55 protein-coding genes, 1 tRNA gene and 1 pseudogene (1 of these 57 running past the window's edge) are annotated in these 57,082 nt (G+C 56.9%); 23 read left to right on the top strand and 34 right to left on the bottom strand.

Annotated elements, in window-relative coordinates; translation table 11 throughout:
* From ispG to trmJ, 15 genes are all read right to left on the bottom strand, one after another.
* Positions 1-708, bottom strand: partial view of a flavodoxin-dependent (E)-4-hydroxy-3-methylbut-2-enyl-diphosphate synthase gene (gene ispG / locus GKKCFE_RS03565; protein ID WP_003185136.1) — the 5' portion only. Its footprint begins 402 nt before the window's first position; the window shows 708 of its 1,110 coding nt (coding positions 1-708); the start codon lies at positions 706-708; its stop codon lies beyond the left edge, outside the window.
* Between the two features lie 3 nt (positions 709-711).
* Positions 712-1,755 (bottom strand): RodZ domain-containing protein, encoded by a 1,044-nt coding sequence (locus tag GKKCFE_RS03560; RefSeq protein ID WP_047227477.1) that lies wholly within the window; start codon positions 1,753-1,755, stop codon positions 712-714.
* On the bottom strand, positions 1,755-2,513 hold the full coding sequence (gene pilW, locus GKKCFE_RS03555; RefSeq protein ID WP_047227476.1) for a type IV pilus biogenesis/stability protein PilW: 759 nt from the start codon (positions 2,511-2,513) through the stop codon (positions 1,755-1,757). The genes GKKCFE_RS03560 and pilW overlap by 1 nt, the downstream gene beginning before the upstream one ends.
* A gap of 12 nt (positions 2,514-2,525) precedes the next feature.
* A complete protein-coding gene (gene rlmN, locus GKKCFE_RS03550) occupies positions 2,526-3,674 on the bottom strand; it encodes a 23S rRNA (adenine(2503)-C(2))-methyltransferase RlmN (protein WP_047227475.1) in 1,149 nt (382 codons plus the stop codon).
* Between the two features lie 28 nt (positions 3,675-3,702).
* Positions 3,703-4,128: a nucleoside-diphosphate kinase gene (gene ndk / locus GKKCFE_RS03545; protein ID WP_042727994.1), complete on the bottom strand. Its 426-nt coding sequence runs from the start codon at positions 4,126-4,128 to the stop codon at positions 3,703-3,705.
* 91 nt (positions 4,129-4,219) lie between these two features.
* The gene (gene iscX, locus GKKCFE_RS03540; protein ID WP_139051095.1) at positions 4,220-4,420 is read right to left on the bottom strand and encodes a Fe-S cluster assembly protein IscX; all 201 of its coding nucleotides are present in this window, start codon (positions 4,418-4,420) and stop codon (positions 4,220-4,222) included.
* A gap of 14 nt (positions 4,421-4,434) precedes the next feature.
* On the bottom strand, positions 4,435-4,776 hold the full coding sequence (gene fdx, locus GKKCFE_RS03535) for an ISC system 2Fe-2S type ferredoxin (RefSeq protein ID WP_076386240.1): 342 nt from the start codon (positions 4,774-4,776) through the stop codon (positions 4,435-4,437).
* A gap of 3 nt (positions 4,777-4,779) precedes the next feature.
* Positions 4,780-6,642, bottom strand: coding sequence for a Fe-S protein assembly chaperone HscA (gene hscA / locus GKKCFE_RS03530; protein WP_445577488.1), 1,863 nt, complete (start codon positions 6,640-6,642; stop codon positions 4,780-4,782).
* Positions 6,643-6,692: 50 nt separating this feature from the next.
* On the bottom strand, positions 6,693-7,214 hold the full coding sequence (gene hscB / locus GKKCFE_RS03525; protein WP_047227472.1) for a co-chaperone HscB: 522 nt from the start codon (positions 7,212-7,214) through the stop codon (positions 6,693-6,695).
* 8 nt (positions 7,215-7,222) lie between these two features.
* Complete coding sequence (gene iscA, locus GKKCFE_RS03520; RefSeq protein WP_047227471.1) at positions 7,223-7,546, bottom strand: iron-sulfur cluster assembly protein IscA; 324 nt, start codon at positions 7,544-7,546, stop codon at positions 7,223-7,225.
* A 24-nt stretch (positions 7,547-7,570) separates the two neighbouring features.
* Positions 7,571-7,957: a Fe-S cluster assembly scaffold IscU gene (iscU, locus tag GKKCFE_RS03515; protein ID WP_003185157.1), complete on the bottom strand. Its 387-nt coding sequence runs from the start codon at positions 7,955-7,957 to the stop codon at positions 7,571-7,573.
* A gap of 43 nt (positions 7,958-8,000) precedes the next feature.
* Positions 8,001-9,215 (bottom strand): IscS subfamily cysteine desulfurase, encoded by a 1,215-nt coding sequence (locus GKKCFE_RS03510; RefSeq protein ID WP_047227470.1) that lies wholly within the window; start codon positions 9,213-9,215, stop codon positions 8,001-8,003.
* A gap of 50 nt (positions 9,216-9,265) precedes the next feature.
* Positions 9,266-9,757, bottom strand: a complete 492-nt coding sequence (gene iscR / locus GKKCFE_RS03505; RefSeq protein WP_047227469.1) for a Fe-S cluster assembly transcriptional regulator IscR — start codon at positions 9,755-9,757, stop codon at positions 9,266-9,268.
* A gap of 267 nt (positions 9,758-10,024) precedes the next feature.
* Positions 10,025-10,801 (bottom strand): serine O-acetyltransferase, encoded by a 777-nt coding sequence (gene cysE / locus GKKCFE_RS03500; RefSeq protein WP_139051097.1) that lies wholly within the window; start codon positions 10,799-10,801, stop codon positions 10,025-10,027.
* Positions 10,802-10,803: 2 nt separating this feature from the next.
* Positions 10,804-11,574, bottom strand: coding sequence for a tRNA (cytosine(32)/uridine(32)-2'-O)-methyltransferase TrmJ (gene trmJ, locus GKKCFE_RS03495; protein ID WP_047227467.1), 771 nt, complete (start codon positions 11,572-11,574; stop codon positions 10,804-10,806).
* A gap of 144 nt (positions 11,575-11,718) precedes the next feature.
* On the opposite strand from trmJ, the gene suhB reads away from it, so the two are divergent.
* Complete coding sequence (suhB, locus tag GKKCFE_RS03490; protein WP_445577487.1) at positions 11,719-12,537, top strand: type III secretion system regulator SuhB; 819 nt, start codon at positions 11,719-11,721, stop codon at positions 12,535-12,537.
* Between the two features lie 300 nt (positions 12,538-12,837).
* On the opposite strand, the gene GKKCFE_RS03485 is transcribed toward suhB, so the two are convergent.
* The 6 genes from GKKCFE_RS03485 to queA form a co-directional block, all read right to left on the bottom strand.
* Positions 12,838-13,386 (bottom strand): glycine zipper 2TM domain-containing protein, encoded by a 549-nt coding sequence (locus GKKCFE_RS03485; RefSeq protein WP_047227466.1) that lies wholly within the window; start codon positions 13,384-13,386, stop codon positions 12,838-12,840.
* Positions 13,387-13,502: 116 nt separating this feature from the next.
* Positions 13,503-14,417, bottom strand: a complete 915-nt coding sequence (gene secF, locus GKKCFE_RS03480; RefSeq protein WP_339489907.1) for a protein translocase subunit SecF — start codon at positions 14,415-14,417, stop codon at positions 13,503-13,505.
* Between the two features lie 9 nt (positions 14,418-14,426).
* A complete protein-coding gene (gene secD / locus GKKCFE_RS03475; RefSeq protein WP_274090879.1) occupies positions 14,427-16,295 on the bottom strand; it encodes a protein translocase subunit SecD in 1,869 nt (622 codons plus the stop codon).
* A 63-nt stretch (positions 16,296-16,358) separates the two neighbouring features.
* Positions 16,359-16,694, bottom strand: coding sequence for a preprotein translocase subunit YajC (gene yajC / locus GKKCFE_RS03470; protein ID WP_007956696.1), 336 nt, complete (start codon positions 16,692-16,694; stop codon positions 16,359-16,361).
* A gap of 43 nt (positions 16,695-16,737) precedes the next feature.
* A complete protein-coding gene (gene tgt / locus GKKCFE_RS03465) occupies positions 16,738-17,853 on the bottom strand; it encodes a tRNA guanosine(34) transglycosylase Tgt (RefSeq protein ID WP_160891620.1) in 1,116 nt (371 codons plus the stop codon).
* A 14-nt stretch (positions 17,854-17,867) separates the two neighbouring features.
* Positions 17,868-18,917 (bottom strand): tRNA preQ1(34) S-adenosylmethionine ribosyltransferase-isomerase QueA, encoded by a 1,050-nt coding sequence (queA, locus tag GKKCFE_RS03460; RefSeq protein WP_445577486.1) that lies wholly within the window; start codon positions 18,915-18,917, stop codon positions 17,868-17,870.
* A 108-nt stretch (positions 18,918-19,025) separates the two neighbouring features.
* Here queA and GKKCFE_RS03455 point away from each other — a divergent pair.
* Together GKKCFE_RS03455 and GKKCFE_RS03450 are read left to right on the top strand one after the other, a co-directional pair.
* A tRNA-Leu gene (locus GKKCFE_RS03455) sits at positions 19,026-19,110 on the top strand.
* 392 nt (positions 19,111-19,502) lie between these two features.
* Positions 19,503-19,832: a hypothetical protein gene (locus GKKCFE_RS03450; RefSeq protein WP_445577485.1), complete on the top strand. Its 330-nt coding sequence runs from the start codon at positions 19,503-19,505 to the stop codon at positions 19,830-19,832.
* Between the two features lie 99 nt (positions 19,833-19,931).
* On the opposite strand, the gene GKKCFE_RS03445 is transcribed toward GKKCFE_RS03450, so the two are convergent.
* A complete protein-coding gene (locus GKKCFE_RS03445; protein ID WP_445577484.1) occupies positions 19,932-20,249 on the bottom strand; it encodes a hypothetical protein in 318 nt (105 codons plus the stop codon).
* A 1,217-nt stretch (positions 20,250-21,466) separates the two neighbouring features.
* Here GKKCFE_RS03445 and GKKCFE_RS03440 point away from each other — a divergent pair.
* Positions 21,467-28,966, top strand: coding sequence for a CHC2 zinc finger domain-containing protein (locus GKKCFE_RS03440; RefSeq protein WP_445577483.1), 7,500 nt, complete (start codon positions 21,467-21,469; stop codon positions 28,964-28,966).
* Positions 28,967-29,257: 291 nt separating this feature from the next.
* On the opposite strand, the gene GKKCFE_RS03435 is transcribed toward GKKCFE_RS03440, so the two are convergent.
* Positions 29,258-29,617: a DUF6124 family protein gene (locus GKKCFE_RS03435; RefSeq protein ID WP_214915775.1), complete on the bottom strand. Its 360-nt coding sequence runs from the start codon at positions 29,615-29,617 to the stop codon at positions 29,258-29,260.
* Between the two features lie 491 nt (positions 29,618-30,108).
* Between GKKCFE_RS03435 and GKKCFE_RS03430 the strand changes: the two genes are divergently transcribed.
* Positions 30,109-31,362 carry a colicin E3/pyocin S6 family cytotoxin gene (locus tag GKKCFE_RS03430; protein WP_445577482.1) on the top strand — a complete coding sequence of 418 codons (1,254 nt, stop codon included), beginning with the start codon at positions 30,109-30,111 and terminating at the stop codon, positions 31,360-31,362.
* On the top strand, positions 31,347-31,601 hold the full coding sequence (locus GKKCFE_RS03425) for a colicin E3-like toxin immunity protein (RefSeq protein WP_188252244.1): 255 nt from the start codon (positions 31,347-31,349) through the stop codon (positions 31,599-31,601). Before GKKCFE_RS03430 ends, GKKCFE_RS03425 begins: the two co-directional genes overlap by 16 nt.
* A gap of 37 nt (positions 31,602-31,638) precedes the next feature.
* Here GKKCFE_RS03425 and GKKCFE_RS03420 read toward each other — a convergent pair whose 3' ends face one another.
* The 7 genes and pseudogenes from GKKCFE_RS03420 to GKKCFE_RS03390 all read right to left on the bottom strand — a co-directional run bounded on the left by GKKCFE_RS03420 (position 31,639) and on the right by GKKCFE_RS03390 (position 36,168).
* Positions 31,639-31,872: a hypothetical protein gene (locus GKKCFE_RS03420; RefSeq protein ID WP_188252245.1), complete on the bottom strand. Its 234-nt coding sequence runs from the start codon at positions 31,870-31,872 to the stop codon at positions 31,639-31,641.
* Between the two features lie 4 nt (positions 31,873-31,876).
* The gene (locus GKKCFE_RS03415; protein WP_188252246.1) at positions 31,877-32,359 is read right to left on the bottom strand and encodes a hypothetical protein; all 483 of its coding nucleotides are present in this window, start codon (positions 32,357-32,359) and stop codon (positions 31,877-31,879) included.
* Positions 32,360-32,537: 178 nt separating this feature from the next.
* Entirely contained in the window at positions 32,538-33,233 is a 696-nt protein-coding gene (locus tag GKKCFE_RS03410; protein WP_445577481.1) for a hypothetical protein, read from the bottom strand.
* Between the two features lie 224 nt (positions 33,234-33,457).
* Entirely contained in the window at positions 33,458-34,144 is a 687-nt protein-coding gene (locus GKKCFE_RS03405; protein WP_188252247.1) for a tetratricopeptide repeat protein, read from the bottom strand.
* A 14-nt stretch (positions 34,145-34,158) separates the two neighbouring features.
* Positions 34,159-34,830, bottom strand: coding sequence for a hypothetical protein (locus GKKCFE_RS03400; protein ID WP_223194574.1), 672 nt, complete (start codon positions 34,828-34,830; stop codon positions 34,159-34,161).
* Between the two features lie 143 nt (positions 34,831-34,973).
* Positions 34,974-35,168 (bottom strand): annotated as a pseudogene (locus tag GKKCFE_RS03395) (hypothetical protein); the annotation flags it as partial.
* A 34-nt stretch (positions 35,169-35,202) separates the two neighbouring features.
* On the bottom strand, positions 35,203-36,168 hold the full coding sequence (locus GKKCFE_RS03390) for a LysR family transcriptional regulator (protein WP_445577480.1): 966 nt from the start codon (positions 36,166-36,168) through the stop codon (positions 35,203-35,205).
* A 296-nt stretch (positions 36,169-36,464) separates the two neighbouring features.
* Between GKKCFE_RS03390 and argH the strand changes: the two genes are divergently transcribed.
* From argH to GKKCFE_RS03350, 8 genes are all read left to right on the top strand, one after another.
* Positions 36,465-37,892 (top strand): argininosuccinate lyase, encoded by a 1,428-nt coding sequence (gene argH, locus GKKCFE_RS03385; RefSeq protein ID WP_107321513.1) that lies wholly within the window; start codon positions 36,465-36,467, stop codon positions 37,890-37,892.
* 90 nt (positions 37,893-37,982) lie between these two features.
* Positions 37,983-38,861, top strand: a complete 879-nt coding sequence (locus tag GKKCFE_RS03380; RefSeq protein ID WP_107321512.1) for an amino acid ABC transporter permease — start codon at positions 37,983-37,985, stop codon at positions 38,859-38,861.
* A 10-nt stretch (positions 38,862-38,871) separates the two neighbouring features.
* Entirely contained in the window at positions 38,872-39,636 is a 765-nt protein-coding gene (locus GKKCFE_RS03375; protein WP_107321511.1) for an amino acid ABC transporter ATP-binding protein, read from the top strand.
* A 39-nt stretch (positions 39,637-39,675) separates the two neighbouring features.
* The gene (locus tag GKKCFE_RS03370) at positions 39,676-40,500 is read left to right on the top strand and encodes an ABC transporter substrate-binding protein (RefSeq protein ID WP_107321510.1); all 825 of its coding nucleotides are present in this window, start codon (positions 39,676-39,678) and stop codon (positions 40,498-40,500) included.
* Positions 40,501-40,648: 148 nt separating this feature from the next.
* Positions 40,649-41,497, top strand: a complete 849-nt coding sequence (locus GKKCFE_RS03365) for a polysaccharide deacetylase family protein (protein ID WP_188252251.1) — start codon at positions 40,649-40,651, stop codon at positions 41,495-41,497.
* Positions 41,490-42,377: a polysaccharide deacetylase family protein gene (locus GKKCFE_RS03360; RefSeq protein ID WP_445577479.1), complete on the top strand. Its 888-nt coding sequence runs from the start codon at positions 41,490-41,492 to the stop codon at positions 42,375-42,377. Before GKKCFE_RS03365 ends, GKKCFE_RS03360 begins: the two co-directional genes overlap by 8 nt.
* Complete coding sequence (locus GKKCFE_RS03355) at positions 42,374-43,723, top strand: MmgE/PrpD family protein (protein ID WP_445577478.1); 1,350 nt, start codon at positions 42,374-42,376, stop codon at positions 43,721-43,723. The genes GKKCFE_RS03360 and GKKCFE_RS03355 overlap by 4 nt, the downstream gene beginning before the upstream one ends.
* Before the next feature lie 147 nt (positions 43,724-43,870).
* Complete coding sequence (locus tag GKKCFE_RS03350) at positions 43,871-45,067, top strand: MFS transporter (protein WP_445577477.1); 1,197 nt, start codon at positions 43,871-43,873, stop codon at positions 45,065-45,067.
* A 109-nt stretch (positions 45,068-45,176) separates the two neighbouring features.
* Here the strand turns inward: GKKCFE_RS03350 and GKKCFE_RS03345 are convergent, their stop codons facing one another.
* Positions 45,177-45,884 (bottom strand): class I SAM-dependent methyltransferase, encoded by a 708-nt coding sequence (locus GKKCFE_RS03345; RefSeq protein WP_445577476.1) that lies wholly within the window; start codon positions 45,882-45,884, stop codon positions 45,177-45,179.
* Positions 45,885-46,115: 231 nt separating this feature from the next.
* Here GKKCFE_RS03345 and GKKCFE_RS03340 point away from each other — a divergent pair, with 231 nt between their 5' ends.
* The 3 genes from GKKCFE_RS03340 (at position 46,116) to GKKCFE_RS03330 (ending at position 48,797) form a co-directional block, all read left to right on the top strand.
* Complete coding sequence (locus GKKCFE_RS03340; RefSeq protein WP_047227447.1) at positions 46,116-46,514, top strand: DUF488 domain-containing protein; 399 nt, start codon at positions 46,116-46,118, stop codon at positions 46,512-46,514.
* A gap of 135 nt (positions 46,515-46,649) precedes the next feature.
* The gene (locus GKKCFE_RS03335) at positions 46,650-48,158 is read left to right on the top strand and encodes a DUF6630 family protein (protein ID WP_445578025.1); all 1,509 of its coding nucleotides are present in this window, start codon (positions 46,650-46,652) and stop codon (positions 48,156-48,158) included.
* 18 nt (positions 48,159-48,176) lie between these two features.
* On the top strand, positions 48,177-48,797 hold the full coding sequence (locus GKKCFE_RS03330) for a GIY-YIG nuclease family protein (protein WP_047227445.1): 621 nt from the start codon (positions 48,177-48,179) through the stop codon (positions 48,795-48,797).
* Positions 48,798-48,897: 100 nt separating this feature from the next.
* On the opposite strand, the gene GKKCFE_RS03325 is transcribed toward GKKCFE_RS03330, so the two are convergent.
* Positions 48,898-49,434 (bottom strand): DUF4256 domain-containing protein, encoded by a 537-nt coding sequence (locus GKKCFE_RS03325; RefSeq protein ID WP_445577475.1) that lies wholly within the window; start codon positions 49,432-49,434, stop codon positions 48,898-48,900.
* Between the two features lie 80 nt (positions 49,435-49,514).
* Between GKKCFE_RS03325 and GKKCFE_RS03320 the strand changes: the two genes are divergently transcribed.
* The 3 genes from GKKCFE_RS03320 to GKKCFE_RS03310 all read left to right on the top strand — a co-directional run bounded on the left by GKKCFE_RS03320 (position 49,515) and on the right by GKKCFE_RS03310 (position 52,094).
* Positions 49,515-50,036: a GNAT family N-acetyltransferase gene (locus GKKCFE_RS03320; protein WP_172833805.1), complete on the top strand. Its 522-nt coding sequence runs from the start codon at positions 49,515-49,517 to the stop codon at positions 50,034-50,036.
* Between the two features lie 157 nt (positions 50,037-50,193).
* Positions 50,194-51,339, top strand: coding sequence for a hypothetical protein (locus tag GKKCFE_RS03315; protein WP_047227443.1), 1,146 nt, complete (start codon positions 50,194-50,196; stop codon positions 51,337-51,339).
* On the top strand, positions 51,333-52,094 hold the full coding sequence (locus tag GKKCFE_RS03310; protein ID WP_445577474.1) for a hypothetical protein: 762 nt from the start codon (positions 51,333-51,335) through the stop codon (positions 52,092-52,094). Before GKKCFE_RS03315 ends, GKKCFE_RS03310 begins: the two co-directional genes overlap by 7 nt.
* Before the next feature lie 224 nt (positions 52,095-52,318).
* Here GKKCFE_RS03310 and GKKCFE_RS03305 read toward each other — a convergent pair whose 3' ends face one another.
* Positions 52,319-53,023, bottom strand: coding sequence for a hypothetical protein (locus GKKCFE_RS03305; protein WP_047227441.1), 705 nt, complete (start codon positions 53,021-53,023; stop codon positions 52,319-52,321).
* Between the two features lie 159 nt (positions 53,024-53,182).
* Here GKKCFE_RS03305 and GKKCFE_RS03300 point away from each other — a divergent pair, with 159 nt between their 5' ends.
* On the top strand, positions 53,183-54,160 hold the full coding sequence (locus GKKCFE_RS03300; protein ID WP_445577473.1) for a hypothetical protein: 978 nt from the start codon (positions 53,183-53,185) through the stop codon (positions 54,158-54,160).
* 77 nt (positions 54,161-54,237) lie between these two features.
* Complete coding sequence (locus tag GKKCFE_RS03295; protein WP_160891566.1) at positions 54,238-54,654, top strand: VOC family protein; 417 nt, start codon at positions 54,238-54,240, stop codon at positions 54,652-54,654.
* A gap of 777 nt (positions 54,655-55,431) precedes the next feature.
* Here GKKCFE_RS03295 and GKKCFE_RS03290 read toward each other — a convergent pair.
* Positions 55,432-56,145 carry a FadR/GntR family transcriptional regulator gene (locus GKKCFE_RS03290; protein ID WP_047230511.1) on the bottom strand — a complete coding sequence of 238 codons (714 nt, stop codon included), beginning with the start codon at positions 56,143-56,145 and terminating at the stop codon, positions 55,432-55,434.
* A gap of 97 nt (positions 56,146-56,242) precedes the next feature.
* Here GKKCFE_RS03290 and GKKCFE_RS03285 point away from each other — a divergent pair, with 97 nt between their 5' ends.
* The gene (locus GKKCFE_RS03285; protein WP_047230512.1) at positions 56,243-56,986 is read left to right on the top strand and encodes a FadR/GntR family transcriptional regulator; all 744 of its coding nucleotides are present in this window, start codon (positions 56,243-56,245) and stop codon (positions 56,984-56,986) included.
* The last annotated feature ends 96 nt before the right edge of the window (positions 56,987-57,082 follow it).

Raw genomic sequence — 57,082 nt, 5'->3', positions numbered from 1 at the left:
GATGGTATCGCCAATTCCTTCGGCGAGCAGCATACCGAGGCCGACGGCGGATTTCACCGTGCCCGAACGCAACCCACCGGCCTCGGTGATGCCCAGGTGCAGCGGCTGGACGATTTCCTTGGCCAGCAAGCGATAGGCTTCGACGGCCATGAACACGTCGGAAGCCTTCACGCTGACCTTGAAGTCCTGGAAGTTCAGGCGCTCCAGGTGCTCGACATGGCGCAGGGCCGACTCCACCAGCGCAGCCGGGGTCGGTTCGCCGTATTTCTTTTGCAGGTCTTTTTCCAGGGAACCGGCGTTGACGCCGATGCGGATCGGAATACCACGGTCGCGGGCAGCATCCACCACCGCACGCACGCGGTCTTCGCGACCGATGTTGCCCGGGTTGATGCGCAGGCAGTCCACACCCAGCTCGGCCACGCGCAGGGCGATGCGGTAGTCGAAGTGAATGTCGGCCACCAGCGGCACTTTGACCAACTGCTTGATTTTGCCGAACGCCTCGGCGGCGTCCATGTCCGGCACGGAAACCCGCACGATGTCGACACCGGCGGCTTCCAGTCGGTTGATCTGCGCAACGGTGGCGGCCACGTCGTTGGTGTCGCTGTTGGTCATGCTTTGCACAGCGATGGGCGCATCGCCGCCAACAGGAACGTTGCCGACCCAGATCTTTCGCGATTCGCGACGTTTGATTGGAGATTCGCCGTGCATGACTTATTGACCCAACTTCAGGCGAGCGGTCTCGCCACTGGTGAACGGAGCCACGTCGACCGGTTGGCCGTTGTAGCTGACCTGCGCGCCACGGGCATAACCCAGGCGCACGGCAAACGGCGGCGTGCCGTTGACGGAAGTGCTGTCGCCCTTGCGCTTGAGGCCACTGAACAGCACCTTGCCGGTGCCATCGGTGATCTGCGTCCAGCAGTCGGCGGTAAATTGAATCTGTACCTGGCCTTGACCGGCTGCGGGAGCGACGGGCGCTACCGCAGTGGTGGAGGCTGTCGGAGTTGCTGGCGCTGCGGCGGGCGCAGCCGGAGTCTCGACGACAGGGGCGGGTGTGCTCGGTACAGCCGGCGCTTGAGTAGCCGGCGCATTGGCGGTCGGGGCTGGCGTGGCGGGTGCAGCAGGCGCGTCTGCCGGAGCGGCCGGCACACTCGGTTCAGCACCGACGGCCGGATCTGCGCCATCCTGCCCCTGAGGCAACACCAGGTTGGTCTCCCCTGCGCTCTGGCCTTCCACCACAGCCTGATCTTCCGGCTCGTCCAGCGGATGTATGCGGGTGGTGCCGTCGGCGCCTTCGACCTCGACATGCTCAGGGTTCATGGCGATGGGATCCTTGGCGCGCAAGGCGGCCTGGTCCTGCCACCAGAGGAAACCGCCACCAATCACCGCGATCAACAGCAACAAACTGACGATTCGCAAAATGGTGTGGGAAACGCGAACCGGCTCTTCGATGCGGCCCAGGCTGTGCACACTGCTGCCCTGGGCGTCGGAACCGGTGTATTGATCGAATTGCTGGACCAGTTCGGTCTGGTCCATGCCGAGCAATTTGGCGTAGGCACGGATGTAGCCCCGAGCGAATGTATGCCCAGGCAATTTATCGAACGCGCCGGCTTCCAGGTTGCCCAGGGAAGCCACGGTGAGATTGAGCTTGAGGGCCACCTCTGCCAGCGACCAACCATTGCTTTCGCGAGCTTGGCGCAGGGTCTCACCGGGATTTACGCGAGTCGCTGCTACAACTTCAGGATGCGCCGCTTTCATCATTGCTCCGACAGGTATTGCTGATATTCCGGCGTACCGGGATAGAGTCTTTTTAGTTGCAGGCCAAAACTGGCGGCCTTGTCACGATCTTCGAACACGTGGGCCAGCCGAACACCGAGCAATAGACTACGTGCATTTTGCTCGCTCAGCAGGCTAAAACGTTCGTAATAATCGCGCGCGGGCACATAATGCCTGTCTTCGTAAGACAACTCAGCCATTTCCAGCAATGCCCGTGGCTGCTGGCGGTTGAGCCGCAGCGCTTTTTCAAGCTGCTGGCGAGCCAGATCACGCTGGCCGAGTTTCGAGGCCGTCATGCCCAGGTTTTCAAACACCCGCGAACGCTCGGGGTAAAGGGTATCGGCGGTCGCCTGCTCGAAGCGCTCGTAGGCCTCTTTGTAACGCTTCTGCTCGAAAAGGAAGCTGCCGTAGTTGTTCAGGATCCGCGCATCCTGCGGCACGGCGGAGAGCGCCTTGCGAAAATGCGCGTCGGCCAGTTCAGGTTCCATCTCGGCCTGGAATACCAACGCCAGGGCCGCGTTGGCATCAGCATCTGAATCGTCCAGCTCCAGGGCTTTCTTGAGCGGCACCTTGGCCCGCTCGGTCATGCCCTGTTGCAGATAGCCTATGCCCAATTGCACATAGGCTTCACGCGCCTCGTCGCGCCCCTTGCTGGTTTTCATGGGGTTGTAGTCACCCGACAGAACACAACCGGTGCAAAGACCGGCCAACAGCAACAGCAGCGCGAAGCGCAGGGACATAGAGTTCCTCTCTTAGTGACTGTTCGCAGCGTTTTGCGCAACATCGTCGGCGGCGTTCAACTCACGCACGGCAATGTAGCGTTCACTGCGACGGGTGCGATCCAGCACCTGTCCTACCAATTGGCCACACGCGGCATCGATGTCTTCGCCGCGGGTGGTACGCACGGTGACGTTGAAGCCCGCGTGATGAAGCTGGTCCTGGAAGCGACGAATCGCGTTGTTGCTCGGACGCTCGTAACCGGAATGCGGGAACGGGTTGAACGGGATCAGGTTGATCTTGCAAGGGATGTTCTTGAGCAGCTCGATCATCTCGACCGCGTGTTCAACCTTGTCGTTCACGTCCTTGAGCAGCGTGTACTCGATGGTCAGCACGCGTTTTTCGCCCAGGGACGACATGTAGCGCTGACACGATTCCAGCAGCATCTTAAGCGGATATTTCTTGTTGATCGGCACCAATTGGTTACGCAATGCGTCATTGGGTGCGTGCAGCGACAACGCCAGGGAGACGTCGATGTGCTTGGCCAGCTCATCGATCATCGGCACCACGCCGGAGGTGGACAGGGTCACCCGGCGCTTGGAGATGCCATAACCCAGGTCATCCATCATCAGGTGCATGGCAGCGATGACGTTGTCGAAGTTCAGCAGCGGCTCACCCATGCCCATCATCACCACGTTGGTGATGGCACGGTCGACGGTCGCCGGGACGCTGCCAAAGGATTTGTTGGCAATCCACACCTGGCCGATCACTTCGGCGGCGGTGAGGTTGCTATTGAAGCCTTGCTTGCCGGTGGAGCAGAAACTGCAATCCAGGGCACAGCCTGCCTGGGACGAAACGCACAAGGTGCCGCGTTTGCCCTGGGGAATGTAGACGGTCTCGACGCAGCTACCGGACGCCACGCGCACCACCCACTTACGGGTGCCGTCGCTGGAGATGTCCTCGCTGACCACTTCCGGACCGCGAATTTCAGCAACGGCCTTGAGCTTTTCGCGCAGGGCCTTGCTGACATTCGTCATGGCGTCGAAGTCGTCGACGCCAAAGTGGTGAATCCATTTCATCACCTGGCCGGCACGGAAACGCTTCTCCCCGATCGAGTCGAAGAATTTCTCCATTTCCGGCTGGGTCAGGCCCAACAGGTTGGTTTTGCCGTTCGATGTAGTCATGGATTCACCTTCACTCAAAAGCCTGGGCTTAGCGAGTGGTTACTTCAGTAGCGGAGAAAAAGTAAGCGATTTCGCGAGCAGCAGCGGCTTCGGAGTCCGAACCGTGAACGGCGTTGGCGTCGATCGACTCAGCGAAGTCAGCACGGATGGTGCCGGCAGCAGCTTCTTTAGGGTTGGTGGCGCCCATCAGCTCACGGTTGCGAGCAATGGCGTTTTCGCCTTCCAGCACCTGAACGACAACCGGACCGGAAGTCATGAAGGCAACCAGCTCACCGAAGAAGCCGCGCTCGCTGTGCTCAGCGTAGAAGCCTTCGGCTTCGGCCTTGGACAGTTGCTTCATTTTCGAAGCTACAACGCGCAGGCCAGCGTCTTCGAAGCGGGTAACGATCTTGCCGATCACGTTTTTAGCAACGGCGTCAGGCTTGATGATGGAGAAAGTACGTTGAACAGCCATGGTGTAACTCCAGAAACGGTAATTTGCGAAAAATTAAACCCGCGAATTATACGCGGGTTCTTGGGTATTGCCTAACTGCGTAAGGGAAGCTTCAGTCCTGCTCTTCTTTCCAGGCAGTCTGGATCGCTTCAAGGACCTTTTCACCGCCGCGATCCCGATCGTCGTCAAACCCCGGCAAAGCCATGACCATGTCACGCAATGCCACAAAGTTTACCGAATAGGGATCCGTATCCGGATAACCATCAGCCAACAGGATAGCGATCTCTTGTACATCAACCCATTTAAGGCCCATGACAGCTCCTTGAATCAGTGCGGCGCTTCGGCAGCGTGGTTAAGCGAGTATCTTGGGATTTCGACAGTCAGGTCTTCCGTACCGACAATCGCCTGACAGCCCAGGCGCGATTGCGCTTCCAGGCCCCAGGCCCGATCGAGGAAGTCCTCTTCCAGCTCGTCTGCCTCTTCGAGCGAATCGAAGCCCTCGCGAATAATGCAATGGCAAGTCGTGCACGCACAGACGCCGCCACAGGCACTTTCCATCTCGATATGGTGCTCATGGGCCAGCTCGAGAATGGAAATTCCGGGCTCACACTCCACGACCATGCCCTCGGGACAGAACTTCTCGTGGGGCAGAAAAATCACCTGCGGCATCAGTTATTCCTCAATTTCATTCAGGTTGCGCCCCGCCAGGGCGGCTTTGACCGTCGAGTCCAGGCGGCGGGCAGCAAAGGCATCGGTGACTTGCGACAGACGCTTGGTCTGCTGCTCGATGGCATAACCATCGGTGCCTTTGATCAATTCAGACAACTCCTGCATTTGCAGCTCGATCACCATGCGTTCCTCGGCGTCCAGCAGACGGTCGCCATCGGCCTCAAGAGCTGCCTGCACGGCTTCGACCAGACGCTGGCCGTCGACCTGCTGCTCGCGCAACACCCGAGCGACCTTGTCGTCGCTGGCATGCTGGAACGAATCCTTGAGCATTTTGGCGATTTCGCCGTCGGTCAGGCCGTAGGACGGCTTGACCTGGATGCTCGCCTCGACGCCCGAACCCAGCTCGCGGGCGGAAACATTGAGCAAACCGTCGGCGTCGACCTGGAAGGTCACGCGGATCTTCGCCGCACCGGCCACCATCGCCGGGATGCCGCGCAATTCGAAGCGGGCCAGGGAACGGCAGTCGCTGATCAGTTCACGCTCGCCTTGCAGCACATGAATCATCATGGCCGACTGGCCGTCTTTGTAAGTGGTGAAGTCCTGGGCGCGAGCAACGGGGATGGTGGTGTTGCGCGGAATCACCTTCTCCATCAGGCCGCCCATGGTTTCCAGCCCCAAGGACAATGGAATCACGTCGAGCAACAGCAGCTCGCCGCCGTCGCGCTTGTTGCCAGCCAGGGTATCGGCCTGGATCGCGGCGCCGATGGCAACCACCTGGTCCGGGTCGATTTCAGTCAGCGGCTGGCGGCCAAAGGCCTCGGCAACGGCTTCGCGAACCCGAGGCACACGGGTCGAACCACCGACCATGACCACGGCCTTGACGTCTTCGAGCTCCACGCCGGAATCACGCACGGCGCGGCGGCAAGCCTTGAGGCTGCGGGCGACCATGGGCTCGATCAGCGCATCAAAGACCTCACGGCTCAGTGCAGCCTTCCAGTCGCCGTATGCCACTTCGACACTTGCAGCGTCGGTCAGGGCTTCCTTGGCGGCGCAGGCCGTTTGCAGCAGGTGACGTTGCGCGCCCGGATCAAGGTCGGCGGACAGGCCCGCTTGCTCGATGATCCAGCCGGCGATGGCGTGATCGAAGTCATCGCCGCCCAGGGCGCTGTCGCCGCCGGTGGCCAGGACTTCGAATACACCGCCGGTCAGGCGCAGAATGGAGATATCAAAGGTGCCGCCGCCCAAGTCATAGATCGCGACGAGGCCTTCGGCGTGCTGGTCCAGACCGTAGGCCACCGCAGCGGCGGTCGGCTCGTTGAGCAGGCGCAGCACGTTCAGACCGGCCAGCTTGGCCGCGTCCTTGGTGGCTTGACGCTGAGCGTCGTCGAAATAGGCCGGGACAGTGATGACCGCACCGACCAATTCGCCGCCCAATGCCGCTTCGGCGCGCTGGCGCAGCACCTTGAGAATGTCAGCGGAAACTTCCACCGGGCTTTTCGGGCCCTGCACCGTTTCAATGAACGGCATGTGGGATTCGCCGTCGACGAAACGGTACGGCAGCTGATCACCCAATTGCTTGACGTCGGACAGACCACGCCCCATCAGGCGCTTGACCGACACAATGGTATTGAACGGATCGGTCGCGGCGGCCAGCTTGGCTGACTCGCCCACTTCCACATGATCGGCGTGATAGCGCACGGCGGACGGCAGGATCACTTGCCCCTGCTCATCGGCCAGCGGTTCGGAAAGACCGCTGCGCAACGCAGCGACCAGGGAATTGGTAGTACCCAAGTCAATTCCCACAGCCAGGCGACGCTGGTGCGGTTGTGGACTTTGGCCGGGTTCGGCGATCTGCAGTAGGGCCATCGTAATCAGGACTTATCTGTAATCAGGCGTGCGACCGGAGCGGCACTGGGTTAATCGTCGAGGCGCTCTTCGAGCTGGCGCACTTCGTAGGTGAGCTTGTCGAGGAACTGCATGCGCCGCATCAGGCGTTCGGCCTGTTCGCGTTGCGCGGCATCGTCCCAACAGGCTGCGAAGCTTTCATTCAAGGTGTGCTGGGCGTCCTTCAAGCGGCGCTTGAACACCGCGACACCGGCCAGATCGGCGCTGTCCTGCAGATCTTCGAGTTCTTCGCGCCACTGCATCTGCTGCAACAGAAACTCGGGATCATGCACGGTGACTTCCAGAGGCAACTCATGACCGCTGATGGCCAGCAGATAACGCGCGCGCTTGGCCGGGTTCTTGAGCGTCTGGTAAGCGTCGTTGAGGTTCGCCGACTGTTCCAGCGCGCGCCGCTGCTCTGCCTCCGAGGCATCAGCGAAGCGGTCGGGATGGACACCGCGGGCCAGCTCCAGATAACGAGCGGACAACTGCTCGAGATCCAGGGAAAAGCCCGGCTGCAACTGGAACAAAGCAAAATGACAAGGAGTACCCACAAGCCGCCTCAGATGTTGAAGCTTTCGCCGCAGCCACATTCACCGCGCACGTTGGGGTTGTTGAACTTGAAGCCTTCGTTCAACCCTTCCTTGACGAAATCCAGCTCAGTGCCGTCCAGGTACGTCAGGCTTTTCGGGTCGATGATCACTTTCTGACCATGACTCTCGAACACCTGATCGTCTTCGCCCACTTCGTCGACGAATTCGAGCACGTAGGCAAGACCAGAGCAGCCCGTGGTGCGAACACCCAGGCGGATACCCTCGCCCTTGCCGCGCCCCTCAAGAGAGCGCTGCACATGCTTAGCTGCCGCTTCTGTCATCTGGATAGCCATGAAAACTCCTTACCTGTGCGCGGATCAGATCAAGCCTTTCTTCTGCTTGTAATCGCGAACGGCAGCCTTGATGGCGTCCTCGGCGAGTACCGAGCAGTGGATCTTCACTGGCGGCAGAGCCAGTTCTTCGGCCAGCTGAGTGTTCTTGATGGTTTCAGCCTCATCAAGGGTCTTGCCCTTCATCCACTCGGTGGCCAGGGAGCTGGACGCAATGGCCGAACCGCAGCCGTAGGTCTTGAACTTGGCGTCTTCGATGATGCCTTGCTCGTTGACCTTGATCTGCAGACGCATGACGTCGCCGCACGCTGGGGCGCCGACCATGCCGGTGCCAACATCAGGATCCTGCGCGTCCATCTTGCCGACGTTGCGCGGGTTTTCGTAGTGGTCGATGACCTTTTCGCTATATGCCATTTGCTTCAATCCTCATCAGTGAGCCGCTCTGGTGGCGACTTCTTCAGTGCGCCGCCCACTCGATTTTCGAGATGTCGACGCCGTCTTTGTACATGTCCCACAGCGGCGAAAGAGCGCGCAGCTTGGTAACGGCCTCGCAGACTTTCTGCGCGGCGTAATCGATTTCTTCTTCGGTGGTGAAGCGGCCGAAGGTGAAGCGGATCGAGCTGTGGGCCAGTTCGTCGTTGCGGCCCAGGGCGCGCAGTACGTACGAAGGCTCGAGGGACGCCGAGGTGCATGCCGAACCGGACGACACGGCCAGATCCTTGAGCGCCATGATCAGCGACTCGCCTTCAACGTAGTTGAAGCTCAGGTTCAGGTTGTGCGGTACGCGGGCGATCATGCTGCCGTTGACGTAAAGCTCCTCGAGGTGCTCGACCTGCTTGAAGAAGCGGTCGCTCAGGGCCTTGATGCGTACGTTCTCGGCGGCCATGTCTTCCTTGGCCACACGGAAGGCTTCGCCCATGCCGACGATCTGGTGGGTCGCCAGGGTGCCGGAACGCATGCCACGCTCGTGACCGCCGCCGTGCATGGTCGCTTCGAGGCGAACACGCGGCTTGCGGCTCACGTACAGCGCGCCGATGCCTTTAGGGCCGTAGGTCTTGTGGGCAGAGAACGACATCAGGTCGACTTTGAGCTTCGACAGGTCGATGTCGACCTTGCCGGTGGACTGAGCCGCGTCGACGTGGAACAGGACGCCCTTGGAGCGGGTCAGCTCGCCGATGGCCTCGATGTCGTTGACGGTGCCGATTTCGTTGTTCACATGCATGATCGAAACCAGGATGGTGTCGTCGCGCAGTGCGGCTTCCACCATGGCCGGGGTGATGATGCCGTCTTCACCTGGCTCGATGTAGGTGACTTCGAAGCCTTCACGCTCCAGTTGGCGCATGGTGTCCAGGACAGCCTTGTGCTCGATCTTGGAGGTGATCAGGTGCTTGCCCTTGGTGTGATAGAAGTGCGCGACACCCTTGATTGCCAGGTTGTCGGACTCAGTAGCACCAGAGGTCCAGACGATTTCACGCGGGTCGGCATTGACCAGGTCAGCGACCTGGCGACGGGCGTTTTCGACCGACTCTTCAGCTTTCCAGCCGAACACGTGGGAGCGGGACGCCGGGTTACCGAAGTTTCCGTCGACCAGCAGGCATTCACTCATCTTTTGCGCGACACGCGGATCAACCGGGGTGGTCGCAGAGTAATCAAGGTAAATCGGCAATTTCATGGACTTTCTCCTAAATCAGGCTGGCTGGCGTTCCGCTTGCTCTGCGGCGGTCATTCGACGGCGGACGCTTCAATCTTGTCCAGGTGCGGCGTCTTGCCATTGCAACGACGCTGGTCCTGACGCTGGGCTACTTCCTGCACCTCACGACGAGTTACAAGGTCAGCCAAGCTGATACCGCTAAGAAATTCGTGGATCTGCAGGCTCAAGTCACACCACAAGTGGTGGGTCAGGCAAGTATCGCCGCCATGGCAGTCGCCAAGGCCCTGGCATTTGGTCGCATCGACCGATTCGTTCACCGCGTCGATCACCTGGGCAACCTGGATGCCCTGCATGTCGCGTGACAGCTGATAACCGCCGCCGGGGCCGCGCACACTGGAAACCAGGTTACTGCGGCGCAGCTTGGCGAACAGCTGTTCAAGGTAAGACAGGGAAATGCCCTGGCGCTCGGAGATATCGGCCAGGGACACCGGCCCGTGCTGCGCATGCAATGCCAAATCCAGCATCGCGGTCACGGCGTATCGGCCTTTTGTAGTCAGTCGCATGGACAATTACCACGGAGTTCGGAATGGGGCGAGTATGCAATTCCCGAGTATTTAAGTCAAGTATAAGACCTAGTGCTTTACTCAGGTTTACCCGCAAAAGAGCGCGCGCATCATAGCAAAGGCTGGCCAGTGGCGACCAGTGATACCGCGTTATCGTTCATCGCGAGCAAGCTCGCTCCCACATTGGATCTGCGGCGGCCTTCGATTTTGTGGCCATTGCAAATCCCCTGTGGGAGCGAGCTTGCTCGCGATGAGGCCAGCAGGGTCTCAGCTGGCCTGACTCTCATCCTTATCCTTCACACACGCAAAATCTTCCTCGCGCAGTTCAGGCAGGTCCTTGGCGCAGTAATTACTGCCCAGGTCCTTCAGGGCGCCGCACATCCCCTCCAGGCGCCCATCGACGGCCTGCAGGTGATCGAGCAGTTGATTGATGGCACGGGCGACCGGGTCGGGCATGTCTTCGCCAACACCGTAGGCATCGAAGCCGATCTTCTCGGCCATGGCCTTGCGGCGGGCGTCCTGCTCGTCATCGGTCTTGACGATGATCCGCCCCGGAATGCCCACCACGGTTGCACCGGCCGGCACAGCCTTGGTCACCACCGCATTGGAGCCGACTTTCGCCCCCGCCCCCACCGTGAACGGCCCGAGCACCTTGGCGCCGGCGCCAACCACCACGCCGTCTTCCAGCGTCGGGTGGCGCTTGCCTTTGTTCCAGCTGGTGCCGCCGAGGGTCACGCCCTGGTAGAGCGTCACGTCATCGCCGATCTCGGCGGTTTCACCAATGACAATGCCCATGCCGTGGTCGATGAAGAACCGGCGACCGACCTTGGCGCCCGGGTGGATCTCGATTCCGGTCAGCCAGCGTCCGAAGTTGGAGACAACTCGAGCCAACCACTTCCAGCCCATGCCCCACAAGGCACTCGACAGGCGATGGATCCAGATGGCGTGCATGCCCGGGTAGCAGGTCAGCACTTCAAAGGCATTGCGCGCCGCCGGGTCACGATGGAAAACGCTTTGGATATCTTCACGCAAACGATCGAACATCTTTATTCCTTCCGCTTAATCAGCTCGCCACGGGCCGCTTTCTGGGTTTCCGTGAGGATGCCGCGCAATATATTCATCTCCGCCCGGCTGACCGAGCTTCGTCCGTACAACCGACGCAGGCGCGCCATCAAGTGCCGGGGCTTGTCCGGGTCAAGAAACTCGATGTCCACCAGGGTCTGTTCCAGGTGCTCATAGAGCCGCTCCAGCTCGTCCATGGTCGCCAGTGTCTCACTGCGCGGCGACGTGGCCTCGAATTTTTCCACCTTGCTGGGCTTGCCTTCGGCTGCCAGCCAGGCCATGCGCACTTCATAACTCAACACCTGCACCGCCGCCCCGAGGTTCAGGGAACTGAACTGTGGGTCGGAAGGGATATGCACGTGAAAGTGACATCGCTGCAGCTCTTCGTTGGTCAGGCCGGAATCTTCACGGCCAAACACGAGGGCGATCTCAGCGCCCTGCCCGGCTTCCTCGACCACTTTGGTTCCGCATTCGCGGGGGTCGAGCAGCGGCCAGGGGATACGGCGGTCACGGGCGCTGGTGCCGAGCACCAGGTTGCAGCCCACCAAGGCGTCTTCCAGGGTGGCGACCACTTGGGCGGCTGCCAGGATGTCACCGGCACCGGAAGCCCGGGCATCGGCTTCGTGATGGGGAAACGAGCGTGGCTCGACCAGCACCAGCCGCGACAGGCCCATGTTCTTCATGGCCCGCGCAGCCCCGCCGATATTTCCCGGATGGCTGGTATTGACCAGGACGACACGAATGTTCTGCAACAAGGGAGGCGCTCTCGAACACGATAAAGGGAGCAAATCTTACCTAAGCACCTACCGTTAAGCTATGAAAGCGAACACCAACCTTCTCCTGGGAAAACTTTCTGATAGAATGCGCGGCTTTCTTTAACAACCTTAGGTGACACATCCATGCAGCCCATGCTGAATATCGCGCTGCGCGCCGCCCGCAGCGCCAGTGAACTGATCTTCCGCTCCATCGAGCGCCTGGATACCATCAAGGTCGATGAAAAAGACGCCAAGAACTACGTGTCCGAGGTTGATCGCGCCGCCGAACAGAAAATCGTCGACGCACTGCGCAAGGCTTACCCGAACCACTCGATCCTGGGTGAAGAGACCGGCATGCACGCCGGCACCGGCATCGAAGGTGAAGAGTACCTGTGGATCATCGATCCGCTGGACGGCACCACCAACTTCCTGCGCGGCATCCCTCATTTCGCTGTCAGCATCGCCTGCAAATACCGTGGTCGCCTGGAACACGCCGTCGTGCTGGACCCGGTTCGCCAGGAAGAATTCACCGCCAGCCGTGGCCGTGGCGCCCAGTTGAACGGTCGTCGCCTGCGCGTCAGCGGTCGCACCAGCCTGGACGGCGCCCTGCTGGGTACCGGCTTCCCGTTCCGCGATGACCAGATGGACAACCTGGACAACTACCTGGGCATGTTCCGCGCCCTGGTCGGCCAGACCGCCGGCATCCGCCGCGCTGGCGCCGCGAGCCTGGACCTGGCATATGTCGCCGCCGGTCGTTTCGATGCATTCTGGGAGTCGGGCCTGTCCGAGTGGGACATGGCAGCAGGCGCCCTGCTGATCCAGGAAGCCGGTGGTTTGGTGAGCGACTTCACCGGCGGCCATGACTTCCTTGAAAAAGGCCACATCGTTGCCGGCAACACCAAATGCTTCAAGGCTGTGCTGACGGCCATCCAGCCGCACCTGCCGGCTTCGTTGAAGCGCTAAGCAGCTCGGCTACAGAAAAAGCACCTTTCGGGGTGCTTTTTTTATGCCTGCCTCACACCACTCACTGATCGTTCCCACGCTCTGCGTGGGAATGCATCCGGTGACGCTCTGCGTCACCTCTAGAAGCGGAACGCGGAGCGTCCCTGGCGGCATTCCCACGCAGAGCGTGGGAACGATCAATGGATGCAAGCTGAACCACCGCTATCGCGAGCAGGCTCGCTCCCACAGGGAATTTGGGGTGGGCCATAGAATGCGGGCATAAAAAAGCACCCCGAAGGGTGCTTCTTCATAACCGCTGGATCACTGAGCCGGTTCGTTCTGACCCAGGATCAGTTGGCCTTCCTTGTTCACCGGGATCTGGTTGCCCGGGTCGCGGTCCATGCGGACTTTGCCTTCCTTGCCATCGAGCATGTAGCGAACGTCATAACCTACAACCTTGTCGCTGATGTCGTTGACCGTGTTGCAGCGAGTTTGGGTGGTGGTGTAGGTGTCGCGCTCCTGCATGCCTTCCTGAATCTTGTTACCGGCATAACCGCCGCCGGCCGCACCCGCCACGGTGGCGATTTTCTTGCCGGTGCCGCCGCCGATCTGGTTACCCAACAGGCCACCGGCCACTGCGCCCAATACGGTACCGGCGATCTGGTGTTGATCCTGGACCGGCTTCTGCCGGGTCACGGTGACGTCCTTGCACACTTCACGGGGGGTCTTGATTTGTGTTTTAACCGGGTCCACGGCCAATACTTGCGCATACTCAGGGCCGCTTTTGACCAAGCTGTAGGTGGCTACCGCACCACCGGCAGTCACACCGACAGCACCCAATACCGCACCAACCAGCATCGATTTGTTCACTTGAACCTCCTGACCATCACATGCGGATTTATCCGCGCTTCTCCCAGCCTTGGAGCACAAAAAAAGGCGCGAGTTCAACTCGCGCCTTTCAGGCCGTGACGGGCGGAGACCAAACCTTACGGTCGGTCGTCCACTTCCGTATCTGTGGCCACCGGAGGAATCAGATCCTCGGTGCTCAGGTTCAGCCAGATCAGCACCACGTTGGCGATGTAGATCGACGAGTAAGTACCCGCCAATACACCAATGAACAGCGCAATGGAGAAGCCGAACAGGTTGTCGCCACCGAAAATCAGCAGCGCGCCGATCGCCAGCAACGTGGAGACCGACGTCGCCATGGTCCGCAGCAGGGTCTGGGTGGTCGAGATGTTGATGTTCTCGATCAGCGTCGCCTTGCGCAGCACACGGAAGTTTTCACGCACCCGGTCGAACACCACGATGGTGTCGTTGAGCGAGTAACCGATGATCGCCAGCACCGCCGCCAACACCGTCAAATCGAAGGTGACCTGGAAGAACGACAGGATGCCCACGGTCACGATCACGTCGTGGATCAGCGAGACAATCGCGCCCACCGCGAACTTCCACTGAAAGCGGAAAGCCAGGTACAGCAGGATCCCGCCCAGCGCCATCAGCATGCCGAGGCCGCCCTGGTCGCGCAGCTCTTCACCCACTTGCGGGCCGACATACTCGACACGCTTGACCTGCGCCGGGTTGTCGCCACCAGCCTTCTGCAAGGCCTCGGCCACTTGCTGACCCAGTTGCGGGTCTTCACCCGGCATCCGCACCAGCAGGTCGGTGGTCGCGCCAAAGCTCTGCACCACAGCGTCGGTGTAACCCGAGGTCATCAGTTGCTCGCGCACCTTGGTGACATCGGCCGGACGCTCGTAGGTCAGCTCGATCAGCGTACCGCCGGTGAAATCCAGGCCGTAGTTCAGGCCCTTGCTGAACCAGCTGAACAACGCCAGCAAGGTCAGCAATACAGTGACGCCGAACGCAACGTTGCGAACGCCCATGAAGTTGATTGTACGTAACATGGCAGCCCCTTAAATCCACAACTTCTTGAAGTCACGGCCACCATAAATCAGGTTGACCATTGCACGGGTCACCAGAATGGCTGTGAACATCGAGGTAAAGATCCCGAGGGACATGGTCACTGCGAAGCCCTTCACCGGACCGGTGCCCATGGCGAAGAGAATCCCGCCCACCAGCAAGGTGGTCAGGTTGGCATCGATAATCGCAGTAAATGCCCGGCCGAAGCCTTCGTTGATTGCCCGCTGGACCGACATGCCCGCGGCGATCTCTTCACGAATCCGCGAGAAGATCAGCACGTTGGCGTCCACCGCCATACCCATGGTCAACACGATACCGGCAATACCCGGCAGGGTCAGCGTAGCCCCCAGCAGCGACATCAGCGCCAGCAGCAGCACCATGTTCACCGCCAGCGCAACCGTGGCGATCAGGCCGAAGAAGCGGTAGATGGCGATGATGAACAGCGAGACAAACAGCATGCCCCACAGCGACGCATCGACACCCTTGGCAATGTTGTCGGCACCCAGGCTCGGGCCAATGGTGCGCTCTTCAGCGAAGTACATCGGCGCAGCCAGACCACCGGCACGCAGCAGCAGGGCCAGTTCCGAGGATTCACCCTGGCCATTGAGGCCGGTGATGCGGAACTGACTGCCCAGCGGCGACTGGATGGTCGCCAAGCTGATGATCTTTTTCTCTTCCTTGAACGTCTGGACCGGTACGTCTTTCTCGACGCCGTTGACCACTTGCTTGGTGTAAGTGGTGGTCGGCTTCTGCTCGATGAAGATCACCGCCATGCTGCGACCGACGTTGCTGCGCGTGGCGCGGCTCATCAGTTCGCCGCCGTGGCCGTCCAGGCGAATGTTCACCTGTGGGCGACCCTGCTCGTCGAAGCCCGCCTGGGCGTCGGTCACCTGGTCACCGGTGATGATCAGGCCGCGCTCGATCTGCGCCGCCGGACGACCGCCTTCACGGAACTCGAAGCTCTCGGTGGTAGCGCGGGAAGCACCCGGTTCGGCCGCGAGACGGAATTCCAGGTTGGCGGTCTTGCCGAGGATACGCTTGGCTTCGGCAGTGTCCTGCACGCCCGGCAGCTCAACCACGATGCGGTTGGCGCCCTGGCGCTGCACGATCGGCTCGGCCACACCCAGCTCGTTGACCCGGTTACGCACCGTGGTCAAGTTCTGCTTGATGGAGTATTCGCGGATTTCCGCCAGCTTGGCCGGGGTCATCGCCAGACGCAGCACCGGCTGACCATTGAGGTCGGCTGGCACAATGTCGAAATCGTTGAAGTTCTTGCGGATCAGCGCACGGGCCTTCTCGCGTACATCTTCGTCAGTGAAACCCAGCTGAATGGCACCGTCGAGCTGCGGCAGGCTGCGATAGCGCAGACGCTCTTTACGCAACAGGCTCTTGACGTCGCCTTCGTAGACTTTCAAGCGTGCATCCAGCGCCTTGTCCATGTCCACTTCCAGCAGGAAGTGCACACCACCGGACAAGTCCAGACCCAGCTTCATCGGATGCGCGCCGAGGTTGCGCAGCCATTGCGGGGTGGTCTGGGCCAGGTTCAGGGCCACGACATAGTCGTCACCGAGGGCCTTGCGCACCACGTCCTTGGCCGGCAGCTGGTCTTCAGCCTTGAGCAGACGCAACAAACCGCCCTTGCCGCCTTCGGCAACGGTCGCGGCCTTCACGTCGATACCGGACGCCTTGAGCGCAGCGCTCGCACGGTCCAGATCGGCCTGAGTGACCTGCAAGGCAGTGCTTGCGCCACTGACCTGAATGGCCGGGTCATCAGGATAAAGATTGGGAGCGGAATAAATCAGACCGACCGCCAGCACCGCCAGGATCAGTAAATATTTCCACAGAGGGTATTTGTTCAGCATCACGCCGCCCGCTTATGACGCGGGGCGCCTTGCGCGCCCCGTCGATTGAATAGAAGTTGTTACTTAGATCGCTTTCAGCGTGCCTTTTGGCAGCGTGGCCGCGATGGCGCCCTTCTGGAATTTCATTTCAACGGTGTCGGACACTTCCAGTACCACGAAGTCATCGGCCACTTTGGTGATCTTGCCAGCGATGCCGCCGGTGGTGACCACTTCATCGCCCTTTTGCAGGCTGCTGAGCAGGTTCTTCTGCTCTTTGGCACGCTTGGCCTGTGGACGCCAGATCATCAGGTAGAAGATGACCAGAAAGCCAACCAGGAAAATCCACTCGAAACCGCCACCCATTGGCGCTGCTGCAGGGGCAGCGGCATCAGCCATGGCATTAGAGATAAAAAAGCTCATTTAGCACTCCAGTTGCAAGTATTGAATCTTAGGATCGGAAAACTCAGTCCAAGGGCGGAACAGGCAACCCGCGCTTGGCATAGAAGGCATCGACAAAGGCGGCCAATGTACCCTGTTGAATAGCCTCGCGCAAACCAGCCATAAGCACCTGGTAATGGCGCAAATTGTGGATGGTATTCAACATGCTACCCAGCATTTCGCCGCACTTGTCCAAATGGTGCAGATAAGCACGGGAGAAGTTCTGGCAGGTGTAGCAATCGCAGGTCGGATCCAGCGGCGATTCATCATGGCGATGGAACGCGTTACGGATCTTCAGCACGCCTGTATCAATGAACAGATGCCCATTGCGGGCATTACGGGTTGGCATCACGCAATCGAACATGTCCACACCGCGGCGCACACCCTCAACCAGATCTTCCGGTTTGCCAACGCCCATAAGGTAACGAGGTTTGTCAGCCGGCATCTGGCCCGGCAGGTAATCGAGCACCTTGATCATTTCATGCTTGGGTTCGCCCACCGACAGACCGCCGATGGCCAGGCCGTCGAAGCCGATCTTGTCGAGGCCTTCGAGCGAGCGCATGCGCAAATCCTGGTGCATGCCGCCCTGGACGATGCCGAACAGCGCCGCCGTGTTCTCGCCATGGGCGTTCTTGGAGCGCTGGGCCCAACGCAACGACAGCTCCATGGACACCCGCGCCACGTCTTCATCGGCCGGGTACGGCGTGCATTCGTCGAAGATCATCACGATGTCCGAGCCCAGGTCACGCTGGACCTGCATCGACTCTTCCGGCCCCATGAACACCTTGGCGCCATCCACCGGAGAAGCGAAGGTCACGCCCTCCTCCTTGATCTTGCGCATCGCGCCCAGGCTGAACACCTGGAAACCGCCGGAGTCGGTCAGAATCGGGCCTTTCCATTGCATGAAATCGTGCAAGTCACCGTGGGCCTTGATCACCTCCATGCCCGGGCGCAGCCACAGGTGGAAGGTGTTGCCCAGAATGATCTCCGCGCCCGTGGCCACAATATCCCGTGGCAGCATGCCCTTGACCGTGCCGTACGTGCCCACCGGCATGAACGCGGGGGTTTCCACCGTACCGCGGGGGAAGGTCAGACGACCGCGACGAGCCTTGCCATCGGTAGCAAGCAACTCGAAGGACATGCGACAGGTGCGACTCATACTGTTTCCTCGGGTCCGCGTGGCGCGGGGTTACGGGTGATGAACATCGCATCACCGTAGCTGAAAAAGCGGTATCCATGCTCGACGGCGGCCTTGTAGGCGACCATGGCTTCGGGATAACCGGCGAACGCCGAAACCAGCATCAACAGCGTGGATTCGGGCAAATGAAAATTGGTGACCAGGGCATCGACCACATGAAACGGCCGGCCCGGGTAGATAAAGATGTCGGTGTCGCCACTGAACGGCTTGAGCACGCCATCGCGCGCCGCGCTTTCCAGCGACCGCACGCTAGTGGTCCCCACCGCCACCACCCGCCCACCGCGCGCACGACAGGCCGCCACGGCATCGACCACTTCCTGGCTCACTTCGAGCCATTCATTGTGCATGTGGTGGTCTTCGATACGCTCGACCCGCACCGGCTGAAACGTGCCGGCGCCGACGTGCAGCGTCACGAACGCCGTCTCCACGCCTTTGGCGGCAATCGCCTCCAGCAACGGCTGATCAAAATGCAGCCCCGCCGTCGGCGCCGCCACCGCCCCCAAGCGCTCGGCGTACACGGTCTGATAACGCTCGCGGTCCGAACCTTCGTCCGGGCGGTCTATATAAGGAGGCAACGGCATGTGGCCGACACGGTCGAGCAGCGGCAACACCTCTTCGGCAAATTCCAGCTCGAACAACGCATCATGCCGCGCCACCATCACCGCCTCACCGCCGCCGTCGATCAAAATCGACGAACCCGGCTTGGGCGACTTGCTCGACCGCACATGGGCCAGCACCCGATGACTGTCCAGCACCCGCTCCACCAGAATCTCCAGCTTGCCACCGGAGGCTTTCTGGCCAAACAACCGCGCCGGAATCACCCGGGTATTGTTGAACACCATCAAATCGCCCGGGCGCAAATGCTCAAGCAAATCAGTGAATTGACGGTGAGCCATGGCACCGCTGACCCCGTCCAGGGTCAACAGTCGACTGGCGCGACGCTCGGCCAGAGGGTGGCGAGCGATCAGCGAATCAGGGAGTTCGAAGGTAAAGTCAGCAACACGCATGATGGGGTTCGTCTAGCAGGGCCGGAAAGTCTAGCGGAATTATCAAAAATTCACCATGAAACGTGATTGACCAACGGTAGGCACCTCTCTATACTTCGCCGCCATTGAGCCCTGATGGCGGAATTGGTAGACGCGGCGGATTCAAAATCCGTTTTCGAAAGGAGTGGGAGTTCGAGTCTCCCTCGGGGCACCATCTTAAAGAAAGACCTTGAAATTCAAGGTCTTTTTTTTCGCCTGCAGGAAAGTGGTTTTCCGCGGCTAACGCAGATCCCAACCAATCCCCCACCCGCTTTTGTGGTGGATGGATAAATCACCGCTCCCCTTTGTGGCGAGGGGATTTATCCCCGCTGGGCCGCAAAGCGGCCCCAGAATACCCAACCTCATGGTGAGGAAGAGCCAGTGGTAGAGAAGAACCGGTGGTGGGGGGAAAAACCCGTGGCGAGGGAGCTTGCTCCCGCTTGAGCGCAAAGCGCTCACAAAAATATCACCGCCCCCACCGATGCTCCGATCTGCCACTGCAAAGGCATAACCCATCAACCCAGCTCCACCCCACCCTCCCCACCCAGTCACTAAGGATTTCACCCCATGGAATTGCTGCTGGAAACGGTCGCTCTTTACTCGCTCAAACTGGCTTATGAGACGGAAGGCCACAGCCCGATTTTGCGGGATGATCCGTTGATGGGCGGGTGTGATCGGGAGGTTTTTGGGTTGTTGGTGCGTAAGGGGGATGTTCGAGGAATTCAGGTGAAGGTGGAGCGGTGCCTGGATTTGGCGCTGGAGTCGGTTGGGGGCGCTAATACAGTTCTTGGCCGTGAGCTGCATCGGTTGGCGTCAGAGTTCAGCACAGTGGAGACGATGGAACAGCTTGATGCCCCACTCATCGCGCTGACGGGTTATCTGAAAGATATTCAGTGAATAGCGTTTGACGGACGGGCTTCGTCAGGAACTGACACCCCTGCTTCATCCAAGACAGGGGAATTCTCAACTGTTCAGCGGCTAGATAATCTGCGGCGATCACTCAGCTTTTACGGTAATACAGAACAGCAAGTGAACACCGGCCATTGAGGCCTGGGATTCGTGTTCCTTTTGCGAAAGACAAATGGTATTTCTGGCCATCCGGTATGCCTCTGACGGATCGAGCCCCGAAGTGTCGGCGCCTTGATGCAAGAGCGAATGTCCTAACCTGCCGTCCGGGTAGCGTAGCCAACCTTCCCATCCCAACAACGATACCCCTGCGGCCTCAAGAAGCTCCAAAGCGTTCATCGCATGCGGGTAGGGAAGAACCAGTTCGCTCTGAGACGCGGACAACCGTTGTAAATCATCTATCGTCATGTACCACCCCTTTTTCCGTATCAGTATTCCGTCCTGAAGGAAAATAAACTCGTCTCTTTTCCCGAAAATCTCCTCCAAGCTTAAGAAAGCACAACGGGAGCAACACGGCGAAATCGAAAAAGCTCAAACCGCTGAACGACTTTGCTGCCGACGCATACGCAACAGCATTGGCCGACGGTGACGACGCAGCCGAAGAGCGTGCCGAAAAGGCTCTCAAGCTAGCATCGGAAGCAATGACACAAGCCGCTTAAGATAAACGTGGACTCAATACGCTTCTGGCTACGTTAACGCCCGAGATCGAGAAATTGGATGTTGCGATCTCAGACGCGAAGCAGCGACTAGCGGATTATCGCCAAGATCAGCTGAACGCTGCACGCCTACTCTGGGCAGAACGCTTGTACAAGGCGGCGCAAGACTCTGCCAAAGTCGCCACGCAGTTCACCGCCACAAGAAAGCGCTCGGGCGTCGCTATAGCAACTTGGAGGATCTCAACGTCCCTTTGCAGGCCCCAATGGGTCCCAGACACATCACCCATCGCAAAATCCTTGAAATGGCACAGGCAATTTCTATCGAGGAGTTGCTAGTAGCCTGACCCGTACCTATCACCGCTGAAGCGGTGATATTCCAAAACCGGAGCCCCTAGGCGGAACACCAAACGTGTACCACTTAGCTTGTGTTCCGGTTTTTCATTTTTGGTGTTCCACCAGCGAAACCCTTGTAAACCGGTGCTTCCAGCGTAGATGGAACACATGGAACACGCGGAACACCCAATTTACAGCTATCTGAAAGCCCCCGTGCCCCATGCCAAGCGGTGGCCCTCAGCGGAGGAGTACGCGCCACCGCCACGGAGTTGCGCGTCTTTTTTGGCTCGCTCGTGATCCAGATCATCCGCTCTGACCTAGTAAGCGACTTCAGGCCAGCTGGGCGAAGCCTGGAATCATGGGTCCTCCCTAGGGGCCGCCCCTACACGTGTTATCAGACTCGCAGCTTTCCTCTAGCGGAAAAAACTACAGGGATGTCCGTCTTTTTATGGAGGTCCTAGCCGTTAGGCTCATAAAAATCAGCTAGATTGGTTTATTGGAGAGATATCGCTACTATCGAATCAGCAAACCTCCTTTTACAGGGAAAAATATTTGCCGGGGCACAGAAAAGAATAACAACTTTAAAAAAGATAAGAATATCTATCATTATCAAATTTCAAAATAGGGAGCAATTAAGTGCCTAGGATTGACTACCAAAAACTACTAAACGATATTTCAATTGAAGATATTGCCACCCGCCTAGGCATGACATTAAAAAAAACCGGAAACAATCAATTCCGAACACTTTGCCCCTTTCACGATGACAAAAATCCATCACTACTCATTGATACAAACAAAAATAATGGTCAACAACACTATCATTGCTTTTCCTGCGGCGAACATGGTGACACCATTGATCTCGTCAAGAAAAAGCTTGGGCTTGGATTTAAAGATGCAGTTGAATGGTTAAGTCCCTCTAGCAATATCTCTGCGAATCGAAACATCAACAAGAACACAGCCCACAAAAATTCAATCCCCGCCGCCTCTTTTCCCGCCCTACAGTTTGGCTACAACTTATACAAAAAAGAATCCGACACCGCCAAATTAAAGTCTTGGCTAGACCAACGCAAAATTGACTTCGAACTTGCAAAAAAAGCAGGACTTACCTATGCACCACGCAACATTCTGTCTCGAACATTAGAAAGCCAAAAAGACCGCTCTATCAGGCGAGAGTACACTGGCGACCTAGAAGATGCACTTCTGATCCGCAAAGTAGTACCTGGCGTGAGTACCAATACGCACCTACAACTAAATTCCAGAATAGATTCACTCAACAGATACAGCGATTTTTTCATCGAAGATCGAATTATCCTACCTATAAATGATGAGAAAGGTCAATTAGTTGGATTAGCCGGCAGGGCTGCCAACAAAACCTCAAGATCAACGATACCGAAATATCAGTTGACTAGAGAGTTTCCAAAGTCCTCCATATTGTATCGCGCCGATACTGCCTTCAAGGCTATTAGAGGGGAAGCAAAAAAAGGCAGTAAAAACGTCACTATTTATATCTGCGAGGGTTTTTTTGACTCCCTTCGCTTTGAGCAGTTCGGACTTACATCCGTCGCCATTATGGGCAGTTCAATCAGTGAGCAGCAAATAGTCTTACTAGCATCGTTGAGAGACAGCCTGCCAAAAGATACAACTTTGACTATTGCTTTAAGCTTTGACAGGGATGAAGCAGGTTTACGAGGAGCAGCGGACGCCTGTCTTAAACTAATGAATGCCGCTCTTGAGTGTGAGTTCCTTTGGCCGTCGGACTCACATATCGCAAGTATGGGAGGTGATCCGGACAGTACGAAAGACCCCGATGATTACCTTCAGTGCTATGACGTCGAATCAATCCGCCAAGGTCTCAGTGATTCGACATATGCACCGGCATTAGCAATTCTGGCTTACGCTTTCGGCACAACTGCCGATGAGTTACTTGACAAAGACACATGGTCGTCCGCGCCAAGAGCTAGACGATTCCGGGCTTTTAATCAAGCACTCAACCATATAGAGAAAGCGATTGGTTCTCAGACAATAGAAACATTTAAAAGCTCTATCTCAATTTGGCCAACAAGCTTTAATACCACAGCTCTCAATGAGTGGATTGATTTTATAGATGAGCCTCGGGTAAAAAACCACAAAACTCATAGTGAAGAGTTTTTGAATAACGCTGGCGCTCGGCTTAACCACTCTCGAATTCTCGCATATATGGGATCCAGACGAGGAGAACTTCCGTGTGATGAACCTCGATGGGAGCGCTTGGATATTGCAGCGACTGCCTTCAACACGCTACTCGCTGACAGATTAGATAGCAGTCAAGCCAGCGCCCCCATAAGCGCTTATAACGCAGTTTGGGTGCCTAGGTCTTTCGGCGGGAACGAACATAGACTTAAAATAATGCCTCGCCCCGAAGACTTGGTAATCCAGCAATACCTACTAAACGAAATACTCACCGAAAGATGGGACCAGAATACCTATACCGGTTCAGGATTTAGCTATTCGATCCCTGCAGTACGTTACTACCGGGAGACTCGAAAAACTATAACCACGGGATTCGACATCAAAGGAGATGGAACTAGGACAGTATTAACAACGCCAACACTTAGTTTTGCTTACCAAATTGACATGGATGTTCTTGAGGGGCGCCAACCCGCCACAGATCAAGGAATGTACAGACCTTATGCTGAATGCTGGCGTGAGTTTATGGCTTCCTTGACAGATCAGGCTCAAGAAATTGGGACCGTACACTCGATCCGGCTTGATGTTAAGCGCTACTACGATAGGCTTAGGCGATATGTCGTGCGTGATCGATTACTCGCTCCTCTTCAAAGCGCTGTAGCATCAGTGACAGGTAATACTCCAGAATTCGCAGAACTATTAAATTTTGACATCTTAAATCCTGACGCCGCTACGAAAGCAAGTACAATTCTAAATCGCCTTGACGAACATCTTTTTGGTGTAAATTATTTAAAACCGGATACTGGAACCGAAGATAGTACGGACCCTTCTATGGGCATTCCACAGGGCCCAGTTTTATCAGCTTGGATCGGATCAATTGCATTATTTCCTGTTGATGAAGTAGCCCATCGCTTCATGATGCGTACCAACACCAACAAAAAGCGTGTTGGCTATGCCCGATATGTTGATGATATCGTACTTCTTGCTGATGATCCGATAACGCTAGCTGAAATGAGAGAAGCAATTGATCAATGCGCTCGCAAGCTTGAGTTAACACTGTTAGCTAAGGCAGACGAAATACCCGCTATGAGCGCCGAAGACTTTTCGACGTATATAAATCAAGGTAGAGCTTTAGCCGCGTACGGTCCCGCTTGGGAGCCTCCATTAATAGGAGATGGAGAATCTGGCTGGGACTTTTGGTCTGTTGCTCCGGCGACCGATCGTCAATCAGCTCTACAGTTACTCCACAACGTAGAGCTCTACAAGGCATCTAAGTCAACCCTTTTTAAAACTGTAAAAACAGCATTCCAAGCACCTGATCTTCGTGCATCGGAACTGCCCAAAGCCGCCAGATTAATTTGGTACGCTATCGCAGTGGAGCATCTAGGAAATAAGGAAACTACTGAGCTTCTTAAGCAATATTTAGACGACTGGAATGAGTGTGTGCTGGATGCTCCGTGGAGCCTTTATCCAGCCGAAAACGAATGGGAATCGCCAATTCTATTTGCACTTGAGGGACTTGAACATCTCTTAGACAAGCAATCACGCGATATTCCCGAATTGTCCGCAGACGAAAACTCCGTGAGACGCAAACGAATTGCCTGGCTTGCAGAATTAATACTAAGCAAAGGATTCGACTCCTACGTACTAGACTTCGCCCAAGGTCCAAAACATCAATTAACTGTTCGCCTATCATTGATAAAATGGAAGGCGATGCGACTAATTGGCGTGCATCCTCACTCAACATCAATGCTTGAAGCAGAACGTTATAAACTGGTGCAAGAGTGGAAACCATTCGAATGGATGCATGAAGCGGTTAGCCTCCTTGTGAACGCGGACCATTCAGACCAAGACCCATTGACTCCCTTTTTGGCTCAAACAGCGAACCATAAACGAAATGGAACTATGTCAGGTTTTGCAGCAGACGTTTTCTCAGCTTTGCTGCCTTCGGAAGATCACCAACCTGATCAGCTAAGAAATGAGAGCCCTTCCGCCGAAAAAATCGCATTACAAACTTTGGCAAGTATCGTTGCAAAGGATCAGTTACCTGTATGTTTGAGTCGAAGGAGCAATCTAATCTGGGGATCGCAATCCAAAGATTCCCTAAACCGAGTCATACTTCCGCCCCTTCCGGGAATCATTACATCACGTCTGTTTTCCTGTTTAGGTAAAACTGAAAAAGACGGCATCGTAAACATTCAAGAATTTGAGGCACTGGACTTCTCTAAAGTGGAACAAATGCCAACCTTTCTTGGCTCCGAGAATGGCGAATCCATAAGAGAATTACGGCCCACCTGGACCCCTGAGACTATCGCTACATCTCTAACTCGCCTTAAAGCCAATCTATCAAAAGAGGAGCAAATTCGACTTAGAGAATTCGTCGCACCTGCTAATACTTATGTATCAGCAGAAACACTTAAGCTAGCTGCAAAAATATATAGGGCAATGGCCCAAATCGTCATAACGTATTCAGAGAACCATGAGAACAAGGAATTAGTTCCTGCTTGGCCGTATATTGCCACTGATGTGGAATCGAATTTCTACTACCTAGTCGCCGAGGGTGTATCGAGAGATCAGTTGGGGAGCAGTGTTTTCGTTAGAGATGGTGGGAGAGCCCTAAGAACGGCTGAAGTTCCGATTTATGAAGCTAATCTCTGGAGGGTAGGAGTAGCTATCTCAGACTACCTCGGACTTCACGATGACTTTACAAAATTCAGTAGCGTTGACGCTGATATCTCTTTGGACGAGGCCGCTCTAGCCAATCCTGCTAGATACGTACTGCGGTCGCAATTACGCAAGCTTCGTGGCGCTTACGCTGACTCAAAAATTGGTAAAAGACGTAGCGAAGGTAACTCACTGCCAGCGACGATAGTCCGAGCTCTCCGTTTGTTAGAAACTTTTCCGGAAGAAAAAGCTGACAGCGGACAATCCGATCAACTGCTCTATGTCCTGACTGCTGAATCTGAATCCGCTGGGATGTATCTAGCTCTTCGCGACCAATTTGAAAACGATCATGCTTCTGGTTTTCTAATTTCACTTACAAACAAAGTTCTAAACCGTCTTCCACTTTCTGTAGGAGAAGCTCTTTCAACTTCTGATCTTAGTCCGAGCTCAACTCGGAGAGACTTGGCTGGCCAACTTTGCTTTGCAAAGCGCTTATTCTCCGTAACGCACGACTCACCCATTACTGATTTCCCGGCCTGGAAAGCCTTGCGCGCAGGTATAATTTGTACTGGTATTGCAACAGCATTTGATGGCTTGATCGCCTCTCTCAGAAGTCATGGTTCATACGAACGTAACGTTAATTTCGATTTCCCTGACGACTGGAATATCCCAAGGGCAACAGAACAGAAAATCAACGACATAATCACCAATAAAAAAAGCTCACAAGTAAACAAACGTATCCCACTGATCGAACAATGCCGACTCCTAGTGCAGCATTTGGCCCATAGGATAGTTATAGGTTCTTCCGGCGGTGTGCCTTTAGCCATATATGATAGCCTAAGCTCAATAGCAAAAACCCTGGCCCAAATCGAAAACACCGATATTGAAAATGAAACACTCTTAGAGTGGCCTTTTGAGTTATTGAGCAGCGAAAGCCTAAACCTCCTTAATTTAGAGCTATTGGAATCCGTTGCGGCCCTGATTGGTATGATCGATAACCACCTCGGCTTCGAGCCGATTTTGGTAATTGAAAAATCATATGGATATAACCCGCAAAACAAACGCTTTACTGACTCAAGGAATGGGGTTCGCGACGTTACGCCTTGGATGATTACTCAATTTCCTAGGTTGACGAAGCACATCGAAGAGATATCTCATAACGATCAATTTCTTAGAGTGTGGACCGAGGTTTTCGACAAAGCGAGTGGAAAACTTTTATCGGTATCAGCGCTGGGTGAACCGTTTGCCTCTATAGCAATTTCTAAGCCGAACCCTCAGTCTTTATTGCAAACTGAAGGTGAGCCTATAGCCGAAGAACAAAACTCGGAAATTCCAAAACATCACGAAGGTACATTAGGGCTACCAGCAGCTTTGCCAGCGGCCAACGTAAGCAATAACGACGCATCTTCCATAGATGAACAAGTCGCAAGCACTCAGCCAGATATCTCAGATGAAGAATCACTCTCCTCTGTAGAGAGCCTGGCACCTTTTTCCAGTGAAGGAACCGCTTCTCACTTATCTAAAAACGCAGAATATAGTCGCGATGCGAACGCTTTTCGCAAACAACAATCTGAACAGTGGACAAGGCGTGGAGAAAAGTGCAAACCACAAGGGCTAGTTAGAATCGCGCTGTTGCAAGCTGACTTTGACTTGACCTATCAACATCCATTAATAGAAGCTTGCCCTAGCCAGTGGCCGTTTTGCACCAAAACAATCGAAGCGATCACTACAAGTTTGAGAAGTGATGTGGACTCCGTATATGAGCGACTGCTAAGAGCGACTGAAAAACATAACACAGCACACTTATGGACAGCATTTGAATCACTACCAAGTTGGGCAGAACATCGCCGGAGGAGGATTATTAGCAGAGCTATAGATGCATGCCAGAACTTTGGCGTGGATCTATTGGTGCTGCCTGAATATTCAGTCCGGAGAGATACTATTGAATGGATAAAATCTTACATTCAGAAAAAGAGCGTTTCTGTTCTCGCCGGAACTTACATGAATACATGCAACACCTCAGATAAAGATTATTTATCTGCCACACTGACTCTTCTTTGGCCTCTACCCCCCAAAATCTCCAATATTTATACCGCTTCGCTACAAAAGAGGAATCTCGGCGAACACAAACATTTCGACGCGCTGGATCGCGGCCACGTCCTCGACTTTGCACGAAATAAGAAATACCGCTCAATTGCCCTAGATGAGTTCTTCCGACCATCATCTCACCCCTTAAAACCACTATTCAACCTTAATGAATTAGCAACAGAGCTCGAAAAAGCTACCGGCTTTGAACCCACAGCTGATGTAATAAGTCATTTATTTACAGAATCTGAACTCCCCCTAAAACACTTTATGGAACTAATATGTTCAGAAGCGTTTCTGGTCTCTAGCCCAGCAAACTACCTACATATGAGCGAAGATTTAAAAGCCATGTGGAGTAGGTTTGGGAGATCAGCGGATGGAGACGAAGTCATGAACGACATCAAAGTATTATCTGCAAGACTGTCAATAACCGGAGATGGAAAAACGGGTCGACGATCTATCCTAGCTGTTCCTGCCGCTACTTCGAGGTCTGCGGACTATTGGTTTGCAGGACAGGGATGTTTCTTAGCCGGCGGGACAACTACTGTGTTTTGCAACAGTATTGATGGAAAGAAGCTCGTTGGTGGCAGCTGCTTCATCGGTCGAGGAAGCTGGAAGACAGAAGAAACAGCGCTGGGCTATCTGTCCAAGATAACACCCTATCATGGCTGGTCTAAAGGCATCTACTATAATAATAGAGATGATGCCCTAAGTGCACAGGACCAAGCTTTAGTAATAGCAGATATTGATCCACACAATATGATGGAGGGCAGGCCTCGTCCTCAAACAATGCCGTCCCCATTACAACTTGTCGCCTACATACCAATCATTGAGACTATTAATTGGGAAGTCACACAAAGTAATTTAATAAAAAAACTACCGGCTTCGCCGGGTAAATCGATAAAAGCATCGGCTGGCAGGTCAAAAAAACGTCCTCAGAACGAAGAGGACTTTTGGAAGCTTATAAGCAAGACCAAAGAGCGACTTAACGAAGAGACTCTTGATGAAATTTGGCGTAAATTTCCTGATTCGCGTGCTCTTTCGTCCCGTGCGGACGCATATCGAAACAATGGTGATATGCAGCCAAGTGCTCCAAAAGGCTCAATGGGTATGCTTGCCACACCTGCATTTTACGACTGGATTGACGTCAGCTTGACATTGGACGATCACCAAGATCTCCCTACCATTGATGTTCCTCCATGGAAGCTTCCTTTAACCTAAGTTTTTCCGTCTTCGGCAAAATCGAGGCCTCGTATTGGAGGTCGATTTCCGCTCATGAAGGGCCTCGAGTCTCACACGGTGTGTTTCCCCATACAGTGGTCTCGCAACATGAGTGCAGCGAAGTAACGGAGGAGGCTTCGAATCGTACAGGTGTTGCAGAAGAGCAGGCTATGCATCCCATGTGTATCCCTAATGATATAATTCGACTACAGGCCACGAAAAAGATCGGCACAAAAAAGGTCTTGCTAGGCAAGACCTTTTCCAATCCAGGCGGCACGCAACGCTGCTGCCCTACCTCACCTCAACAATATCCAAAGCCCGATTAGCCAACAGCTCACTCACCTCAATCACCTGCAAAATCCCCAACGCAACCCGCCGCCGAGACCCATCCAGATCAAACGCCAAATCACTGATCATCGCATTCGCCGAAGCCAGATTTTCACTGAGATTCGCAAGCAAACACTCAGAATCAACCCCCGGATCAATCCGTAAAATGGAGTCGGACTTGTCAGACGTTTCTTTCTCAGGCTTGGGCTTCAGATAAAAATCCAACGCTCGCGTGGCAGCGTCGTCGATTTTTTTGTTGCGGGCGGACTGGACGCGGGACGTAGGTTCGTCTGCCGCAGGGGGATTCGGAGTAACTTTTGCCATCGTCTTGCTTCCTGTAGTTGGAGCCATCACCCGCTCGCTGCTAAACGATGGGAGGCAGCTGTACGCAGGTTAGCAGACCGGGGAAACAAGAAACCGGCGCGTCCGGGGACGCCCTGCGCACAGCCACCATCAAGTGCAGGATGGGAATCCCGACTGGATAACGCCTTGCACAACCTGTTTCACCGCGAGCTGCTAAACCCGATCACTGATGAGCAGTGACAGGTCCCAAACTACCGACGCAACCCAAGGCGAACAAGCCGGCGGATTCTGGCGTAGTTGTAGGCAAAGGCGCAAGGCGAGGTCGGCTGGCGAGTTGCGGGCGCCCAATGTCTGACAGCCCGATCTGACGCTTCAGATTGTTCCGAACCTCAAATAGCCAGCCTACCCGTATTGAGGAAACCAGAACAACGACTTCAAGAAACCTCCTACATCGCGCCCCTCTCTTCCCGCGTTAGCGTCTGTCCTGCATTTTTCCGGACGAGACTCACTACGTGGCGGCACGCAAAAACGACATCCCCCAGGTCCGAAACCCGCCCAGCGGCGATGGGCATCACGTCACCTATCGGGACATGACCGCCAGCGAACTGGCCGAGCGCGAAACCCGGCAGCAGGCTTACGAAGCCATGCTTGCCCGGCAAGCTGCCTATGAACAAACGCGCTGGGCCGCGGTGGATAACAAGCCTTTGTCCACCGCTACCGGATGCGTGTTTGCCAAGAGCTGCAAGCTCCCCAACGGCATCATCGATTACAACAACCCCAACGGCTACGTGCCGGCAGATCTGGTCAAGCAGTACGGCGATCTCATGTGGCTCGGCGGCCGGAGCGCCGACCCATCCGGCACCATCCCCCTCAAGCGGATCGGCGCAGGCACGGTTCCCGTTACCTTGGGCAGGCTCGCGCTGGGCGGTTCGGCAACGTCCACGGCTGCCGCTGCTGGCGGCACCGTCGGCGCAGCGCTGCTGACCGGCATCATCGCCCTGCTGTGGCCGTCCAATCTGGGTGACAGCGCGCTCTACAGCGAAGACCAGTTACGCAACCTCAAACAGGCCCGCAGCCGCGTGCGCTTGAGCATCGAGCAGCAGGCCGATGGCAGTCTCAAGGGCTACGGCTTTTACACCGGCCAGAACCGCGATTGGGAAATGGTCGACGTTGTTCAGTTCACCCCGCGAGCCGATCAGTTCATCGCCGACCTGGGGGATGGCATCGAACTGATCTGGACGCCGGCTACCAACCCGTCCGACATCCTTGGCATTCCCGCTCTGGAAGCGGCGCCCCAGGCACCACCTATTTGGATCTATCCGCCGACGCCGATGGCCGACAGCGTCATCGTCGACCCGATTTATCCGCCGGAGTACAGGGATTTCATTCTGGTATTTCCGGCTGATTCGGGGGTTCGGCCGGTTTATGTGGTTTTGAGTGTTCCTCGAAAGGGCATGGCCGAGACCGGCCACGACTATCACCCAGCTCCGAAAACCCATGAAATTGTTGGCTTCCCTGGATTGAAAAGAGGCAAGAAAAAAACACCTGTACAAGGAGGTGGCGGCCTAAGGGATCGCTGGCTTGATGCGAAGGGCAGAACCATTTACGAATGGGATTCTTCACATGGTGAATTGGAAGCCTATCGTTCGAGCGATGGAAGTCATCTAGGGGCCTTCGATCATATTACGGGCGAGCAGACAGACGGCCCGAAAAAAAACCGTAATATCAAAAAAATATTTGTGAGGATCAAATGGGACTCAAACTAAGACTTGAGTGGTATAGCAAGCAAACCGAATCCTGCGAGGGGGAGGAGTATTCCGAAGACTTGGGTGAAGACGGCTCTGTCATTGAAGCCCTAGGGATTCCAATCGAAAACAATGTCAATAACGGAGGGTTTGATGTTCCCCAAGAATGGGTAAAAACCCTCCAACCTCACTTTCAACACTCAATTGATTGGAGCAGCTACGACTATCAGATTGCTTTCGACTATCGAGACAGCTGGTAGCCACGGAGCGAGTGGTCAATAAAAGAGGAACACAGATTCATGCCATATACCGGGCCCGGCTGAAAAACAGTGCCGCTCCGATACCAATAGCACTGGTTGAGGCGATCCCCAGATCAAAACCGGAGACGAAAGACGGCAGTGTAAAAATGCTCGCAAACCCCAGGGCAACCAGGGCGATGCCTAGCCATTTCCTGAGGCCGTAGGATTTCATATAGAAAAACAACAGCAGGAACACTGCATATGCCAAGGCGTATAGGCCAAATTCATTCATAGTCTTAGCCGCCTTGAGCCTTGATGATCATAGAGGAAGCGGAGTGTTGCGGACCTATGCCACCGCTGACCTGTGCATCCAAGCTTACGATGACATCACCGGCGTGATAGGTCGGCAATTTGCCCAACGTGAACTCGCGGACAGCCCATCCCACAGGGATGACCGCACCGGGCATGAACTTGCCGGCCGCTGCGGCGAAAACCCCGCTGGTGAGGTTGGCGATACTCATTCGTTGGGTGTTGAGTAAATCACCCTGCTGCCGGGTCAAGGGGTTGGAAATCCCGACCATCATTTGGCAGGGTAGATCCTTGGCGAGCATTTTGTCGTAGAGCTCCACCACCCGGTTGCTCACTTCATAATGGGCGGCTTTCGCTTCACCAAAATGCAGTGTTCTGAGACTACCCCGCTCATCGGCCGACAGGGTAAAGCGCGATACGCTGAAGATAATTCCATGGCTGCCAGAAAACTGACCGTTTTCAAACTTCAATGCTCGCATCCTTATCGAGTCTGGGAAGACGGGGAGCTTGTCTTAGCTGACGGGCGTTTCGCAAATGGTACCGACTAAGCGCCGCTGGTCAATTTGCTCAAGACAATCTTGTTCCTCCCCACCGCCTTGATGCGCGCCTGCCCCGATGCCCCTACAGCACTTCGGTTTGCCTATGCGGTTATTGCTTCAGGTCTTCAATCAGCTTGCCTACAGCCAAATCAGACACCCGGGAAAACGCCGCACGCGCTGCTTCGGGATCGGTGGCGTACTGCTCAGGGGTGTAAGCGAGGGTGTTGCTTTCATTGAATGCCGAAATGGTATTGAAGTTGCGCCAAACCGAGGTGCCGCTGCGTTTCATGGAGCCGTTGACACCAATGACTGGGTAAAGCACAGAGCTGTAGTTTTTCAGGCTAAGCCCCCACTGCATGATCATGATTTCAACGTCGGCGTCCGCTCTCTCGCCTTGCGCCACGATGGTGAACAGCCCTTCTTGCTTGATGCGCCTCTCGAAGCTTTCACGCACCAGTTTGCCCACATCGATACCGTGGGCTTGCATGTTGTTCAGAATCGCTTGGGAAATATCCGCCGTCGCGCCATCGGCCGCCTTGGTACCCACGACCGAGCCGGCGCCCGTCAACGCGCTTGTGCCAGCGCTCGATGCTCCGGCCAACATGCCAGTCGCTGCACCTGCTCCGGCCCCCAGTCCTGCTCCCCAAGCCTGAGTCATGCTGGTGTATTTGAAGTTTTCTACCGCAAAGTACACGGGAAGGATCTTGATCGTTTTGATCTGGTGGCGGTCTTCGACACTCAAAGACTTGGTTACACACCCGGAAAGCAGGACGACCGAAAGCAACGCGAGAATCAACTTTTTCATGGGTGGGGAAACCGATTACCTGGATGAATGTGGGCTCTGGGCGCCATGACTGACAACCGTTTCAATAGAAGCGGTCTTCTTCTTTCATGCGATAAATGCGACCGAACGTCCTGAAGGAGATACACAGGAACACCAATGTCAGCAGTACACCGCCAGTCATGACAAAAAACCGGAGCGATACGTGTGTAGCTCGGTGGCGATGCTGTTTATTTTGGGAAACCACCTCACGGCATGGAAATCTTGTACTCGGCGAGCTTGGCCTTGTGCTCCTCACGTACGTACTTCTTGTTGACGATCTGCGAGAACTTCATGAAGTCGGCCTTGGCGCCGTCCTTATCTCCCAAATGGTCGTACGCGATCCCACGCTCGTAATAGGCCCAGGCATAGTCCGCCTGGCGCTCAAGGCCGGTGCTGAATGCTTCAGCGGCCTCTCGGTACTGACCCAGGTCTGTCAGCGCGAGGCCCTGATGATAGTAGGTCGGCATGTGGAAGCCGGAGCCCTTTCCGGCTTCTCCCAGTCCGTTGTCGAGGTTGTACTGCACAAGTTCAAGCGCTTTTTTCGGGTTGCCAGCGTCGCGATACATGCTGCTCAAATCCAGATTGGCGCGCGCATCAGGCTTGGCCTCCAATTGGATGGATTTTTCCTTGGCAGCCACCGCTTCGGGGAAATGCTTGAGGTTGCTGTGGGCGTCGGCCTGCACCGCGTAAATCAAACTTTCCAGCGAGGCGGGCAAGGTATTTTTCTGCAGACATAGATCACCTTCCTGTAGCGCCAGGGGGTAATTTTCGGCTTTGGACGCCTTAATCTGATTTGTGCAGTGCGCGAGGTTGGCTTTTTGCGGGTTCTGCATTCCGGCACATCCTGTGAGGATGAAGGAGCAGGCGATCAGTGCGGGCCAGCGAGCATTCATGAAAAGCATCCTTGTTAGTCGAACAGACGAGCGTTGAGGTCAGGGCGATAGACCTGCAAGAGCGGCGCGGTCACGGTGCCTTGTAGCGAGCAGAACACGGTGGTGTGCCCTGCCAGCGGCGGTGTTGTGTCGCCCGTGTCGACCATCAACACGCGGTCTACGAAACCAAACGGAGTGACGACGCCGGGGCCGGTCAATCCTTCGGTGCGCCATTGGCCGATCGGGTCACCAACGCGGCGAATTTCGGCGCGGGTAATGGCTTTGCCCTGACCGACAAAACGCGCGTTATCGACGATCAACGGTTTGAGTTTTGCGGCCACCTCTTGCGGCGAACCATCGGCTACGAAACCCCAGAACAGAAAATTGCCGACATTCTTGATGGTTTCGGCCTGGTTGTAATAGCCGACCATCTGCACGCCGTTGACGATCAGGGGCGTTTCGAAGTGTTGGTAAGTGCCGCCTTCCTGTAGCGGGCTCATGATGGTCGGTGCCTTGACCGAGCCGTAATCACTCAGGCGTACGGTACCTGCCGGCAGGCGGGCGTCGCGCAGACTCTCGAAGAAATGCGCATCGCAACGGGAAAATTCGGTCAGCAGTTGTTCGGGCGTGGTGACGGTCTGAGCCTGGGCATTGCAGGCAGCGGCGACAGCGAGCAAAGCAACGCCAGAAAAAACAGAGCGGAACATTAGATTCATCCGTGAGGTGGAAACGAAGTCTGTCGGCCTATGAATCGCGAACTTTAGCAAGACGGGCCTGCGGGAGAAGGCCTAAGTGCCGAATCCTGCAGATAAGGCTGCATAGCGAAGGGAACGGGTTTAATTTCAAGCCACTAAATAATTCCGGGGCCGGGTGTATCGGGTTGGGTGGTTTTGGGGCTGCTGCGCAGCCCAGCGGGGATAAATCCCCTCGCCACAAGTTCGGGTGCTCTTGCGTGGCCGTACGGCGGGATGTCATGTGCCGCTGGGCCCCACTTTGCTGTGATATTACGCAACCCAAGCCAGATCAGTTTGGTTGCCGCGTCGTCGGGGCGGGAGCTATCTATTACTTAATGATTGTTATCAAGTCGACACCTTCAAATCGACGCCCAATGCCTGGGCAAATGCCTTCACCAGCGGACTGCGCACGGTGTTGTGACGCAGGATCAGATTAAACGGTGTGCTGATGTGAATGAGGTCCGGCCGCAAGGCTCGCAATTGCCCGTCAGACACCATCGACGCGGCGTAATGCTGCGGTAGAAAACCCACGAAACGCCCGGTCTTGATCAGCAGCGCCACGGCTTCCACCTGGGTCGCCGAGGCGGAAAAACTGTCGTACCGGGCAAAATTCAGTTTGTCGCGATGGATCGCGTAGCGATGGTTGATGCACTCGTATTCCTTAAGTACGTTGCTGCCGATTTCTGCGTCCGACACCGAAAACAACGGGTGGCCGATCGCGCAGTAAACCTCTGAGCGTTCTTCATACAACGCGTAATAGTCGAACTCTTCGCGCTTCTGATAAACCGGCACGATACCGGCCACCAGGCGCCCCTCTACGACCCCTCTTTCAACCTCATCCAGTTGTGAGGTCTGAAGTTGAAACCTTACTTTCGGTGACTCTTTGTTTATTCGTTTAAGCGCTGAAACTAACGGTGAATTAACGTCGGAAATAGTATTGTCAATGACGCCCACTCCCAGGTCACCAACAAGTTCGTTCTGCGCAGAACTAAGCCGATCACGAAAGTTATCAACCGAGGCAAATAAATCAATCGACGCCTGATAGACCAATCGGCCTTCTTCGGTCAGATGAAAACCCTCGCGACCTCGGGTGCACAACCGCATACCAATACGAATTTCAAGGTCGGAGATTTGTTTGCTGATGGCCGCCAACCCCACATTGAGCTCGTTCTGCGCCGCACTGAAACCGCCAGCCTCGACCACGGCCTTGAACACTTTGAGCAGTTTGAAATCCAGCCCGCTGAGGGCCAGCGGCGCCCGATGCGCCGTTTTCGGCGCCGGGTTTCCAGAATTGGAAAGTGGGGTTTCCATAATGCTTATTTACCTCTGGCGCGCTATTCAACAACCTGTGTCCAACAACAAAAATAAAGCTGGCTAATAATAATGAACACAGAAAACCAGGCTTGGCAACCGCTAATAATCCCCGTACTTCAGTGCCAACTCACTGACTTCGAACTGCTAAAAGCTGACACTTCGATCAGCTCCCGCGACGCTGCAACTGCCCTCTTGAAAACTGCTTAGGCCGAACCACGCCCGAATTATTTCCGGCGGGTTTTCTCGGCTCTTCGCATCCATTTCAGTTCGCTTTACCGACGAGGAAAACAACAATGTCTCAACCCACCGAACGTCTCTGGGGGGCCCGTTTCAAAAGCGGCCCCTCCGAAGCCCTGGCGGCCCTGTCCCGTTGCCCTGAGCGTTACTTTCGCCTGACCCCGTACGACCTCGCCGGCTCCAAGGCCCATGCCCGTGAGCTGCAACGCGCCGGACTGTTGAGCGAGCAGGAAACCCACACCATGCTCGACGCGCTGGAAGGTATCGGCGCTGATTTCAAAGCCGGCAGCATCGCGCCAACGCTGGATGACGAAGACGTCCACACGTTCATCGAACGCCTGCTGACCGAGCGCCTCGGCCCATTGGGCGGCAAGCTGCGCGCCGGCCGTTCGCGCAACGACCAGACCGCCAACGACCTGCGTCTGTTCCTGCGCGACCACGTGCGCACCCTGGCCGTCGAAGTACTTGCCTTGCAACAAGCGCTGGTCGATCAGGCCGAACAACACATCGAAAGCATCTGCCCAGGCTTCACTCACCTGCAACAGGCGCAACCGATCGTCTTTGCCCATCACTTGCTCGCTCACGCCCAATCGATGCTGCGTGACGTGCAACGACTGGTGGACTGGGACATCCGCACCGCGCTGTCGCCACTCGGCGCCGCCGCCATGGCCGGTTCCGCCATCGCGCGCCTGCCGCAGCAGTCGGCTAGGGAAATGGGTTACAGCGGCGTCTGCGAAAACTCCATCGATGCGGTGGCCAGCCGCGATCACGTCGCCGAATTCCTGTTTATTGCCAGCATGCTCGGGATCAACATTTCCCGCCTTGCCGAAGAATTTTGTCTGTGGTCATCGCGGCAATTTCGCTGGGTTGCCCTGGACGATGCCTACGCCACCGGCAGCTCAATCATGCCGCAGAAGAAAAACCCGGACATTGCCGAACTGGCCCGGGGCAAGGCAGGTCGCCTGATCGGCAACCTCACCGGTCTGCTCTCTACCCTGAAATCGCTGCCGCTGTCATACAACCGCGACTTGAGCGAAGACAAGAACGGCGTGCTCGACAGCGTCGACACCTTGCTGCTGGTCCTGCCCGCTATGGCCGGGATGGTCGCGACCATGAAGGTCAACGTTGAAGAGTTGCGCCGCCAGGCACCGCTCGGGTTCACCCTCGCGACCGAAGTGGCCGACTGGCTGGCGGTGCGCGGGGTGCCGTTCAAGGAAGCCCATGAAATCACCGGCGCGCTGGTTCAGGCCTGTGAGAAACACGACATCGAGTTGTGGGAAGCCTCGCCGGCGCTGTTGGCCGAAATCGATCCGCGCCTGACCCCGGAAGTACGCGACAGCCTGACGCTAGAAGCCGCCATCGCTGCCCGTAGCGGTTGGGGTGGTACCGCGCCGCAGCAGGTGCGCGAGCAGATCGGCCGGTTGAAGACCGCCCTCGCCGCGCAACACGAATGGACCAAGAACTATCAGGGCTTCCGCCTCTGATAGACAACGCAAAACCCCGGTAGGAGCTGGCAAGCCGGCACCTGCAAGGAAATGTGTTTGACCTGCAATACCCGTGTTCGGAGAAACAACATGAGTCAGACTCAGGCAGAACGACTTCAGGCGGAGCGCAAACTGGCGGAAAACCAGTTTGATATAACCCAGTACGACCACGTGCCACGTCGTTACTACGGGCGGATTTTTTTCGCCACCGTGATCCTCATAGCGATCATCGGCCTGGTGCGCGCCTTTGCCGAAGGCAAGATCGAATGGTCGTACATCGGCCAGTTCCTCACCTCCCAAGCGATCATGTGGGGCTTGCTCAATACCATCGTCATGGCCGTGCTGGCGATGGGGCTGGGTATTGTGTTCGGGGTGATCACGGCGATCATGCGCATGTCGGCCAACCCGATCCTGCGTTACGTCGCGGTGACCTACACCTGGCTGTTTCGCGGCACGCCGCTGATCCTGCAACTGCTGTTGTGGTTCAACCTGGCGCTGATCTTCCCCACCATCGGCATTCCCGGCCTGTTCGAAATGGACACCGTGAGCCTGATGACGCCATTCGCGGCCGCCCTCCTGGGCTTGAGCATCAACCAGGGCGCCTACACCGCCGAAGTGGTGCGCGCCGGCCTGTTGTCGGTGGACACCGGGCAGTACGAAGCCGCCAAGTCGATTGGCATGCCACGCCTGCAAGCCCTGCGCCGGATCATCCTGCCGCAGGCGATGCGGATCATCATTCCGCCGGTCGGCAACGAGTTTATCGGCATGGTGAAAATGACCTCGCTGGCGAGCGTCATCCAGTACTCGGAACTGCTCTACAACGCCCAGAACATCTACTACGCCAACGCCCGGGTGATGGAGCTGCTGATCGTCGCGGGTATCTGGTACCTGGCCACCGTCACCGTCCTGTCCTTTGGTCAAAGCCGTCTGGAGCGTCGTTTCGCTCGCGGCGCCGGCAAGCGTTCTTGAGGAGCCCTACATGAGAAGCATCGTCAAGGCCGTGAGTCTGAATAAGTATTACGACCAGTTTCACGCGCTCAAAGACATCAATATCGAAGTCGAGCAAGGTGAAGTGCTGTGCATCATCGGCCCGTCCGGTTCCGGTAAAAGCACCTTGCTGCGTTGCGTCAACCAACTGGAAAAGATCGACAAGGGTGGCCTGTGGGTCGATGGCGAACTGGTGGGTTACCGCATCGTCGGCAACAAACTGCACGAACTCAACGAGTCCCAGATCGCCCGTCAACGTCTGTCCACCGGCATGGTGTTCCAGCGTTTCAACCTGTTTCCGCACATGACTGTGCTGCAAAACATCATCGAAGGGCCCTGCCAGGTGCTCAAGCGTTCGCCCAAAGAGGCAAATGAAGAAGCCCTGGAATTGCTCGCCCGCGTCGGCCTGACCGACAAGCGCAACAGCTACCCGATCGAACTTTCGGGTGGCCAGCAGCAACGCGTCGCCATTGCGCGTGCATTGGCCATGCGCCCCAAGCTGATGTTGTTCGATGAACCCACTTCGGCACTCGACCCGGAACTGGTCGGTGAGGTGCTGTCGGTGATGCGCGACCTCGCGCAGACCGGCATGACCATGATCGTCGTCACCCATGAACTGGGCTTCGCTCGCGAGGTTTCCAATCGCATGGTGTTCATGGACGGCGGGCAGATCGTGGAGGCTGGAAGCCCCGAAGAAATACTAATAAGTCCGCAAAACCCTCGCACCCAAAGCTTCATTTCTGCCGTTCGAACCTAAGCGCCCTTTGGCGCTCACAACACTCAAAAGAGAACGACCATGAAGAACTTCGTAATCCCAGCAGTACTCGCAGGCTTGATGGCCTCCAGCTTCAGCTTCGCCGCCGAACTGCCGGCCAGCATCAAGGACAAGGGCGAGATCGTCGTCGCGATCATGCCGAACTATCCGCCGATGGATTTCAAGGACCCGGCCACCAACCAGTTGACCGGCCTGGACTATGACCTGGGCAACGCCTTGGCCGAACGCTTGGGCATCAAGATCAAATGGCAGGAAACTGGCTTCGAACAAATGATCAACGCGCTCACCACCGACCGCGTCGACATGGTGCTGTCGGGCATGACCGACACCGCCGAACGTCAGGCCAGCGTGACCTTCGTTGACTACTTCACCAGCGGTCCGCAGTTCTACACCCTGCAAAAGAACAAAGACATCAACGAGATCATCGACCTGTGCGGCAAGAAAGTCGGCACCAGCCGCCGCACCACCTTCCCTACGGAAATCGCCGAGTGGAGCAAGGCCAACTGCGAAGCGGCGGGTAAACCGGCGATCAACGTGGTGGGCACCGAAGGCTCCGCCGACGCCCGTGCGCAACTGCGCCAGAGCCGTATCGACGCGGCGATGCAAGGCAGCGAAACCCTGCCGTACCTCAAGACCCAGGAAAAGGACATGTACAAGACCGTGGGCCTGCCGATCTCGTCGCAGTTCACCGGCCTGGGCGTCAGCAAGAAAAAACCTGAGCTGAGCGAAGCGGTGAAAGTCGCACTGCAGAGCATGATCGACGACGGCAGCTACCAGGCGATCCTGAAGAAGTGGGAGCTGGAGCTGGGCGCGATCAAGACGGCGACCATTAACGCCGGGAAGTAACCGCAAGGAACAAGCCTGTCCGTTTGTTGTGGGAGCGAGCCTGCTCGCGATGGTGTGTCAGTCGACACGGGTGCGCTGATACGCCATCGCGAGCAGGCTCACTCCCACACGGATTGGGCTTTACCTATGAAATAGCTGGAGCACCACGATGTCCTCCTCACCCCAACCCACCTGGCCGGCGCCGCACAAAGCCTGCCTCGCCCTGGCCTTCGACCTCGACGGCCCCACCGGCGATGCCATGCTCAACGGCTCGATCTGGCACAAGCCTGAGTATTTCGGATTTGGCGGTTATGGTCCTTACCGGGCGCTGCCGCGACTGCTCGATCTGCTCGACGCCTTCGGCATCCCGACCACCTTCTTCGTCCCGGCCTGGGTCGTTGAGAACTGGCCGAAGCAGTGCCAGGCGATTGTCGAGCGCGGGCATGAGGTGGCGTACCACGGCTACAAGCACGAATCCTTTTACGCCCTGACGCTGGAACAGCAGAAGGACGTGATGAAGCGCTGCCGCGAGGTGTTCTGGAACCACTTGAACATCCGCGCCGAAGGCTTTCGCACCCCCTCCGGCGACTGGCGCGCCGAGACCCCGGCGATGCTGGTCGAGGCCGGCGTGACCTATTCCAGCAGCATGCGTGGCGACGACCGCCCGTACCTGGTGAAGGTGCCGGGTTTTGACACGCCCCTGGTGGAGATACCCGGTCGCTGGGAGATGGATGACTACGCCTCACTGGCTTATACCCGCGCGCCGGATTTTCCGTCAGGGCTGGATCGCACCGCCAGCTATGAGCTGACCCTGGACAACTGGTGTCGCGAATACGACGGTGCCATGAATGAAGGCTTGTGCCTGACCACCCTGTTCCATCCCAAGATCACCGGCAAGCCGGGACGCATCCTGCTGCTGGAAAAACTCTTCGAACACATGCGCCAGCGCAACGACGTGTGGTTTGCCACCTGCCGCGATGTCGCGCAGTGGTGGCTCAAGGAGCATCACCATGGCTGATTCGGTTTTCTGGCCCCAGGGCTACCGCTGCGCTGTCGTGTTGACGGTCGATTACAACGACATCCACGGCATTCTCACCCAAGCCCCGGAAGTCGCCGGGCGCGACAAGACCCTGTCCGTGTGGCGTTACGGCACACAACGGGGTGTCGAGCGCCTGTTGGGGCTGTTCGACGAACTGAAGGTGTGCAGCAGTTGGTTCATTCCCGGCATCGTTGCCGAAGAAAACCCGCAACACATCCAGGCGATTCAAGCAGGCGGGCACGAAATTGCCTGCGCCGGTTATCGCCACTGCAACTACGACACTCTCGACCTGGCGCAGCAGCGTGACGAAGTCGCCCGAGGGTGTGCAGCGTTGCAGGCGCTGACCGGCCAGCGCCCCAGCGGTTTTCGCATCCCCGCCGGCAATGGCGCACCGGGGTTCATCGAGGCCTTGGGCGAACACGGCATAAGCTGGTCGTCGTCATGGCGTGGCGATGATTTGCCTTTCGCTCACCCTACCGCACCCGGGATTATCGAACTGCCGTTGCACTATGAACTGGAGGACGAGCCCTACTTCGCCTTCAACCTGAGCCCGGCGGTGCCACCTGCGCAATCGCGGATCGCTTCCTACAGTCACACTCTGGGCAATCTGCAAATGGACTTCGCCGGGTTTCACCGCTTCGGCCTGTGTTACGTGCTGCGCCTGCATCCCGAGATCATCGGCACGCCGGGGCGAATCGGCGTGTTGCGCGAGCTGCTGCGGAGCATCCAGCAGCACGATGATGTATGGATCGCCCGAGGTTGCGAAGTCGCCCAATGGTGGGCGGACTCGGCGCTGCCAACGGCCGGCGATCACCCCGCCTCGGTGTACGAGCGGCACTATCGGGACTACCTGCTATGACCGAGCGCCTGCAGCGACTGGCGCAGTTCTGCGTCGACACTCGCTTCGAAGACTTGCCTGCGGCGCTGGTGGCGCAGGCCAAACGGCACATCCTCGATACGTTCGGAGCGGCATTGGCCGGCGCGGACAGCGACGTCGCACGGCAGGCACGTCAGGTCTTCGAGGGCGAAACCGGCAACAGCCTGGTCTGGGGCACCAACCTGCGACTCGGCGCCGCCCAGACGGCAATGCTCAACGGCGTCGCCGCCCATGCGCTGGAACTGGACGACACCGGTGGCTGCGACCACTCCGGAGCGGTGGTCCTACCGGCGGTGATGGCCGCGGTGTCGATGGCGCCCGGAACGGTCAACGGTCGTGAGCTGATCACGGCCGTGGTGCTTGGCTATGAAGTCGGTCGCCGGGTGCTCGAAGCCTGCGGCGGCTATTCGGCGCACAACGGCGCGGGGTGGCATTCCACTGCCACCTGCGGGGTGTTCGGCGCAGCAGCCGCCAGTGCGCGCATCCTGAGACTGGACGCCGGGCAAACGCTCGCTGCGCTTGGCATTGCGGGCAGTTTCAGCGGCGGCTTGTGGGCGTTCATCCATGACGGTTCGCAAAGCAAGAAGCTGCACAGCGGTCGTGCGGCTGAAGGAGGATTGCTGGCCGCGCGATTTGCCCAGCAGGGCATCACCGGGCCGGCCAGGCTGTTCGATGACGTCTGGGGCGGTTTTCTCAAGACCCTGGCCGGGCCGACGGCAGAACCGCAAGCGATGGACGCGGATCTCGGATCGGTGTGGAAACTCGCACGCTGCTCGATCAAGCCCTATGCCTCGTGCCGTGGCACCCATTCGGCCATCGATGCGCTGGGGTTGCTGCTGGATCAGTTGCAAGTCGGCGCCGATCAGGTCGAAGACATTCAGGTGTCGTTGTGCGGGTTTCTACAGGACATGTGCGGTGGCCAGGATGTCAGCACGCTGCCGGCAGCGCAGATGAGCCTGCCTTACGCCCTGGCGGCGCGGCTGGTACACGGGCATTGCGGACTTGAAGCCTATGACGAGACCGCGCGCCGCGACCCGCGGATTGACCGCTGGCTGTCGCGCATTCGCCTTGAAGTTGACCCGCGACGGTCAGAGGATGGCGAACCCGTGGTCTGCGTGCGGACCGTGGACGGTCGGCAGGCGCGGCTGTGCGTCGATCCGCCCTTGGGTGCGCCAGCCAATCCGTTGAGCGATGCGGCGCTGGAGCAGAAATTTTTCAGCCTGGCGGAGCGAGTGATGCCGCGGGTGCAGGCCGAGGCGTTGCTGGGGCAACTAGCGCGGCTGGAAACGCTGGAGTCGGTTGGACTGCTCGATCGGTGGTTGGGTTGAAACTTTTATTGCCTGATCGGGCGTTATCGCTAGCAGGCTCGCTCCCACAATTGAATTACCTTCCCCTGTGGAAGCGAGCCTGCTCGCGATGGCAGTGCCTCGGCGCAAACAAACGCTAAAAACTGGAATAAGGACATCTGCCCCACCGTGGCCACTTACTCGCTCGTCATCCGCCGCCTGATGATCGTTTCACTGACTATCGTCGTCAGCCGAGCCATTACCAGCCCGTTGCTCACCCTGTTCCTGAGCAACAAACTCGGTCTCAACCAACAGGACGTCGGTTTGTTGCTGGGCATCGCGGTGTTCATTGCCACCCTGCTCGCGCTCTACGGTGGCTACATCATCGATCGCCTGGAGAAACGCCGGCTACTGATCCTGACCATGCTCTCCAGCGCCATCGGATTCGTACTGCTGACCTTCGCCCAGAACCTCTACCTGACTACCCTGACCCTGGTGATCACCGAAACCGCGTCGGCCCTGTTCCTGATCGGTTCCAAGGCGATCCTCAGCGAAAACCTGCCCGTGGGACAGCGGGCCAAGGCGTTTTCCCTACGCTACACCCTTACCAATATCGGCTACGCCACCGGCCCGATGCTCGGCGTGGTGATTGCCGGGGTGTACCCGATTGCACCGTTCTTGATTGCCGGCGCCATCGCTTTCGGCAGCATCTTCCTGATGAGCGGCATTCCCAGCGACTCGGCCCCGGCCCCCGCGATCGGTCAGCCACAGAGTTTTCTCAAGACCCTGGTGACCCTGAAAAACGACCGCACGCTGATCATGTTCACCTGCGGCTGCCTGCTCAGTACCGTGGTCCACGGGCGTTTTACCCTGTACCTGTCGCAATACCTGCTGGTGGTCGAGGACTCCCAGCGCGCGCTGCAAACCATGGCGGCCCTGCTCGCCTGCAATGCGATTGCCGTGATCCTGCTGCAATACCAGATCGGCCGCTTTCTCAAGCGCGAACAGCTGCGCTACTGGATCGCCGGTGGCACCAGCCTATTCATCCTCGGTCTGATCGGCTTCAGCCTGGCCGACAGCCTGGTGTCCTGGTGCGTGGCGATGTTCATTTTCACCCTCGGTGAGATGATCATTTACCCTGCCGAATTCCTCTTCGTTGACACCCTGGCACCGGAAGAACTGCGCGGCAGCTACTACGGCGCGCAGAACCTCGCGGCCCTGGGCGGCGCGTTGAGCCCGGTGATCTGCGGCTTCCTGCTCATGCACACCCCAGCGCCGACGATGTTCTATGCCTTGAGCTTGTTGACGGCGCTGGGCGGCACACTGTGCTTCAGGAGTGGGCGGCGAGTCGCGCTACAGCAAAATTGTGCAAACAAGCAGCATTAATATGAATGAGTCAGCATCCGTAACAAACGGCACACCGCGCCTCGCTCCACCCGCTCAGTCTTCAAGGCCCTACCCGTCATCTACGCACGCTTATGAAAATGTCTCTAACTCACTCCAGATGTGCTCGCCGCGTACAGACCCATCCGTGCATCAATCCCGTCTGAAAGAACTGTACAGGGGCGTCAAACCCGGCGGCCTTGATAAGGCTCGCGACCTGTTGCGCAGGCAGGATCGCAACATCTCTGGCGTAAGCAATACGCGCTCGCTCCAGCACTTCTGGCTGAAGACCATCGGAGGACATCAATGTCATCCAACTGCGTAACAGCACCTCATAGGCAGGCGATTCGGTATCAGAGGCAAGGTCGGCGTTCGCCAATATTCCGTGGGGTTTAAGGCGCTGGGCTATTTCGCGAAAGAACCTGATACGGGCACCTTTTTCCAACAAGAATTGGGAGACCAGCAAGCAGGTAGCCGCGTCGTAGCTGGCCTCGGCGACGAGCGTATCCAGGTAGCCTTCGTGAAAATGGCAGCGCGCGAGAAAGCCATGCTGAACGGCCCTCTGACGACAGACATCAAGCATAGCGCCCGAAGGGTCGACAGCAGTGAAATGCCAGCCGGGGAAGCGCTCCGCCAGATGGGCAAGTTCCGCCCCCGTGCCAACGCCGACGCAGAGTATCCGGGCATTTTCCGGCAGGCCGGCGAACTGAGATTCGAGCAGCAAATAGAGAGCGGCGCGAATCGGCGCCATCCTTTCCCATTGCTTGTCGTAGCTGACAGCTTGCTGGTCGAACAATATCTTGAGGTCTTCACTGCGCATAGGGCACCTTGTGTCGTGATAGACGCATCGCGTAACCGCGGTACTACTTTCAGTATCCCAGACCTGTCAAGCCCCACACCTTTGCGGCCGCCATGCTGTGGATCAGCACTTCCCAGGACCCCAGTCGAGCATCGATATTAGGATTATCTCAGCAGGTTGCGCGGGGGGACTCAACCCGATCACTGACCTCGGCCTATTCTGACGCTGTCCCCTCTCCCACAGGCAGGCCCCATGATCCACTGCAAACGAGCCTACGAAGCAGCCAGCACCGAGGACGGCGTACGGGTTCTGGTGGACCGTCTATGGCCGCGTAATTGTCGCAAGGACGAACTCCCCATCGCGCAGTGGTTGCCAGAGGTGGCGCCTTCTCATGAGCTGCGCAAGGCGTTCAAAGCGGGGGCGGTTTCGTTTGAGCAGTTCAAGGTGGCCTATCGCAAGGAGTTGGCTGCGCGGCCGCAGTGTTGGTGGCGGTTGGTGGATGTTGCGCGGGGCGGCAATCTCACCCTGGTATACGCCGCCAAATCCACGGTCGAGAACAATGCCGTGGTGTTGGCTGAATGGTTGGAGGATGAGGTGGAGAAGCGGGCGGAGGGGAGTTCGCCGGTTTGTTATTTGGGTGGGGAGTTCTGATGGGCGGCAGGATGGTTTTGGGGCCGCTGCGCAGCCCAGCGGGGGCAAGCTCCCTCGCCACCGTGGTAGTTATTCTTTTCAGGCGGTGTACGGCTAAGATGGCGCGCAGGCGAGTTCACAAGGAAGGCTGGCGTGATGCAATCCCGTTTTGATCCCTTGGTTCATATCGATTGGAAAACACCCGGCGCTGAGTTGCTTGGGCTGCTGCAGCATTACTATCCCGACATCGGTGTGTTTTCCGGGCCGGAATTCGAGGCGCTGTTGGATGAGCTTTCCAACGAAATGGCCGAGGTCTGTTTCGAGGCGTTGGCACCTGTGCTGGCGCGTCACGGCTTTGACCTGTGGAACCTGGACGCCGGTGGCGATGATTACCGACCGGTGATTGTCCCGGCCGATCAACGCGAAGCCTTTGCACAACACTGGCAAGGCCAAAGCGCAGAACCGAGGTTCACGCCGAGGCTGATCGAGCCGCAAAAGCCTGCCGCCCCCGACCGTAAATCCAGCAAGCCCAAGCGCAGCAAGCTGAACTGGCTACAGGAAGTCCACGACTATCCCGGCCCCACTTACGTGCATGACTACAACTACCGCAACGGCTGGGCCGCCATCACCGAGCAGGAGGAAGACCAGTGGCTGTGTTTTCTGATCGATTACAACCCATGGCCGCCCGCTGAGCAGGACATGCTCGAACACCGCACCGATGGGGTGGACGGCGCAGACTTGCAGCTCATCGATGCCAACACCCAGCGCAGCCTGTGGAGGCGTCGGGTGAAAAGCGGCGCTTACAGCTCGGATGACCGCTACCAATATGAGATTCGCCAGGGCGATGACATCCAAAGTTTCGGACCTGCCGGGATGCAATGGTCGGAGTTTGAAGATCCCTGTGTCGTGGTCGATTCAGAGATATTCGAACGTCAGCGTATTTACGAACCCGAGCATTTGACGCGGATCTGGCGGATCACGGCAGACTCCAGCGAGGTCATTTTCGAGTACGCGGATGAACTGACGATCCTGCCCATCGGCCCGCGCCGCTTGCTGTTCATGCAGCACAACGGCCCGCGCTGCTGGATCTGGAATCAAGACCCGCCGCACCAGGCCACTGCCGCCAAGCCGATGCCCGCTGACGCCTATAAACTGCGGGCGGCGACCGCGTACCTGGGAGGTGACGAGGTCCTGCTGTTCAGCGAAGGCGAGCGGCAGAACCTTGAGCACTCGGGCTATCAGGAGACGGTGCTGCTGGCGTGGCGCTTCAACTTCGTGACCGGCGCTACGACGAAGGCGCTGTTGGACGGCTTTGGCAGTGATCTGCGCCAGGACACGCGCCTGCTGGTTACGCAGCCCAAGCAGGTCATCACGTTGCGCACGTTTCATGGGCAACTGCATGTTGCCCGGGGGCATGGGGATTGGTGGGTGTGGAACTACCGGACGAATACGTTTGGCACGCAGACCTTGGCGTGGTTTTGGAATCAGTGCAGCAGTGAGGTGATGAAGCTGTCGTCCAAGGATATTGCGCGGGTCAAGCCGGAGATTCGTTACCTGGCGGCGCAGGATCGGTATCTGGCGTTTGAGGCGGAGTTTGTGGCGCGGTTGCCGGGGTTTGCTGAGATACTTGAAACCAAAGGTAGTGATGTTCTGAGTTTCGACTGAAAAAACAGAGGGAGTGGTATGGGGTTCGATTCCGATGATGAGCCGGCAGAAAGGAGTGAGTACTACGCGGCTTGTCCGCCTTCTCCCCATGCGTGGCTTTACATTGCAGTGGATGTCAGGGATATGGGAATCGCCAAAATCGGGTTAACGACCAAGCGAACTCCCGAGATGCGGATCGCAGAAGGAAGAACCTACAACCCCTTTCTCGTGCTGTTCACCACCTACGATCTCGCGCGGTGTACTTGGGGTACGTCAGCCAAAGAGCTGGCTGATATCGAACGCTACATTCATCGCCGAGCTGTGTTCGGTACACCGATCGGGCACCTCGCCACCGGACGCTCGTCAGAATGGTTCCGAATCCATCCTGAACAGGCGGAATCCATCGTCGACGCGATGCTTGCAAAACGGGGTTTTTCAGTTGGCGAGCGATACCTCTATAGCTCCTATGACGGTCCTGATGTCTTCGATCAAATTCGAGTGTCGAGGATGAGAGAGATCAAGACGGTGTACCGGCCAAGCCTACGCGCCGTTATCGACGATTCCATAAATGCGGGCATCCCAGATGAGTACTACCGCGAGTACTACAACTTCCTGAGGGCGTACCATTCGAGACCTCAGGCAGAAAGACCTTACGATTGAATTGCGCGCTGAATGCCTGTCGCCCAAGTACTTTGTCGCCGGGTGACATACATCATCGGTGTGGCTTCTCGGCTTGGTGAGGCATAGGGGCTTACCCTGCTCAAACACAAAGCCAGCCCCGAAACCCTCGCGCCGCGTAATACGACTGCACACCATTGTGATAAACGAACACCCGTTCATAACGATAGTCACCGAATAGCGCACCGCCGAGGGCGCGAAGTTCAGGGGGTGTTGCCAGCCAACTGGACGTTTTGGCATCAAACTCGCCAAGCTGCTGCAAGGCTCGGTACTGGTCTTCAGTCAGCAGGGCGATGCCCATTTCTTCGGCCATTTCTACCGCACTGCCTTTGGGTTTGTTTACCTTGCGTGCGTCCAGGGCGGGGCGGTCGTAGCAGAGGCTTCGGCGACCGGTCGGGCTTTCTTTGGCGCAATCGCAGAAAGTGATGAGACCGGTCTCTTTGTTCTGGTCGATGACGTCGGGTTCGCCGCCGGTGGTTTCCATTGCCTGGAGTGACTTCAGGGCGTTAGGGTTGCTTTCCAACTTGGCCTGGACGTCGGCCCAGAGGATGTCCGGGTGGCGATGTGGGTTCTGGTCGAAGCGGGTTTTCAGGGTCTGGAGAAGGTCTTGTCTTTTCATGGTTTTGGGTCCGTTGCTGGTCGGTTCCAAATTCTGGCAGTACCAGCGTAGCAACCCATTGAAGCATGAGGTCACGAACCATGATGCGCAGCGACGCTCAACCCGTTTTTCTCCTGCACTTGCGTCCAGTCAACCTCGACCAGGACAGCGGCGTTTGCGTACGTTTCTTTGAAGACATGCTGCTCTGCGCGTTTGGTTCCACACAAAAACTGCACGACCCGGATGGCACACAGCGTTACCTTCAATCTCTCCAAGAAAAAGCAGCCGAGCTTCCTGGCAGCATTGTCCATGCCTGGGATGAAACGCAGATCGTGGGCCAGATAGAAATGTCGCGGCTGAAGGCTGAGCCCGCAGTGGGCTACATCCATTTTTTCTACCTAACCCCTGAGTGGCGATCACGTGGTGCAGGGAAGTTGCTGCTGGCCTACGCGACCGACTTTCTTGCAGGGTTGGGGTGCGAGCGGATGAGATTGTCTGTGAGCGACACGAACCACAGGGCGGCACGGTTTTACAGGCACCATGGTTGGATTGATATCGGGGCCAGGCAAGACAAGCCGGAGCTGCGTTTGCGGTTGATGGAAAAGGCCATTGCCGCCTGGTGAGAGCAACTCCCTCGCCACAAGGTTGGGGTTCGGCAGAATGGATTGGAACGTCCTCTCCATCACCCTACGCGTCAATATCCACCATAAAATATCAAGAATTTTGCACGTTATCACAACCTCTGATACCGTGCTGGAATCGTGATACGGAAGAATGACCATGACTGCTATCCGCCAAGACCATGAGCTCTCCGAAAGGCGTGATCTGATCGAGCTCAAAGTCTACGTAGAGAACGTGCTAGGCCTGAAGCTGCGCTTGAAACCGTGGGAGCACGTCAAGATCCTTCCGTATGCATTGCGTGACCGCTACGAATTTTTTGTCACAGAGATCTTCGGGGCCGGCTGCCTCATTCTCAAGGAGCGTCCACAGCGTGAAGCCAGCGTTGCGGATGTCGCCAAGCATATCCAGGCCATCCACAACTTGCAGGCATCCAACAAGTTGCCCGATACCGGCGACCTGATGATTTTCGTCACCGACACGCTTCCGAGCTATGACCGCAAGCGACTGGTGGAGAAAGGCGTCCAGTTCATCGTGCCGGGCAATCAGCTTTTTCTTCCGGCCTTTGGTATGGATTTGCGTGAGTATTACCGCCAGCGCCTGGAAAAACCTCAGGTCCTGAGCCCCGCCACCCAAGCCATGCTGATTCAATTTCTGATCAAGGGATGGCACCACCAGCTCCTGACCACTCGCGCTACCTTCGAGAAGTCCTTTACCTACGCGAAAATGACCGTCAGCAGAGCGATCAAGGAACTGACCGACTTGGACATTGTTAAGCCTGGAAAGGAAATGGGTGAGGCCGCGATCCTGTTTCACTTGTCCCCCAGGGAGACTTGGGAGATGGCCAAGGAGTCCATGCGTACGCCGGTCAAAAAAGCACTTTGGCTCAATGCAATTCCCCAGGTTTTTGACGACACCCCAATGTTGCTGGCCGGAGAAACGGCCCTGGCTGAAATGAGTCTTCTCGCCGGCCCAAAAGTCCCTTGCTATGCGATGACGGCAGCGCAGTTCGAGCATATTCGGGAGCATGCTCAAACTGAAAAGAATGCGGCCTACGGGGAGGAATTCGGCGCTTGGGGCTCAACTTCGAAAACGGCCAAGTCGAAACTCGAGACCACGGCGCCCTACCTTGAAGTGCCGCAAAACCATGCCGCGTGTTGCATTCAGTTTTGGAGTTATGAGCCGCCGCGCAGCAACATCGCCACTGGAACGGTGGACCCCTTTTCTCTCTATCTGAGCCTCAAGGATGACCATGATGAACGCGTGCAAATGTGTCTGGATGAAATGATGGAGAACGTGAAATGGTAGTGGGTGTCGACCGGTTTCGAGAGTATTTCAGGGATTTCCAGGGCAGCTACGTTCTGATTGGCGGGGTGGCTGCTTCGATTGCCATGGAGGAACTGGGTGAGGAATTTCGACTGACCAAGGATCTGGATATCGTCCTGGTCGTCGAGGCGCTTGATCGTGCGTTCGTCGGGCAGTTCTGGAAGTTCATCAAGGACGGTGGCTATGCCATTCGCCAGAATGGTGACAGCGATGGGGACTCCCCGGTTTTTTATCGCTTCCAGAATCCGGAGGACAAATCCTTTCCCGTTCAGGTCGAGCTGTTTTCCCGTGTCCCGGATGGCCTGGAGCACGAAGAAGCGGCCAGAATGACCAAGGTCCCCGTGGAGGAGCAAGCCGCCAGCCTGTCTGCGATCATTCTTGATGACGAGTACTACGCCTTTCTTCTGGACGGCGTCGATCACACCCAGGATATCAGCCACATTGGTGCCGACCGGCTCGTTCCCCTCAAAGCCCATGCGTGGCTTAACAAGAAGGCGCAGCTTGAGCAAGGTATTCCAGTAGACAGTCGCGATATCAAAAAACACTTTAGGGATGTGATCGTACTGACCGTCGGTCTCACCGAAGGAATGGCCCAGCTACCGGAACGGCTGGCGCGCGATTTGAAGAGCTTTCTTGACCAAGTGCCTGCTGAGCTGGCGTCAAATCCCCAAGCCTACAAAGGTGTAGATGGCCACCGTTTGATCAAGACGATTGAAGAAGCCTTCCGCCTCACTTGAATCATGTTTTTTGCACGCTATCAGATGTATTGATAGCGTGCGAGAAAGTTGTTACGACGTAGGGCATGTCCTCGAGCGTCATCCCGAACTTATTGTCACCAAAGGCTCGAACGGTTGGAGACGAACATCTAAGTCAGAGCACGACACGCCTCTGGTGATTGAAAGTAGATGCTCCTTCGATTTGTGCACATCCCAAACTGGGATTTAACGTTCGATGCCCCAACCTAACGCTCCGCCTCCCCCTGTGGATAAATATCACTGACATTCAACGACAACTTCGCAGCCACCTCATAACCATCAGCCTTGCTGAAGTTCAACTGAAACTCCTGATAAGCAGGACCGGCCAGCCAACGGTTAACTTGCAGACCTTGATACCTGGAGCTTTCCCCGGGCGTGAGTTGCCCGAACAGCGGATAGCCCGCGTCGGCAAAAATCCTGTCAGCTTCGAACCAGTCCATCTCCTTATCAAGGCTCACACGTTGCTCCACCATTGCCCATGCCTCTGGCGTGACCTTCTGGCCGACATCCAGGAAGACCACCTTGCTTTCTTTCGCGGCGATCAGGAAAGGCAAGGTCATGGGTGTGCCCGTCGAATCCAGCAGCTTGTATTTCATACCAGCGTATTCCCCACCGCCTTCTTCCCTGCGCTCCCATATTCGCCAATCGATGACGCTTTCCGGGTTGAAGCTGTTGTTGGTGAGGATGATTTTGTAGCGCTGTTTGAAGAGTACGTCCTGATCATCTTTATAGGCCTTGTAGAACGACACCTTGCTGTGTTCGGCGCCGACCCGGATGATGATCGGAGTCCTGCGGCTGGCGACACTGTCCTGATATTGCTGGTAACTGAAGAAAGCGGATGCAATGGAGACGAGTAAGGCGAGCGTCGCAATTCCATCTGTGCGGGTGAGGGTCTTGAACCATTTCATCATGAGGCGGTGTGTCCGGATATTCGTGGTGGATGGGTTGGCGTCTTCGCGAGCCTTGCCCGAATGAAGACCCAGAGGATAGCATTGAGCCATCAATCCTCAAGGAAGCCCGAAAATGCCTGGAACGCCCGCCCCTCTGAGCGTCACAACGAAGATCAGCTCATGACCCTCCTCACCGCCGACGCCATCGGGCAACGTGCTACGTTTTTCATCATCGTTTTATCCTGCTTGCTTGTCCTGGGCATCACGAAGACCTTGAGCAAAGCCCATCAAAAATCGAATCAAGACTCTCAGTTGTTCATGTACGGCACCATTGCCACGTCCTTCATCATAATCATGTCTGCGGTACTGATTTGGGGCAGCAAGGATCTTCCCGCGTGGCTTCAAGGCATCGGCAGCATCTACGCAATCATCGTGGCAATACTCGTATCCCGGCATGAAGGCCGAAATGCCCAGGAAAGAAGCAGACGGGAACGAGCAGAAGATCACAGACGTGAAGCCCAAAGAGTCAACCAAGAGAAGATAGAAACCACCAGGGCGATCTACCAGATCGTGCTTCGCGCGTTCATGAGCTTCAGCTACGTGCGTGAGAATGCCTATGACAAGAGTCTGTCAGCCAAGGATATCGGCCCGCGCAAGGGCGAGCCCGACCTGAAAATAACAGGCGGCAAACAATGGCGGTCACTGGGTTTCAAGGCTGCCGACATTCGCGTACAGCTTCGGCAACTGGAAGCATTTGTAGAGCAACTGGAAAAAATTTCCCCCTTTGAGCATAGGGATGCAGTTCTCGCCCTGCTGACATCCGAATTCTGCGCCTCGATCAAAGTGTTATTGGCTGATTTGAAGACAGGCTGGAATATCGAAAGTCAACGAACGGCGCCCGGCTCCGGCGCAAAATCGACGATCAAGTACCCTCCTTGCGTAAAAAACGCCACCTACACAGAAACTGAAAAACTCATTGGCGTCACCGAGTATCTGGCCCATGGGATTTTTCATATGTATCTGGATGAGCCGGAGTTCAATCGTATCGAGGAGGTTTTCCTGAGTTGGTCCCAAAGGGCAAACAAAATTTTTTTAAGTCATGGGCCCCAGGCATCATCCGGTGCGCAAGAGGATGTTAATCAGGCACAGCAGAGCTGACTTTTACGACGACATTCCTGCATGGGTAGCTAAGGTGAAGTAACCCGTTAGCGGCTAGCACTGAACAGGAGGCCCGCATGAGGAACTTCACGATCCAACACATCGACCACATCGTCCTGCGCGTAAAAGACATCGAGCGCAGCCTCGCTTTCTATACGTCCGTGCTCGGTTGCGAGCTCAAGAAGCGCCGGGACGATCTTGGAATGCTCCACCTCAGCACCGGTGTTTCGATGATTGATCTGGTGGCTGTCGACGGGCCGCTGGGGCGCGAGGGTGGGCCGGCGGCTGGCAAGCAAGGGCACAACGTCGACCACCTCTGCCTGCGCATCGAACCGTTTGATGAACAAGCCCTCATCGCTCATTTGGCCTCAGCCGGCCTGAGTGTTGAGAAAGCGCAGATGCGCTATGGCGCGGAGGGGAAAGGTTGGTCGATCTATTGCTTCGATCCGGATGGCAATCAGATTGAGCTGAAGGGGCCCGCGCTGGAGACCTGAGCTTCTTGGTCTGTCTGGGGCGGTGATGTTGGATGGGCCGCCGTCATCGCGAGCAGGCTCGCTCCCACAGGGGATGTATGGCGGACACAAAATCCGTGAACACCACCAAAAAACTGTGGGAGCGAGCTTGCTCGCGATAGCGGTCTGTCTGAAACGGTGATGTTGGATGGGCCGCCGTCATCGCGAGCAAGCTCGCTCCCACAGGAGATTTATGCCGGACACAAAATCCGTGAACACCACCAATCAAAACTGTGGGAGCGAGCTTGCTCGCGATAGCGGTCTGTCTGAACCGGTGATGCTGAATGTGCCGCCGTCATCGCGAGCAGGCTCGCTCCCACAGGGGTTCTGTGGCGGGCACAAAATTCGTGAACACCACCAATCAAAACTGTGGGAGCGAGCTTGCTCGCGATAGCGGTCTGTCTGAACCGGTGATGTTGAATGGGCCGCCGTCATCGCGAGCAAGCTCGCTCCCACAGGGGATGTATGGCGGACACAAAATCCGTGAACACCACCAAAAAACTGTGGGAGCGAGCTTGCTCGCGATAGCGGTCTGTCTGAACCGGTGATGCTGAATGTGCCGCCGTCATCGCGAGCAGGCTCGCTCCCACAGGGGATCTGTGGCGGGCACAAAATTCGTGAACACCGTCAATCAAAACTGTGGGAGCGAGCCTGCTCGCGATGGCGGTCTGTCTGAAACGGTGATGTTGGATGGGTCGCCGTCTTCGCGAGCAAGCCCGCTCCCACAGGGGGGTGTGGTGGACACAGGTTTTGTGGAGGTTATTGCGTCGTCGACTCAACCGCTCCCCGCACCCGCTGCAGCATGTTGATCAAATGCAACCGCATCGAAGCCCGGGCTGCTTCGGCATCATGGCGCGCCAACGCTGCGTAGATCTGCTCGCGCTCACGAATCACCAAGGCGCGATTCTCAGCCGTGACAGCTGGCCCGGCCTGTTGAACCACCGCGATCAACGTATTGCCCACATGGGCCATGGCATCGATAAAGAAGCTGTTGCCGGTGCACTGGGCGATCTGTAAATGAAATTCGAAATCCACCTGGGCGCTTTCGGCATCCGCGGCTTCAGAAGCGTTCGCCACATCCAGCGCTTCACGCATCGCCAGTAACTGCTGCGGCGTAGCGCGTTGGGCGGCGATGCCAGCGGCTTCGACTTCCAGGCTCTGGCGCAATTCGATCACCGCCAGCGCGTCGTACGCGCCACCCTTGACGTGCTTGCTGCCCTGGAAATCCCCCGGGCGAGCAGTGTCGACCACGAAGGTGCCGATGCCGTGACGCGTTTCCACCAGGCCTTCGGCCTGCAACCGCGACATGGCTTCGCGAACCACCGTACGACTGACGCCACGGTCCTTGATGATGACCTGCTCGGTCGGCAGTTTGCTGCCTGCGGGCAGTTCGCCGGCCAGTATCTGCTGCGTCAGATCGACCACCAGTTGCTGGGTCATGCTCAGGCGTCGATCGGGTGTGACACGGTCCATTGCACCTATCCATTAAAGCCAGACGATCGCGGCATTATAGCCGCGACCTAACGTCGAAACGCACTATAATGCCGGCTGATCACACTAGAGCAAGCCGATGACGGATCAAGCGTTATCTCCATTGAATAAACCGCGCCGCCTCGCCGAAACACTGGTGGACCGCTTTGCCCAGCGCATGCGTGAAGGCATTCTCAAGCGCGGCGAAAAGCTCCCCACCGAAGTGCATATCATGGAAGCCGAGGGCGTCAGTCGTTCGGTGGTGCGTGAAGCGCTGTCGCGCTTGCAGGCGGCGGGGCTGGTGGAGACGCGGCATGGGGTCGGCACCTTTGTCCTGGACATGCCGGCGCCGGAGGGCTTTACCCTCGGGCCGGCGACGATTGCCACGTTGTCGGATGTGCTCAACCTGCTGGAGTTTCGCCTGAGCCTGGAAGTCCAGGCCGCCGGCATGGCTGCCGAGCGCGCCACGCCCCAAGCCCTGGCCGAACTGGCCCAGGCGCTGGAAGCGTTGCTGCAAGGCCCGGAAAAGTCCGGCACCACCATCAATGCCGATTTCCAGTTCCATCTGAAAATCGCCAAGGCCGCTGGCAATTACTACCTGATCGACATCATGAAGCACCTGGGTACCAAGCTGATCCCACGTACCCGGATGAACTCCGCCTATTCCGGGCAGAGTGATCGCAGCGCCTACCTGCAGGGGATCAACGCCGAACATCAACAGATCTTCGACGCCATCGCCAGTGGTAATGTCGACGCGGCGCGGGCGGCCATGTACCTGCATTTGAGCAATAGCCGCATGCGCCTGTGTGAAACGCAGCAGCGGCAGGCTTTTTACAACGAATGACCCCCCGCCCCCCTGTGGGAGCGAGCTTGCTCGCGATGACGGCGGTACATTCAACATCGATGTCTGCCGATCCGACGCCATCGCGAGCAAGCTCGC

It is taken from the genome of Pseudomonas sp. E141 (genome assembly GCF_052659885.1).
The sequence above is the reverse complement of the archived record's forward strand: the minus strand, read 5'-3'. Positions and strand labels throughout refer to the sequence as shown.

Excerpts from the sequence above, each read along its gene's own strand:
- GKKCFE_RS03560 (WP_047227477.1), bottom strand. The coding sequence starts at position 1,755 with ATGAAAGCGGCGCATCCTGAAGTTGTAGCAGCGACTCGCGTAAATCCC.
- pilW (WP_047227476.1), bottom strand. The coding sequence starts at position 2,513 with ATGTCCCTGCGCTTCGCGCTGCTGTTGCTGTTGGCCGGTCTTTGCACC.
- rlmN (WP_047227475.1), bottom strand. The coding sequence starts at position 3,674 with ATGACTACATCGAACGGCAAAACCAACCTGTTGGGCCTGACCCAGCCG.
- ndk (WP_042727994.1), bottom strand. The coding sequence starts at position 4,128 with ATGGCTGTTCAACGTACTTTCTCCATCATCAAGCCTGACGCCGTTGCT.
- iscX (WP_139051095.1), bottom strand. The coding sequence starts at position 4,420 with ATGGGCCTTAAATGGGTTGATGTACAAGAGATCGCTATCCTGTTGGCT.
- fdx (WP_076386240.1), bottom strand. The coding sequence starts at position 4,776 with ATGCCGCAGGTGATTTTTCTGCCCCACGAGAAGTTCTGTCCCGAGGGC.
- hscA (WP_445577488.1), bottom strand. The coding sequence starts at position 6,642 with ATGGCCCTACTGCAGATCGCCGAACCCGGCCAAAGTCCACAACCGCAC.
- iscA (WP_047227471.1), bottom strand. The coding sequence starts at position 7,546 with ATGGCTATCCAGATGACAGAAGCGGCAGCTAAGCATGTGCAGCGCTCT.
- iscU (WP_003185157.1), bottom strand. The coding sequence starts at position 7,957 with ATGGCATATAGCGAAAAGGTCATCGACCACTACGAAAACCCGCGCAAC.
- GKKCFE_RS03510 (WP_047227470.1), bottom strand. The coding sequence starts at position 9,215 with ATGAAATTGCCGATTTACCTTGATTACTCTGCGACCACCCCGGTTGAT.
- iscR (WP_047227469.1), bottom strand. The coding sequence starts at position 9,757 with ATGCGACTGACTACAAAAGGCCGATACGCCGTGACCGCGATGCTGGAT.
- cysE (WP_139051097.1), bottom strand. The coding sequence starts at position 10,801 with ATGTTCGATCGTTTGCGTGAAGATATCCAAAGCGTTTTCCATCGTGAC.
- suhB (WP_445577487.1), top strand. The coding sequence starts at position 11,719 with ATGCAGCCCATGCTGAATATCGCGCTGCGCGCCGCCCGCAGCGCCAGT.
- secF (WP_339489907.1), bottom strand. The coding sequence starts at position 14,417 with ATGTTACGTACAATCAACTTCATGGGCGTTCGCAACGTTGCGTTCGGC.
- secD (WP_274090879.1), bottom strand. The coding sequence starts at position 16,295 with ATGCTGAACAAATACCCTCTGTGGAAATATTTACTGATCCTGGCGGTG.
- yajC (WP_007956696.1), bottom strand. The coding sequence starts at position 16,694 with ATGAGCTTTTTTATCTCTAATGCCATGGCTGATGCCGCTGCCCCTGCA.
- tgt (WP_160891620.1), bottom strand. The coding sequence starts at position 17,853 with ATGTCCTTCGAGTTGCTTGCTACCGATGGCAAGGCTCGTCGCGGTCGT.
- queA (WP_445577486.1), bottom strand. The coding sequence starts at position 18,917 with ATGCGTGTTGCTGACTTTACCTTCGAACTCCCTGATTCGCTGATCGCT.
- GKKCFE_RS03450 (WP_445577485.1), top strand. The coding sequence starts at position 19,503 with ATGGAATTGCTGCTGGAAACGGTCGCTCTTTACTCGCTCAAACTGGCT.
- GKKCFE_RS03445 (WP_445577484.1), bottom strand. The coding sequence starts at position 20,249 with ATGACGATAGATGATTTACAACGGTTGTCCGCGTCTCAGAGCGAACTG.
- GKKCFE_RS03435 (WP_214915775.1), bottom strand. The coding sequence starts at position 29,617 with ATGGCAAAAGTTACTCCGAATCCCCCTGCGGCAGACGAACCTACGTCC.
- GKKCFE_RS03425 (WP_188252244.1), top strand. The coding sequence starts at position 31,347 with ATGGGACTCAAACTAAGACTTGAGTGGTATAGCAAGCAAACCGAATCC.
- GKKCFE_RS03420 (WP_188252245.1), bottom strand. The coding sequence starts at position 31,872 with ATGAATGAATTTGGCCTATACGCCTTGGCATATGCAGTGTTCCTGCTG.
- GKKCFE_RS03410 (WP_445577481.1), bottom strand. The coding sequence starts at position 33,233 with ATGAAAAAGTTGATTCTCGCGTTGCTTTCGGTCGTCCTGCTTTCCGGG.
- GKKCFE_RS03405 (WP_188252247.1), bottom strand. The coding sequence starts at position 34,144 with ATGAATGCTCGCTGGCCCGCACTGATCGCCTGCTCCTTCATCCTCACA.
- GKKCFE_RS03400 (WP_223194574.1), bottom strand. The coding sequence starts at position 34,830 with ATGTTCCGCTCTGTTTTTTCTGGCGTTGCTTTGCTCGCTGTCGCCGCT.
- GKKCFE_RS03390 (WP_445577480.1), bottom strand. The coding sequence starts at position 36,168 with ATGGAAACCCCACTTTCCAATTCTGGAAACCCGGCGCCGAAAACGGCG.
- argH (WP_107321513.1), top strand. The coding sequence starts at position 36,465 with ATGTCTCAACCCACCGAACGTCTCTGGGGGGCCCGTTTCAAAAGCGGC.
- GKKCFE_RS03380 (WP_107321512.1), top strand. The coding sequence starts at position 37,983 with ATGAGTCAGACTCAGGCAGAACGACTTCAGGCGGAGCGCAAACTGGCG.
- GKKCFE_RS03375 (WP_107321511.1), top strand. The coding sequence starts at position 38,872 with ATGAGAAGCATCGTCAAGGCCGTGAGTCTGAATAAGTATTACGACCAG.
- GKKCFE_RS03370 (WP_107321510.1), top strand. The coding sequence starts at position 39,676 with ATGAAGAACTTCGTAATCCCAGCAGTACTCGCAGGCTTGATGGCCTCC.
- GKKCFE_RS03365 (WP_188252251.1), top strand. The coding sequence starts at position 40,649 with ATGTCCTCCTCACCCCAACCCACCTGGCCGGCGCCGCACAAAGCCTGC.
- GKKCFE_RS03360 (WP_445577479.1), top strand. The coding sequence starts at position 41,490 with ATGGCTGATTCGGTTTTCTGGCCCCAGGGCTACCGCTGCGCTGTCGTG.
- GKKCFE_RS03355 (WP_445577478.1), top strand. The coding sequence starts at position 42,374 with ATGACCGAGCGCCTGCAGCGACTGGCGCAGTTCTGCGTCGACACTCGC.
- GKKCFE_RS03345 (WP_445577476.1), bottom strand. The coding sequence starts at position 45,884 with ATGCGCAGTGAAGACCTCAAGATATTGTTCGACCAGCAAGCTGTCAGC.
- GKKCFE_RS03340 (WP_047227447.1), top strand. The coding sequence starts at position 46,116 with ATGATCCACTGCAAACGAGCCTACGAAGCAGCCAGCACCGAGGACGGC.
- GKKCFE_RS03335 (WP_445578025.1), top strand. The coding sequence starts at position 46,650 with ATGCAATCCCGTTTTGATCCCTTGGTTCATATCGATTGGAAAACACCC.
- GKKCFE_RS03330 (WP_047227445.1), top strand. The coding sequence starts at position 48,177 with ATGGGGTTCGATTCCGATGATGAGCCGGCAGAAAGGAGTGAGTACTAC.
- GKKCFE_RS03325 (WP_445577475.1), bottom strand. The coding sequence starts at position 49,434 with ATGAAAAGACAAGACCTTCTCCAGACCCTGAAAACCCGCTTCGACCAG.
- GKKCFE_RS03320 (WP_172833805.1), top strand. The coding sequence starts at position 49,515 with ATGATGCGCAGCGACGCTCAACCCGTTTTTCTCCTGCACTTGCGTCCA.
- GKKCFE_RS03315 (WP_047227443.1), top strand. The coding sequence starts at position 50,194 with ATGACTGCTATCCGCCAAGACCATGAGCTCTCCGAAAGGCGTGATCTG.
- GKKCFE_RS03310 (WP_445577474.1), top strand. The coding sequence starts at position 51,333 with ATGGTAGTGGGTGTCGACCGGTTTCGAGAGTATTTCAGGGATTTCCAG.
- GKKCFE_RS03305 (WP_047227441.1), bottom strand. The coding sequence starts at position 53,023 with ATGATGAAATGGTTCAAGACCCTCACCCGCACAGATGGAATTGCGACG.
- GKKCFE_RS03300 (WP_445577473.1), top strand. The coding sequence starts at position 53,183 with ATGACCCTCCTCACCGCCGACGCCATCGGGCAACGTGCTACGTTTTTC.
- GKKCFE_RS03295 (WP_160891566.1), top strand. The coding sequence starts at position 54,238 with ATGAGGAACTTCACGATCCAACACATCGACCACATCGTCCTGCGCGTA.
- GKKCFE_RS03290 (WP_047230511.1), bottom strand. The coding sequence starts at position 56,145 with ATGGACCGTGTCACACCCGATCGACGCCTGAGCATGACCCAGCAACTG.
- GKKCFE_RS03285 (WP_047230512.1), top strand. The coding sequence starts at position 56,243 with ATGACGGATCAAGCGTTATCTCCATTGAATAAACCGCGCCGCCTCGCC.